The organism is Streptomyces sp. NPDC002793 (assembly GCF_040295485.1).
GTDB lineage: Bacteria > Actinomycetota > Actinomycetes > Streptomycetales > Streptomycetaceae > Streptomyces.
Genome location: NZ_JBEOVL010000040.1, coordinates 1 through 55493 on the forward strand (window position 1 = coordinate 1; position 55493 = coordinate 55493).

Annotated in this window: 57 protein-coding genes and 1 pseudogene (1 of these 58 running past the window's edge); 22 read left to right on the forward strand and 36 right to left on the reverse strand. The window is 70.0% G+C overall.

The genetic code is table 11. From position 1 onward, the window contains the following. Window positions 1-229: 229 nt before the first annotated feature. Window positions 230-637, forward strand: coding sequence for a YciI family protein (locus tag ABT001_RS28815; protein WP_351283366.1), 408 nt, complete (start codon window positions 230-232; stop codon window positions 635-637). Window positions 638-645: 8 nt separating this feature from the next. Next, window positions 646-1791 (forward strand): RNA polymerase sigma factor, encoded by a 1146-nt coding sequence (locus tag ABT001_RS28820; RefSeq protein ID WP_351283508.1) that lies wholly within the window; start codon window positions 646-648, stop codon window positions 1789-1791. Between the two features lie 6 nt (window positions 1792-1797). Here ABT001_RS28820 and ABT001_RS28825 read toward each other — a convergent pair whose 3' ends face one another. The 4 genes from ABT001_RS28825 to ABT001_RS28840 are packed head-to-tail and all read right to left on the reverse strand — an operon-like array spanning window position 1798 to window position 5495. After that, entirely contained in the window at window positions 1798-2466 is a 669-nt protein-coding gene (locus ABT001_RS28825) for a response regulator (RefSeq protein ID WP_351283368.1), read from the reverse strand. Next, the gene (locus ABT001_RS28830; RefSeq protein ID WP_351283510.1) at window positions 2463-3737 is read right to left on the reverse strand and encodes a sensor histidine kinase; all 1275 of its coding nucleotides are present in this window, start codon (window positions 3735-3737) and stop codon (window positions 2463-2465) included. Before ABT001_RS28830 ends, ABT001_RS28825 begins: the two co-directional genes overlap by 4 nt. 52 nt (window positions 3738-3789) lie before the next feature. Beyond that, the gene (locus tag ABT001_RS28835; protein WP_351283370.1) at window positions 3790-4578 is read right to left on the reverse strand and encodes an ABC transporter permease; all 789 of its coding nucleotides are present in this window, start codon (window positions 4576-4578) and stop codon (window positions 3790-3792) included. Beyond that, entirely contained in the window at window positions 4575-5495 is a 921-nt protein-coding gene (locus ABT001_RS28840; RefSeq protein WP_351283372.1) for an ABC transporter ATP-binding protein, read from the reverse strand. The genes ABT001_RS28835 and ABT001_RS28840 overlap by 4 nt, the downstream gene beginning before the upstream one ends. Window positions 5496-5642: 147 nt before the next feature. Here ABT001_RS28840 and ABT001_RS28845 point away from each other — a divergent pair, with 147 nt between their 5' ends. Further along, a complete protein-coding gene (locus ABT001_RS28845; RefSeq protein ID WP_351283375.1) occupies window positions 5643-6206 on the forward strand; it encodes a GNAT family N-acetyltransferase in 564 nt (187 codons plus the stop codon). Window positions 6207-6215: 9 nt separating this feature from the next. Here ABT001_RS28845 and ABT001_RS28850 read toward each other — a convergent pair whose 3' ends face one another. The 13 genes from ABT001_RS28850 to ABT001_RS28910 all read right to left on the reverse strand — a co-directional run bounded on the left by ABT001_RS28850 (window position 6216) and on the right by ABT001_RS28910 (window position 19657). Continuing rightward, a complete protein-coding gene (locus ABT001_RS28850) occupies window positions 6216-7763 on the reverse strand; it encodes a type IV secretory system conjugative DNA transfer family protein (RefSeq protein WP_351283377.1) in 1548 nt (515 codons plus the stop codon). Window position 7764: 1 nt separating this feature from the next. Continuing rightward, window positions 7765-9183, reverse strand: a complete 1419-nt coding sequence (locus ABT001_RS28855; RefSeq protein WP_351283379.1) for an ATP-binding protein — start codon at window positions 9181-9183, stop codon at window positions 7765-7767. Window positions 9184-9201: 18 nt separating this feature from the next. Then, window positions 9202-10752 (reverse strand): SCO6880 family protein, encoded by a 1551-nt coding sequence (locus ABT001_RS28860; protein WP_351283382.1) that lies wholly within the window; start codon window positions 10750-10752, stop codon window positions 9202-9204. After that, the gene (locus ABT001_RS28865) at window positions 10749-12095 is read right to left on the reverse strand and encodes a hypothetical protein (RefSeq protein WP_351283384.1); all 1347 of its coding nucleotides are present in this window, start codon (window positions 12093-12095) and stop codon (window positions 10749-10751) included. The genes ABT001_RS28860 and ABT001_RS28865 overlap by 4 nt, the downstream gene beginning before the upstream one ends. Beyond that, window positions 12085-12954, reverse strand: a complete 870-nt coding sequence (locus tag ABT001_RS28870) for a hypothetical protein (protein ID WP_351283386.1) — start codon at window positions 12952-12954, stop codon at window positions 12085-12087. The genes ABT001_RS28865 and ABT001_RS28870 overlap by 11 nt, the downstream gene beginning before the upstream one ends. A 191-nt stretch (window positions 12955-13145) precedes the next feature. Continuing rightward, a complete protein-coding gene (locus tag ABT001_RS28875; protein ID WP_015610155.1) occupies window positions 13146-13454 on the reverse strand; it encodes a DUF8827 family protein in 309 nt (102 codons plus the stop codon). Window positions 13455-13811: 357 nt separating this feature from the next. Further along, window positions 13812-14462, reverse strand: a complete 651-nt coding sequence (locus tag ABT001_RS28880) for a ribonuclease FAU-1 family protein (protein ID WP_351283389.1) — start codon at window positions 14460-14462, stop codon at window positions 13812-13814. After that, window positions 14459-15358, reverse strand: a complete 900-nt coding sequence (locus ABT001_RS28885; RefSeq protein WP_351283391.1) for an oxidoreductase — start codon at window positions 15356-15358, stop codon at window positions 14459-14461. The genes ABT001_RS28880 and ABT001_RS28885 overlap by 4 nt, the downstream gene beginning before the upstream one ends. A gap of 22 nt (window positions 15359-15380) precedes the next feature. After that, the gene (locus tag ABT001_RS28890) at window positions 15381-17936 is read right to left on the reverse strand and encodes a polysaccharide lyase family 8 super-sandwich domain-containing protein (RefSeq protein ID WP_351283394.1); all 2556 of its coding nucleotides are present in this window, start codon (window positions 17934-17936) and stop codon (window positions 15381-15383) included. 149 nt (window positions 17937-18085) lie between these two features. Continuing rightward, complete coding sequence (locus ABT001_RS28895) at window positions 18086-18274, reverse strand: DUF397 domain-containing protein (RefSeq protein ID WP_351283397.1); 189 nt, start codon at window positions 18272-18274, stop codon at window positions 18086-18088. Window positions 18275-18374: 100 nt separating this feature from the next. After that, entirely contained in the window at window positions 18375-18614 is a 240-nt protein-coding gene (locus ABT001_RS28900; protein ID WP_351283400.1) for a DUF397 domain-containing protein, read from the reverse strand. Continuing rightward, complete coding sequence (locus tag ABT001_RS28905) at window positions 18607-18795, reverse strand: DUF397 domain-containing protein (protein WP_351283403.1); 189 nt, start codon at window positions 18793-18795, stop codon at window positions 18607-18609. Before ABT001_RS28905 ends, ABT001_RS28900 begins: the two co-directional genes overlap by 8 nt. Window positions 18796-18805: 10 nt before the next feature. Next, window positions 18806-19657, reverse strand: coding sequence for a helix-turn-helix domain-containing protein (locus ABT001_RS28910; RefSeq protein ID WP_351283406.1), 852 nt, complete (start codon window positions 19655-19657; stop codon window positions 18806-18808). Window positions 19658-19870: 213 nt separating this feature from the next. On the opposite strand from ABT001_RS28910, the gene ABT001_RS28915 reads away from it, so the two are divergent. Further along, window positions 19871-20344, forward strand: a complete 474-nt coding sequence (locus ABT001_RS28915; RefSeq protein ID WP_351283409.1) for an ATP-binding protein — start codon at window positions 19871-19873, stop codon at window positions 20342-20344. A gap of 314 nt (window positions 20345-20658) precedes the next feature. Here the strand turns inward: ABT001_RS28915 and ABT001_RS28920 are convergent, their stop codons facing one another. Further along, a complete protein-coding gene (locus ABT001_RS28920; RefSeq protein ID WP_351283412.1) occupies window positions 20659-21456 on the reverse strand; it encodes an SDR family NAD(P)-dependent oxidoreductase in 798 nt (265 codons plus the stop codon). An 85-nt stretch (window positions 21457-21541) separates the two neighbouring features. On the opposite strand from ABT001_RS28920, the gene ABT001_RS28925 reads away from it, so the two are divergent. Continuing rightward, window positions 21542-22396: a helix-turn-helix transcriptional regulator gene (locus ABT001_RS28925; protein ID WP_351283415.1), complete on the forward strand. Its 855-nt coding sequence runs from the start codon at window positions 21542-21544 to the stop codon at window positions 22394-22396. Window positions 22397-22504: 108 nt separating this feature from the next. Here the strand turns inward: ABT001_RS28925 and ABT001_RS28930 are convergent, their stop codons facing one another. Beyond that, on the reverse strand, window positions 22505-23134 hold the full coding sequence (locus ABT001_RS28930) for a histidine phosphatase family protein (protein ID WP_351283418.1): 630 nt from the start codon (window positions 23132-23134) through the stop codon (window positions 22505-22507). Window positions 23135-23330: 196 nt separating this feature from the next. Between ABT001_RS28930 and ABT001_RS28935 the strand changes: the two genes are divergently transcribed. From ABT001_RS28935 to ABT001_RS28960, 6 genes are all read left to right on the forward strand, one after another. Continuing rightward, entirely contained in the window at window positions 23331-23717 is a 387-nt protein-coding gene (locus tag ABT001_RS28935; RefSeq protein WP_351283421.1) for a hypothetical protein, read from the forward strand. Further along, window positions 23714-25501: an alpha/beta hydrolase gene (locus ABT001_RS28940; RefSeq protein ID WP_351283424.1), complete on the forward strand. Its 1788-nt coding sequence runs from the start codon at window positions 23714-23716 to the stop codon at window positions 25499-25501. Before ABT001_RS28935 ends, ABT001_RS28940 begins: the two co-directional genes overlap by 4 nt. Window positions 25502-25722: 221 nt before the next feature. Next, window positions 25723-26043 carry a hypothetical protein gene (locus ABT001_RS28945; RefSeq protein ID WP_351283427.1) on the forward strand — a complete coding sequence of 107 codons (321 nt, stop codon included), beginning with the start codon at window positions 25723-25725 and terminating at the stop codon, window positions 26041-26043. Window positions 26044-26125: 82 nt separating this feature from the next. Continuing rightward, a complete protein-coding gene (locus ABT001_RS28950) occupies window positions 26126-27148 on the forward strand; it encodes a C40 family peptidase (RefSeq protein WP_502967542.1) in 1023 nt (340 codons plus the stop codon). Between the two features lie 276 nt (window positions 27149-27424). Next, complete coding sequence (locus ABT001_RS28955; protein ID WP_351283432.1) at window positions 27425-28156, forward strand: phosphatase PAP2 family protein; 732 nt, start codon at window positions 27425-27427, stop codon at window positions 28154-28156. Window positions 28157-28388: 232 nt separating this feature from the next. Further along, a complete protein-coding gene (locus ABT001_RS28960; RefSeq protein WP_351283435.1) occupies window positions 28389-31418 on the forward strand; it encodes a tetratricopeptide repeat protein in 3030 nt (1009 codons plus the stop codon). On the opposite strand, the gene ABT001_RS28965 is transcribed toward ABT001_RS28960, so the two are convergent. Beyond that, window positions 31415-31603 (reverse strand): hypothetical protein, encoded by a 189-nt coding sequence (locus tag ABT001_RS28965; protein ID WP_351283437.1) that lies wholly within the window; start codon window positions 31601-31603, stop codon window positions 31415-31417. The two genes, ABT001_RS28960 and ABT001_RS28965, sit on opposite strands and share 4 nt — an antisense overlap. A gap of 153 nt (window positions 31604-31756) precedes the next feature. Here ABT001_RS28965 and ABT001_RS28970 point away from each other — a divergent pair, with 153 nt between their 5' ends. Both ABT001_RS28970 and ABT001_RS28975 read left to right on the forward strand, forming a co-directional pair. Continuing rightward, window positions 31757-32638 (forward strand): SCO4651 family lipoprotein, encoded by an 882-nt coding sequence (locus ABT001_RS28970; protein WP_351283440.1) that lies wholly within the window; start codon window positions 31757-31759, stop codon window positions 32636-32638. Between the two features lie 99 nt (window positions 32639-32737). Further along, entirely contained in the window at window positions 32738-32947 is a 210-nt protein-coding gene (locus ABT001_RS28975) for a hypothetical protein (protein ID WP_351283443.1), read from the forward strand. A 28-nt stretch (window positions 32948-32975) separates the two neighbouring features. On the opposite strand, the gene ABT001_RS28980 is transcribed toward ABT001_RS28975, so the two are convergent. Further along, complete coding sequence (locus ABT001_RS28980; RefSeq protein WP_351283445.1) at window positions 32976-33323, reverse strand: metal-sensitive transcriptional regulator; 348 nt, start codon at window positions 33321-33323, stop codon at window positions 32976-32978. Between the two features lie 221 nt (window positions 33324-33544). Between ABT001_RS28980 and ABT001_RS28985 the strand changes: the two genes are divergently transcribed. Together ABT001_RS28985 and ABT001_RS28990 are read left to right on the forward strand one after the other, a co-directional pair. Beyond that, window positions 33545-34165: a DUF47 domain-containing protein gene (locus tag ABT001_RS28985; RefSeq protein WP_351283447.1), complete on the forward strand. Its 621-nt coding sequence runs from the start codon at window positions 33545-33547 to the stop codon at window positions 34163-34165. Window positions 34166-34170: 5 nt separating this feature from the next. Then, window positions 34171-35169, forward strand: coding sequence for an inorganic phosphate transporter (locus ABT001_RS28990; protein WP_351283450.1), 999 nt, complete (start codon window positions 34171-34173; stop codon window positions 35167-35169). Between the two features lie 145 nt (window positions 35170-35314). Here ABT001_RS28990 and pstB read toward each other — a convergent pair whose 3' ends face one another. From pstB to ABT001_RS29055, 13 genes and pseudogenes are all read right to left on the reverse strand, one after another. Next, window positions 35315-36091, reverse strand: coding sequence for a phosphate ABC transporter ATP-binding protein PstB (pstB, locus tag ABT001_RS28995; protein WP_351283453.1), 777 nt, complete (start codon window positions 36089-36091; stop codon window positions 35315-35317). A 27-nt stretch (window positions 36092-36118) separates the two neighbouring features. Beyond that, window positions 36119-37204: a phosphate ABC transporter permease PstA gene (gene pstA, locus ABT001_RS29000; RefSeq protein WP_351283455.1), complete on the reverse strand. Its 1086-nt coding sequence runs from the start codon at window positions 37202-37204 to the stop codon at window positions 36119-36121. Next, complete coding sequence (gene pstC, locus ABT001_RS29005; RefSeq protein ID WP_351283458.1) at window positions 37201-38196, reverse strand: phosphate ABC transporter permease subunit PstC; 996 nt, start codon at window positions 38194-38196, stop codon at window positions 37201-37203. Before pstC ends, pstA begins: the two co-directional genes overlap by 4 nt. Window positions 38197-38329: 133 nt before the next feature. Continuing rightward, window positions 38330-39463 carry a phosphate ABC transporter substrate-binding protein PstS gene (gene pstS / locus ABT001_RS29010; protein ID WP_351283460.1) on the reverse strand — a complete coding sequence of 378 codons (1134 nt, stop codon included), beginning with the start codon at window positions 39461-39463 and terminating at the stop codon, window positions 38330-38332. Window positions 39464-39709: 246 nt separating this feature from the next. Further along, complete coding sequence (locus ABT001_RS29015; RefSeq protein WP_351283463.1) at window positions 39710-40129, reverse strand: NUDIX hydrolase; 420 nt, start codon at window positions 40127-40129, stop codon at window positions 39710-39712. Then, the gene (locus ABT001_RS29020) at window positions 40126-41118 is read right to left on the reverse strand and encodes a CHAD domain-containing protein (RefSeq protein WP_351283465.1); all 993 of its coding nucleotides are present in this window, start codon (window positions 41116-41118) and stop codon (window positions 40126-40128) included. The genes ABT001_RS29015 and ABT001_RS29020 overlap by 4 nt, the downstream gene beginning before the upstream one ends. Continuing rightward, window positions 41105-43351, reverse strand: a complete 2247-nt coding sequence (locus tag ABT001_RS29025) for an RNA degradosome polyphosphate kinase (protein ID WP_351283468.1) — start codon at window positions 43349-43351, stop codon at window positions 41105-41107. Before ABT001_RS29025 ends, ABT001_RS29020 begins: the two co-directional genes overlap by 14 nt. 268 nt (window positions 43352-43619) lie before the next feature. Continuing rightward, window positions 43620-44576 (reverse strand): ABC-2 membrane transporter-related protein, encoded by a 957-nt coding sequence (locus ABT001_RS29030; RefSeq protein ID WP_351283470.1) that lies wholly within the window; start codon window positions 44574-44576, stop codon window positions 43620-43622. Then, a complete protein-coding gene (locus ABT001_RS29035; protein ID WP_351283472.1) occupies window positions 44573-45466 on the reverse strand; it encodes an ABC transporter ATP-binding protein in 894 nt (297 codons plus the stop codon). The genes ABT001_RS29030 and ABT001_RS29035 overlap by 4 nt, the downstream gene beginning before the upstream one ends. Further along, complete coding sequence (locus tag ABT001_RS29040; protein ID WP_351283475.1) at window positions 45463-45873, reverse strand: GntR family transcriptional regulator; 411 nt, start codon at window positions 45871-45873, stop codon at window positions 45463-45465. Before ABT001_RS29040 ends, ABT001_RS29035 begins: the two co-directional genes overlap by 4 nt. A gap of 92 nt (window positions 45874-45965) precedes the next feature. Then, a complete protein-coding gene (gene mshD / locus ABT001_RS29045; protein ID WP_351283477.1) occupies window positions 45966-46889 on the reverse strand; it encodes a mycothiol synthase in 924 nt (307 codons plus the stop codon). A 62-nt stretch (window positions 46890-46951) separates the two neighbouring features. Then, window positions 46952-47608 carry a PDDEXK nuclease domain-containing protein gene (locus ABT001_RS29050; protein ID WP_351283512.1) on the reverse strand — a complete coding sequence of 219 codons (657 nt, stop codon included), beginning with the start codon at window positions 47606-47608 and terminating at the stop codon, window positions 46952-46954. After that, a pseudogene (locus tag ABT001_RS29055) lies at window positions 47588-48021 on the reverse strand (DUF1016 N-terminal domain-containing protein); the annotation flags it as partial. The gene ABT001_RS29050 and the pseudogene ABT001_RS29055, both read right to left, overlap by 21 nt. 173 nt (window positions 48022-48194) lie before the next feature. On the opposite strand from ABT001_RS29055, the gene ABT001_RS29060 reads away from it, so the two are divergent. After that, window positions 48195-49994, forward strand: a complete 1800-nt coding sequence (locus ABT001_RS29060; protein WP_351283479.1) for a bifunctional metallophosphatase/5'-nucleotidase — start codon at window positions 48195-48197, stop codon at window positions 49992-49994. Window positions 49995-50033: 39 nt separating this feature from the next. On the opposite strand, the gene ABT001_RS29065 is transcribed toward ABT001_RS29060, so the two are convergent. Beyond that, a complete protein-coding gene (locus ABT001_RS29065; protein WP_351283481.1) occupies window positions 50034-50657 on the reverse strand; it encodes a DUF7691 family protein in 624 nt (207 codons plus the stop codon). Window positions 50658-50810: 153 nt separating this feature from the next. On the opposite strand from ABT001_RS29065, the gene ABT001_RS29070 reads away from it, so the two are divergent. From ABT001_RS29070 to ABT001_RS29090, 5 genes are all read left to right on the forward strand, one after another. Beyond that, window positions 50811-51299 carry a hypothetical protein gene (locus tag ABT001_RS29070; RefSeq protein WP_351283484.1) on the forward strand — a complete coding sequence of 163 codons (489 nt, stop codon included), beginning with the start codon at window positions 50811-50813 and terminating at the stop codon, window positions 51297-51299. Then, window positions 51296-51691, forward strand: a complete 396-nt coding sequence (locus ABT001_RS29075; RefSeq protein ID WP_351283487.1) for a transcriptional regulator — start codon at window positions 51296-51298, stop codon at window positions 51689-51691. Before ABT001_RS29070 ends, ABT001_RS29075 begins: the two co-directional genes overlap by 4 nt. After that, on the forward strand, window positions 51688-52626 hold the full coding sequence (locus ABT001_RS29080) for an ABC transporter ATP-binding protein (RefSeq protein ID WP_351283490.1): 939 nt from the start codon (window positions 51688-51690) through the stop codon (window positions 52624-52626). Before ABT001_RS29075 ends, ABT001_RS29080 begins: the two co-directional genes overlap by 4 nt. Before the next feature lie 50 nt (window positions 52627-52676). Further along, window positions 52677-53546 carry an ABC transporter permease gene (locus ABT001_RS29085; RefSeq protein ID WP_351283515.1) on the forward strand — a complete coding sequence of 290 codons (870 nt, stop codon included), beginning with the start codon at window positions 52677-52679 and terminating at the stop codon, window positions 53544-53546. 123 nt (window positions 53547-53669) lie between these two features. Then, window positions 53670-54554: a phosphatidylinositol-specific phospholipase C gene (locus tag ABT001_RS29090; RefSeq protein WP_351283517.1), complete on the forward strand. Its 885-nt coding sequence runs from the start codon at window positions 53670-53672 to the stop codon at window positions 54552-54554. Between the two features lie 33 nt (window positions 54555-54587). Here ABT001_RS29090 and ABT001_RS29095 read toward each other — a convergent pair whose 3' ends face one another. Next, window positions 54588-55304: an SDR family oxidoreductase gene (locus ABT001_RS29095; RefSeq protein WP_351283492.1), complete on the reverse strand. Its 717-nt coding sequence runs from the start codon at window positions 55302-55304 to the stop codon at window positions 54588-54590. Between the two features lie 133 nt (window positions 55305-55437). On the opposite strand from ABT001_RS29095, the gene ABT001_RS29100 reads away from it, so the two are divergent. Beyond that, a protein-coding gene (locus tag ABT001_RS29100; protein WP_351283494.1) for a MerR family transcriptional regulator crosses the window boundary here: on the forward strand, window positions 55438-55493 show its start. 391 nt of this gene lie beyond the right edge of the window; only the first 56 of its 447 coding nucleotides appear in the window; it begins with the start codon at window positions 55438-55440; the stop codon falls past the right edge of the window.

Genomic DNA, 55493 nt, shown 5'->3' on the forward strand with positions numbered 1-55493 from the left:
CTGCAGGGGGGACCCTGTGGGAGAGTAGGACGCCGCCGAACAATTATTCCGGGAAAGCCCCGTGCCCTTGTGGCACGGGGCTTTTCTGCGTTCACCGTCAGTCACGGAGCGTGACCGGAGGATTCGGTCCCAAAAAACAAGGCCGGCGATGTCGAGAACGCGTGCCTGGCTACGTCCCCGTGGTGAAGGCGACCACAATGGCGGTCGCACCGCACGGAGGAGAGACACGATGGCCAAGTACCTGCTGCTGAAGCACTACCGGGGCGCCCCGGCCGCGGTCAACGACGTACCCATGGACCGGTGGACGCCCGAGGAGATCTCGGCCCACATGCAGTACATGAACGACTTCGCGGCCCGGCTCGAAGGGACGGGTGAGTTCGTCGACGGCCAGGCGCTCGCCCCGGAGGGGACGTTCGTCCGCTACGACGGTGAGGGCCGCCCTCCGGTCACCGACGGCCCGTTCGCGGAGACCAAGGACCTCATCGCCGGCTGGATGGTGATCGACGTGGACAGTTACGAGCGTGCCGTCGAGCTGGCCGGAGAGCTGTCGGCCGCTCCTGGGGCGGGCGGGCGGCCGATCCACGAGTGGCTGGAGCTGCGTCCGTTCCTCACGGCGCCGCCGACCATCACGGAATGACGTCTCAGGTGAACGAGCCCCTGCTCCGAAGCCTCACACCGAGCGTGCTCGGAATCCTCGTCCGCCGCGGAGCAGACTTCGCGGCGGCCGAGGACGCCGTGCAGGAGGCGCTGGTCGAGGCCGTTCGTGTCTGGCCGGCCGACCCTCCGCAGGACCCGAAGGGCTGGCTGGTCACCGTGGCCTGGCGCAGGTTCCTCGACGCGACCCGGGCGGACACCGCTCGCCGCCGGCGTGAGGACCGGGTCGACGAGGAACCTGCGCCAGGGCCCACGCCCGGGGTGGACGACACACTCCAGCTCTATTTCCTGTGTGCCCACCCGTCGTTGACGCCGTCCTCCGCGGTCGCGCTCACCCTGCGCGCGGTCGGGGGGCTGACCACCCGCCAGATCGCCCAGGCCTACCTGGTGCCCGAGCCGACCATGGCACAGAGGATCAGCCGTGCCAAGCGCACCGTCTCCGCTGTGCGGTTCGACCGGCCCGGCGATGTCGCCACCGTGCTCCGTGTCCTCTACCTGGTCTTCAACGAGGGCTACTCCGGTGACGTCGACCTCGCGGCCGAGGCCATCCGTCTCACCCGGCAGCTCGCGGGCGCGATCGACCATCCCGAGGTGGCGGGCCTGCTCGCCCTCATGCTGCTCCACCACGCGCGGCGTGCGGCCCGGACCGCGCCCGACGGCAGTCTGGTGCCGCTGGCCGCGCAGGACCGGAGCCTGTGGGACACCAGGATGATCGCGGAGGGCGTCGAGATCCTGCAGGCCGCCCTCGCGCGGGACCGGCTGGGCGAGTTCCAGGCCCAGGCCGCCGTCGCGGCGCTCCACGCCGATGCGCGCACCGCCGAGGAGACCGACTGGGTGCAGATCGTCGAGTGGTACGACGAGCTCGTGGCCCTCACCGACAGCCCGGTGGTCCGGCTCAACCGTGCCGTTGCCGTGGGCGAGGCCGACGGACCACGCGCCGGTCTGGCTGCGCTCGGGGAGCTGGACCCCTCGCTGCCCCGCCACACAGCGGCGGCGGCGTATCTGCACGAGCGGGACGGTGACCTGGCCACGGCGGCACGGCTGTACGCCGAAGCGGCGCGGAAGGCGGTCGCCCTGGCGGAACGCGATCATCTGACGCTTCAGGCGGCGCGGCTCCACGCGCGGGAGCGCCACTGAGCGCGGTCAGCGCGGGTTCACCAGGTGGGTGTCGTACGCCAGGATGACGGCCTGGACACGGTCCCTGGAGCCCGTCTTGGCGAGGATGCGGGTGACGTGTGTCTTCACCGTCGACTCGGCGAGGTGGAGGCGCGCGGCGATCTCGGTGTTCGTCCACCCCTGTCCGATGACCGTGAGGATCTCCCTCTCCCGCTCGGTCAGCGAGGCGATGCGCGGGTCGTCCGTACCCCCGGTTCCGCCCGGTGCGGCCGGCAGATGGTGCGCGTAGGCGTCCAGGAGACGGCGGGTGAGGCTGGGGGCGACGACCGCGTCGCCGCTCGCGACCGCGCGGATGCCGGACAGGAGCTCCTCCGGCAGGGCGTCCTTGACGAGGAAGCCGCTCGCGCCGGCCCGCAGGCCGTCGTAGGCGTACTCGTCCATGTCGAAGGTAGTGACGATCAGGACCCGGGTGCGGGCCCCGGACGAGATGATGCGGCGTGTCGCCTCGATGCCGTCGAGCCCCGGCATCCGGATGTCCATCAGGACGACGTCCGGATGGTGGCGGGCGACGAGGTTCACCGCCTCCGTGCCGTTCGCGGCTTCACCGACGACTGTCATGTCGTCCTGGCTCTCCAGCAGCATGCGGAAACCGAAGCGCTGCATCGCCTGGTCGTCGGCTATGAGTACCGTGGTCACGGGGCTGTGTCCTCCTCCGGGGGAAGGCGAAGTCGTGTCTGCCAGCCGCCTGTGGGGAGCCGGCCCGACTCGAGTGTGCCGTTGTGGAGCGCGGCGCGCTCACGCATTCCGCTGATGCCCCGCCCGGTGCCGGGGCCGTCCACCCCCGGTCCGCGCTGCGGTCCGCCCCCGCCCGTGTCCGTGGCCAGCACCTCCAGGCCGGCGGGCGTGTAGGTGAGCGTGACCTCGGCCGTGGGATCGGGCCCCGCGTGTTTCAGGGTGTTCGTGAGGGACTCCTGGACCACCCGGTAGACGACGAGTTGACGGCCGGGTGAGGCGGGTTCGGACGGGGGACTGCCGTGGACCGTCAGCCGGACGGGCAGTCCTGCCTCCCGTACCCCGGTCAGCAGGACATGGAGGTCCGCGAGTGAGGGCTGGGGGGCGAGTTCGGCCTCCGGGGCCGGCTCGCTCAGCACGCCGAGCACGCGCCGCAGCTCCGTCAGGGCCTGCCGGCTCGTGGTGCCGATGGCTTCGAGGGCCTGGGCGGCACGTTCGGGGCTCTTGGCCGCGGCGTACGCTCCACCGTCGGCCAGGCCGGTGATGACGGAGAGGTTGTGGCCGATGATGTCGTGCATCTCCCGCGCGATACGGGCGCGTTCGGCGGCCGCCGCGAGCTGGGACTGCTGGTCACGTTCGCGTTCGAGCCGGTGGGCGCGTTCGACGAGGGCCTCGGTGTACTCACGTCGGGTGCGTACGGCGATGCCGAGCAGGGTCACGAAGGCGAACGCCCAGAGGTAGGAGACGAGTTGCTGGTCCGCTGTGCCGGGTATGAGAAGGGCTCCGGCGGCGGCGGGCAGGCACATCAGCAGGCCTGAGCGGGCCAGGACGCCGAGGGGCAGCCGCAGGGCGATCGTGTAGGCGGGGATCAGCTGGAGCATCGCGGCCTGGACCACTGCGCCCGTCCATATGTTGAGCAGGGAGACGGGCGCCATCAGGACGAGCACGGCCACCGGGCGCTGTCGGCGCCACAGCAGGGGCACCGAGAAACACAGGCTCATCAGCAGGACCAGCTGCTCCGGTGCCTCCCTGTTGCGGGCGACCGTACGCCAGCCGCCGGTGCTGTAGTCGAGCACCGCGACGACGACCCAGAAGGCGGTGACCGCGATGTCCCAGTGCATCGGCTTGCGGCGGTCGAAGGCGCGGAGGCGTTGCAGGAGGTCCTGGATGTAGAGGGTCAGCGGTGCGGTGCCGGGGTTCAGGTGCCCGGGTGGGTGGCTCTTCTCGTCGTGCACCCTGTCCGCGCTCGTTCGGTCCGTCACCGCCGTACCCCCTCCGTCCGTCCCCTCACGCGTCCCGGCGGCGCAGGAGCACCGCACCCGCGGCCACCGATGCGCCCGCCCACAGGCCCAGGGCCAGGAGAGCCGAGCCGGTGCTCGCGGCATCCGGGAGGGGAGTGGCCGAGCCGAGCACCCCGGCGGCCTGGGTCGGGAAGTACTTCAGGGCGCTGTCCACGGCATCGTACGGAAGGACGCCGAGTACCTCGGGCAGGATCAGGACACCGCCGATGTACGCCCCGATGCTGCCGGGTACGGAGCGGAGGGTGGCGCCGAGGCCGAGGGCGATGAGACCGAGCAGCGTGATACCGGCCGCGTTGCCCGCGATCGCCCCGAGGACGCCCGGATCGGTCAGCCCGGTGGCCTGGTCGGTGTCCCGCAGGAAGAGCTGCGCGGCGAGGAAGGTGATCAGCCCGGTGACGGACATCGAGGTGAGGACGGCGACGGTGAACACCGCCGCCTTGGCCCACAGGACGGGAAGCCGGCGCGGTACGACGGTGAGTGAGGCACGGATCATTCCGGTGGAGTACTCGCCGGCTGTGACGAGGATGCCGAGGACCGCGAGGCACATCTGGCCGAGCTGGCTGCCGTAGAGGACGAGGACGACGGGGTCGATGTCGGAGTCGCCGCCGCCCGACGTGTACGTGCCGCCCATGACGAGCCCGATGCCGAGCACCAGTGCCGCCGCCGACAGGAGGGTGATCCAGGTCGAGCGCAGGGACCGGAGTTTGTGCCACTCGGAGCGCAGGACGCGGCGTGGTGTGATGCGGTACGGGGTCGGGGCGGTGGCGGCGGTCATGCGGGGGCTCCCGTCAGGGGTGCGGCGGTCCGGTACTCGACGGAGTCCTGGGTGAGGTCCATGAAGGCCTGTTCCAGGGACACGGTCTGCGGGGTGAGTTCGTGGAGCGGGATGGCGTGCTCGGCGGCGGTGCGGCCGATGTGGGCGGCGTCGGTGCCGTGGACGGTGAGCTCGTGGGCGGTAGCGGTGATCATCCGTACGCCGGGCCCGGTCAGCAGGGCGCGCAGGGCGTCGGCCTGCGGGGTGACGACCTTGACCGAGGCGCCGCTCGCGGTGCGGATCAGCTCGTCCACGGTGGTGTCGGCGAGGAGCCGGCCACGGCCGATGATGACGAGGTGGTCGGCGGTGAGCGCCATTTCGCTCATGAGGTGGGAGGAGACGAGGACGGTCCGGCCCTCTGCCGCCAGGGACGTGAGCAGGGTGCGGATCCAGAGGACGCCTTCGGGGTCCAGTCCGTTGACCGGCTCGTCCAGGATGAGGGTCGCCGGATCGCCGAGGAGCGCGGCGGCGATGCCGAGGCGTTGCCCCATGCCGAGCGAGAAGCCCTTGACCCTCTTGTGGGCGGCTCCGGTGAGTCCGGCCAGGTCCAGGACGTGCTCGACGCGGCTGCGGGGGATGCCGTGGGTGTGGGCGAGCGCCATGAGGTGGTGGAAGGCGGTACGCCCCGGATGGACCGAGCGGGCCTCCAGGAGGGCCCCGACCTCGGTGAGCGGTGCGGGGTGTGTGGTGTAGTCGCGGCCGCCGATGGTGGACCGCCCGCCGGTGGGGGCGTCCAGGCCGAGCAGCATGCGCATGGTGGTCGACTTGCCGGCGCCGTTGGGGCCGAGGAAGCCGGTGACGGTGCCCGGTCGGACGGTGAAGTCGAGGCCGTGGACGACGGTGGTGTCCCCGTACCGTTTGGTGAGGTCCCTGATCATGGTGGTGACGCTACGGAGCGTGCCCCGTGGCGGTCGTCCGACCGAGGGCTGGATGTGCGGGGCGCCGTAGTACCCGGGTACGACGCGGGGCGGGCCTCCGCACCGAACTCGTTTGCCGGGAGGTGGTGGGCGGGGCACGATCGGCGGATGGACTACGTCGTGCGTGCCGTGCGGGCAGAGGAATGGCAGCGGGCCAAGGAGATCCGGCTGGCGTCGCTGCGGGACCCGGCGGCCTCGATCGCCTTCCTGGACACGTACGAGCACGCGGTGAGCCGGCCCGATGTGTTCTGGCAGGAGCGGACGGCGCGTGCCGCCGAGGGGGAGCACAACCGTCAGTTCATCGCCGAGGCGCCCGACGGCGAGTGGGTGGCAACGGCGACGGTCCTCGTCGAACGGCCCGGTTCCGAACCGGGCTTCGGGGAGGCCGCCGAGGTCGATCAGGGCCACCTGGTGGGGGTGTTCGTCCGGCCCGGACACCGGGGGCGCGGGGTGGTGGACGCGCTGTTCCGCGAGGCGCTCGACTGGTCGTGGGCGTTGGCCGGGCCTCCGCTGGAGCGGGTGCGGCTCCACGTCCACGAGGACAACGCGCGGGCCGCTGCCTCCTACCGGCGGATGGGCTTTGCCCCGACCGGGGAGACACTGATGATGGAGGGTGATCCGGCGGCCCTGGAGCTTGAGTTCGAGATCCGCCGGAAGCCACGGCAGGAGTGATCGGAGCGGTCAGCTCGGTCCGGGGGCCGGCAGGCGTTCCCGCCAGCGAGCACGGGCCTGTTCCTCGGAGCGGAGCAGGACCAGGGCGGGCATGCCCAGGCCCTGCCCGGCCGACAGCAGCTCCGGGAGCTGGGGAAGCGGAGCCACGGCCGCGACGTCGTCGAGGACGAGCGTCATTGGTGGGTCGAGCCGACCGTCGGTTGACCGTGCGGCCATGCGGCGGCCGTGCTCGACCACGTGCGAGGCGAGTGCGGTGAGCAGGGGCATCGCACCGGGGTGGTGGCGGGGATCCTCGATGGATTCACCCACCACATAAAGCGTTCCCCCTTCGCCGGCAAAAGAATCCAGCACGAGCGCGTCGGCTCGGTTGGGTGTGCACGCCTCGCGGATGTGGACCGAGGAGAGGGCGGCGAAGGCCCGCACTGTCAGCTCCTGCGCCATGTCGCGGCGTTCGGGGTAGGCGGTGAGCGCGGACTCCAGCAGTCCGGCGAGCCCGGACGCAGCCTTGGGGTGGGTACGGAGCAGGCGTACCGGTTCGTGGCCGCCGGAGCCGGAGGCCCAGCGGTGTACCTGGCGGAAGGGGCGGCCGTCCACGGCGGCCGCGTGCAGCCAGCACTGGAGCAGGGTCTGGGCGGTGTCGGCCACGGCCGCGTCGATCCTGGCCAGGGGGCGGACCGGGGTGAGGAGGGCGGCTGCCCGGGAGGCCGCGGTGGCGGGGTCCTCGCAGCCGGCCGTGGGCGCCCAGTGGAGACGGGCCGGGGTGTCGCAGAGGTGGCCCGGGTCGTAGACGAGGACGGGGCCGAGCTTGCCGCGGGCGTCCTTCGTCTCGTCCCAGACGGTGGGGTCCGAGGTCACGACGAGTGCCGGGCCGTCCGCGTCACGGATGGCCTGGACGGCGGCGGGGCGGCGGGTGGCTGCGGTGCCGTACAGGACGTGAGGGGTACGGGGCGTGGGGACGACCGGCTCCGCCGCGTACGCGGTGAGGGGCGCGGTGGTTTCGACGGGGGCCGGGGCCGCCTCGACGGGCGCCTGGGCCGGAGTGGCCGCGCCGGGCGCGTGGGCCTGCGGGGGAGCCGCCGCCGGGACGTGTGCCGGGGCCGGAGCGGGTGCCGGGGCCGGGACGTGCGCCGCGGCCGGAGCGGGCGTCGGCGCCGGGGGTGCTTCGGTGAGGGCCGCTCTCCTCTGCTTCCGTACCAGCCGCCAGCGCGTCACCACGCCCACCGCGAACACCGTCAGCACCAGCAGCACCATCACCTCACCGATGAACAGGCCCCAGAACAGGCCGTATCCGGAGAGGTCGCCCGGCGGGGTGTCCGGCCAGGCGCCCGGAAGGTTCGTCGGTTCGACGACCAGGGCGCGCAGGGCCAGCGGCGTCCGCGTGAACGTGATGTTGTCCGGCCAGCCCCCGTGGGCGAACAGTCCGGCCAGGCCCGTGGCCGTCCACGCCAGGACCGTCAGCCCGAAGAGGAAGGCCAGCAGGCCGAGCACCAGGCCGTCCGGGATGCCGCCCTGGCCCTCGCCGCCGCGCCCCTGACCGGATGGTGCCTGGCGTGCCATGTCATGCCACCGTTGACTCGGACGACTCGTTCAGCCGTTGCTGGTTCTCGATCCGCGCCGCCCGCTGCTCCGCCTCCAGCTCCGCGGCTCGTACGTCCTCGGGGAGCAGGTCCATCGCGGAACCCTCGGTCATCGCACGGTCGGTGAAGACCAGAGGGCGTTCGGCCTCGGTGATCAGGTGCTTGACGACCTGGACGTTGCCGTTGACGTCCCACACGGCGATACCGGGGGTCAGCGTCGGGATGATCTCGACGGCCCACCTGGGCAGACCGATGACTTTGCCCGTCGCTCTGGCCTCGTCGGCCTTCTGCGCGTAGATCGTGCGGGTGGAGGCCATCTTCAGGATGGCCGCCGCTTCCTTCGCCGCCGCCCCGTCGACGACGTCGCTGAGGTGGTGGACGACCGCGACGAAGGACAGCCCGAGACGTCGGCCGAACTTCAGCAGGCGCTGGAAGAGCTGGGCCACGAAGGGGGAGTTGATGATGTGCCAGGCCTCTTCGACCAGGAAGATGCGTTTCTTCCGGTCGGGCCTGATCCAGGTGTGCTCCAGCCACACGCCGACGATCGCCATGAGGATCGGCATCGCGATGGAGTTCCGGTCGATGTGCGAGAGGTCGAAGACGATCAGCGGGGCGTCGAGGTCGATGCCGATCGTCGTCGGGCCGTCGAACATGCCGCGCAGGTCACCGTCGACGAGCCGGTCCAGGACGAGGGCGACGTCCAGGCCCCAGGCGCGTACGTCGTCTATGTCGACGTTCATCGCTTCGGCGGACTCGGGCTTCGGGTGGCGCAGTTGCTCCACGATGTCCATCAGGACCGGCTGGCGGTCGAGGATGGTGTCGTTGACGTACGCGTGGGCGACCTTGAGCGCGAAGCCGGACCGTTCGTCGAGGCCATGACCCATGGCGACCTCGATGATCGTACGGAGCAGGGCGAGCTGCCCGGTCGTGGTGATCGACGGGTCGAGGGGATTCAGCCGGATCCCGTCGTTCAGTGCGGCGGTCGGGTCGAGCCGGATGGGAGTGATGCCCAGTTCCTGCGCGATGAGGTTCCACTCGCCGACGCCGTCCTCGCCCTGGGCGTCCAGGACGACGACCTGCCGGTCACGGAAGCGGAGCTGGCGGAGCACGTACGTCTTCTCCAGCGCCGACTTGCCGTTGCCGGACTCACCGAGGACCAGCCAGTGAGGGGCGGGGAGCTGCTGGCCGTACAGCTGGAACGGGTCGTAGATGTAGCCCTTGCCCGAATACACCTCACGCCCGATGATCACGCCGGAGTCGCCGAGGCCGGGCGCGGCGGTCGGCAGATAGACGGCCTGGGCCTGGCCCGTCGACGTACGCACCGGGAGCCGGGTCGTCTCCACGTTTCCGAAGAGGAAGGCGGTGAAGGCATCCGACAACGCGGACAGCGGATCTCGCATGGCGTGACTGCCCTCTCGTTAGCGACGGATGCCGGTGGCGAACGGCAAGGTGTTCACAAAGGCGCGGTGGTGCTCCCGGTCGCACCACTCCAGCTTCAGGTACGACTTGCCGGCCGAGGCCCGGATCGTCCGCTTGTCGCGGGCGAGTGCCTCGGGGGAGCGGGACGACACGGTGATGTACCCGACGAGATTCACTCCGGCGGCGCCGCTCGCCAGATCTTCACCCCGCTGGTCGAGCCGGCCGTGGGCGGCGATGTCGCGGGGGTCGACGGTGCGGTTCATCTTGGCCTGACGGCTCGCCTCGGCGTCGTCGTTGGTCTTCTCCGTCAGCATCCGCTCGATGGCGAGCTCAGTGGGTTCGAGGTCCATGGTGACCGCGACCGTACGGATGACGTCGGGCGTGTGGACGAGGAGGGGGGCCAGGAAGTTGACGCCGACGGGCGTCATCGGCCATTCCTTCACCCAGGCCGTCGCATGGCACCACGGGGCGCGCGTCGTCGACTCACGGGTCTTGGCCTGGAGGAACGTCGGCTCGACCGCGTCCAGTTCGGCCGGCCAGGCGTTGCGCTTCGTCATCGCCTGGATGTGGTCGATGGGGTGGTCCGGGTCGTACATCGAGTGCACGAGCGAGGCCAGTCGGCTCTGGCCGAGCGGCTGCCGGACCCTGATGTCGGCCTCGGCGAGCCGGGCGCAGATGTCGGTGAGCTCGCGCGCCATGACGACGGCGAGGCCGGCGTCACGGTCGATCCTGCGGCCGCCCTGGGGGCGGACGGCGCGGGCCATGGCGTTGGCCTCGGCGGCCAGGTCGCGGCTGTAGTGCATGCAGGCCACGAGGTAGGCGCGGTGCTGCTCGCTGGAGGTGGACACCATCGACTGGAGCTGGTCGTACGAGTCCTGGAGCCAGCCCGGGGACGACCTGTCGCCGCGCTGGGCGACGTCCTTGGCGTGCGCGTCGGGGTCGGCGGGCAGTGTGCGGGCCAGCATCTGTAGCCGCGTCACGAAGCCGTCGCCGTTGGCCACGTGCTTGAGCAGCGTGCCGAAGCGGTCGACCAGGGCCTCCTGGTCCTCGCTGTCGCGGAGGCCGACCCCGGGGCCCTCGATCTCGATGGCGGCGGTGACCGTACGCCGGTCGGCGTGCAGCAGTACGGCGATCTCGTCGGGGCCGAACGGTGCGGCGAGCCAGCTGATCCGGCCGATGCCGGGCGGCGGCCCGATCTCCACCTCGCGCCCGTCGGCGCTGACCCCGGCCTCCATGGCGGAGGAGCGGTAGGCGGTGCCGCGGCGCAGGGTGCGCTTGAAGCTGCGGTTGATCTCGAACCACTTGTAGAAGGTGCGGCCCTTGTACGGGAAGTACACGACGGCGAGGGCCAGCATGGGGAAGCCCACGAGCGTCACGATCCGCAGGGAGAGGACCGGGACCAGGAGGCCGCTCATCATGCCGAGGAACGCCCCGGCGATGATCAGCGCGATCTCGCCCGTCTCACGGTTCTTGCCGATGATCGCGTTGGGCCGGGCGCGGCCGATGAGGTACGTACGGCGGGGCGCGATCGTGTGGGACGGGGTCGTCAACGCCCTCCACCTCCTGAGCTCGTGTTACCTGTGCTGCCTGAACCGCCTCGTGGGGTGCGGCTGCCATGGGGGGTGCCCGAGGTGGGCCCGGCCCCGCCGCGGGGGGAGGGCGCGCCTCCGCCGCCCGACGTACGGGAGCTGTGGGCGGCGACACCGCCGCTGACCGGGTTGGCGGGCCTGGCACCGCCGCCTCCGCCACCGCCTTCACCGCCGCCGTTGCGGCCGCTGTGGGTCTTGATCCCCTGGGAGACGAGAGCGGCGGGCGAGCTGATCATCGCGGCTGCCTGGGAGCCGTCGGTGGCCTGCTTGCGGTTGGTGCGGGCGCCCTGGATCTCGTCGCCGAAGCCGGGAACGAAGCGGTAGATCATCGCGGAGGCGAAGATGGCCAGCAGGATGATCGCGAGGCCGGAGACGACGGCCGAGAACGCGTTGGGCCCGTCGTCGGCGGAGAGGGCTCCGGCGAGCCCGAGCACGATGACGATGACGGGCTTCACCATGATCACGGCGATCATGATCCCCGCCCAGCGGCGGACGTGGCCCCACATGTTCTTGTCGACGAGCCCGGAGTACACGACGACACCCAGCAGCGCGCCCACGTAGAGCAGGGCGGCACGGATCACGAGCTCCAGCCACAGGATGCCGGCGGCGAGGATCGACACGAGCGAGACGACGATCAGCATGATCGGTCCGCCGCCGATGTCGGTGCCCTTCTTGAGTGCCTCGGCGAACGATCCGAAGAAGACGTCGGTCTGTCCGCCTGTCGCGGCGGAGATGACCTCGGTGATGCCGTCGGTGGCCGAGACGACCACGTACAGGATGAGCGGGGTGAACGCCGAGGCCAGGACCGTGAGCCAGAGGAAGCCGATGGCCTCGGAGATCGCGGTGGTGAACGGAACGCCCCGGATCGCCCGCTTGGCCACGGCGAAGAGCCACAGGACCAGGGTGAGGACGGTGGACGCGGCGAAGACCACGGCGTACTGGGTGCGGAAGGTGGAGTTGGTGAAGTCGACGGTCGCCGTGCTCTCCACGGCCTCGCTGAGCTTGCCGACGAGGTAGGCGGCGGCGTCGGCACAGCCGCGGGCGAGGGAGGTGAGGGGGTCCAGGGCGTCGTCGGTGGGGGGCGCGATGCGGGCGCCTGAACCTGCGCCTGCTTCGCCGTCCTCGCAGTAGTCCTTGGCGAGCCCGACGATGAGGTCGCAGGGGTTGTCGCTCGTACTCGGCGAAGGTGTCGGCGTCGGTGTCGGCGCAGCATGGGCAGGAGATGCCAACGCAATCACTGCTGCCGGCAGGCTCCCCAGGATCCCGGCACGCGAGAGAGTGCGGAACCGACGGTTATCGGGCATAGGTGAAGCCTCCGTATCCCTCAACCGCACCAGCGATGTCGTCCGCAGTCGATGCCCGGTTGTCGCCGTTCACGGGTGTCGGTCCCTCTGCCTGACTCGACGACTCGATCTTCCAGTCGTCGCCGACCCACTTGAGCTTCTCGGTGATGGTGAACCATGTCGCGGTGACGGGCTTGGTGGATCCTTCACCTGCCATGCCGACGAGCCCCGTGCACCAGACCTCCACGCTTGCGGTGTCCGGGCCCTGGGCTGTGACCTTCGTTCCCACCGGAATGGTCCTGGAGACGAACGTCAGCCCGCTGGGTGTGCTGCCGTCCTCGTTCAGCCCGACGTTCGTGAGGAAGCCGGGGGAGTATGCCTTGGCCATGTCGGTCTGGAGAGTCGCTACGACGGCGGGGTCATGGGTGGCCTGCAGGATGCCGTCACGCTTCGTCTTGACGAACATCTCCGCAGACCCCAGCGCCACCGCGTAGTTCGCCGCCGCGCTCTGCGCCCCCTGCTCGTCGTGCGCGAAGCCCGAGGCGATCGTGCCGTTCTTGCCCGTGACCGGCTTCGTGCCCGTCGCGGCCGTGGGGCCCGCCCCCGCCGCGTCCGACTTCTTCTCGTCGCCGCCGCCCGAGGTGCCGCCGCCCCCGCCCTGGTTCGCGAACGCGATCGCCGCGATCAGCAGGACCACCACGCCCACCACCATGATCAGTGAGCGCGTGTTCCGGACGGGCTTGCGGCCGTATCCGTCGCCGTCGTCACCGCCGGGCAGACGCGTGCGCGTCTGCCGTGTCCCGCCGAGGGTGCTGTACGCGTCCTCCGTACGGCCCCCCGGATCGTTGCCGCCGTAACCGCGCTCATCGCCCTGGCTCATGCCGCGTCCGCCCCCTCAGCCGTGTGCAGTTCCGCGTAGTACGACGGTAGCGCTGCTGTATCCCGCGCATGGGCGGTGTGGTGACTCGACATCAGGGGACGCAACCTCTGCCGGTGGGCACGACGAACGGACGATGTGGGTGGACGGGGACTCGGGTGTGCCCGGGGCAGGGCCTGTCGGGTGACTGCGGGTCAGACAGCCATTCCGTACACGATGGTGAACAGTGTGCCCAGCGATCCGATGATGAAGACGCCGGTCAGCCCCGCCACGATGAGGCCCTTGCCCTGTTCCGCGCTGAAGGTGTCACGCAGTGCCGTCGCGCCGATGCGTTGCTTCGCCGCGCCCCAGATCGCGATGCCGAGGCACAGCAGGATGGCGATCGCCATCACCACCTCGATCATGATGCGCGCCTCGTTGCCCAGGGTCCCGAACGGCCCCCAGTTCGGGGCGATTCCGCCGATGATGGTGGTGATGTCGCCCTTTTCAGCTGCCAGGATCATGTAAGTCACCGCCCCTGTTGGGTAGTTCGCTGCCCGTGCCGGTGCGACACGGGTCGTCCTCTATCTTCGCTGATGAAACCGGCATCGCACGACGCCTTCCCGGGTCTCTTTACCCGGATCTCGCACGTTTGACCGGAGAAACCGCCCTGACCTGCGATTCACATCCGAATCCGCCCGCATATGCATGGTTACTCTGTGTATCACGGGGTGTGACGGCTAGCAATGACGATGGCCATGGGTTCCGGGTGCGGTTGGTGCGTTCATCGGACGCGGGGGATTCGTACGCGCTGTTCGAGAGCCGTGGGCGCGCCGGTGGCTTCGTCCCGACGCGTCATCAGATGCCCTGCGGGGAAGGGCTCACGGCTTCGGTGGCCGGAGCACGGTGCGTTCGGGCGCCCGGCCTCGGGGCGGGGTGGTCCAGGCGGAGGGCGGCTTGAACGCGCACCAGGTGCCGTCGAACGGGAATGCTCCCGACTCGGCGACACGGGCCACTCGTTCCCCCTCTGCGCGGATCGCCGTCGCCTCCTCCGTGGACCAGTACGCGGGGTGGCCGGTCTTCTGTGCGAACGACCGCTCGTCCTTCCATCTCCAGGTGCGGTCCGCCGACACGGTGATGTCCAGCTCGTGGTCGGCCACGTCGATGTCCTCGCCGCGGTGGTCCCGGTGCTCCAGGTTCACGTACCAGCCCCGGAACTTCTTCTTCCGCCCGAAGAACCAGAAGACCGAGTGGCCGGCCCCGGCCGGCTGGTGGATGAGGGCGCTGCCCATGGGCCACCGGGCGGCCTTCGCCGGGTAGCCCTGAGCGGGCCGTTCCTCGGGCGGGATGTCGCGGAGGTGGGCTCCGCGAGGTAGCTCTGTACGCCACATCGGGGTGCCGGTCTCCAGCCACACCAGCTGGCCGTCGCCCGTGCGTTCGACCAGGCGTACGGGTACGGATGAGCTCAGGTGGCCGCCTATGAAGAGGTTCCAGCGGAGGATCCTGCCGTCCCCACCCACCGTTCCGGTCATGGCGCGAGAAGGGTCAGGTCTTCCGCGGTCAGCCGCAGTGCGCCGGCCGCCACGTTCTCGGCGAGGTGGTCCGGATTGCCGGTGCCCGGGATGGCCAGCACATGCGGTCCCTGGTGCAGCGTCCAGGCCAGCCGCACCTGGGCGGGTGTCGCCCCGTGGTTGCGGGCGACACCCAGCACCGCATCGCCCGGTGCACCGTTCGGGCCCTCCTCGCGTCCCGTACCGGCGATGGCGAAGAACGGTACGTAGGCGATGCCCTGGTCACCGCACGCGCGCAGGAAGGCGTGGTCCTCGGCCGGGGACTCGATGCCGTACGCGTTCTGCACGCAGACGACGGGGGCGATGGTCCGCGCTTCGGCGACCTGTTCCGGCGTGGTGTGGGAGATGCCCAGGTGGCGGATGAGTCCGGCCTCGCGAAGCTCCGCCAGGGCGCCGAAGTGGTCGGCGACCGATGCCGTGGCCTGGCTCCGGGCGAGGCGCAGGTTCACCACGTCGAGGTGATCGCGGCCGAGCTGGCGCAGGTTCTCCTCGACCTGGCCCCGCAGCTGCTCAGGGGTGGCCCAGACCCAGGCACCGGAGGGGTCCCGCCCGGGGCCGACCTTGGTGGTGATGACCAGGTCGTCGGAGTACGGGGCGAGCGCGCTGTTGATGAGCTCGTTGGCGGATCGCAGCGGGGAGAAGTAGAAGGCGGCGGTGTCGATGTGGTTCACGCCGAGCTCGACGGCGCGGCGCAGGACGCTGAGGGCGCGGTCCCGGTCGCTGGGTGTGCCGTCGGCGAACGCCGCACCGTTCTGGGGGAGGCGCATGGAGCCGAAGCCGAGGCGATTGACCGTCAGGTCGCCGAGCTTCCAGGTGCCGGAGTCCGATGCGTTGATCGTTTCGGAGGATGAAGGCATCGTCGGATTCTTCCACCCGCCGTCAGGGCCGCCCGGCCAGCGTCGCCGTGAAGCTGCGGCCGTAGGCGTGGTGGGTCGTGACGTCGATTCGGGTGCCGCCGGGGACGTGGCGCACGCGGACCCCGGCGTCGGCCGAGACGGGCCGCAGGAGTCGGCCGTGCAGGGTGACCGACACGGTGCGCCGCGTCGTCGTGGGGTCGGACACGGCGAGGGAGTACCCGCCGTCCGAGGTCCAGCGCAGCATGACCGACGCCGGGCCGTCGATCGAGAGGCGCCCCGCACGGTGGGTCCCCGGGGTGAAGGCGTTGGCGGCGGTGATGCCCAGGCCGGTGTGGGATGCGGCCTGCAGCCGGACCGTGTTGGACAGCACGGTGAGCGGGCCGCCGTGGGCGTAGGCGGTCAGCTGCCGCGCGGAGGCGTTCGGGACGAGGGCGTGCGCCATGGAGGCGGGCCGGGCTCCGGCGGCCTGCTCGTACGACACGGTGAAGACCTGCTTCGTCACCGCCGTGTCCGCGTTGGTGAGGCGTACGAGGCGCCGGCTGCGGGTCACGGTGTCGAGGGCGACGACCGGGGGCGGGCCGGACAGGAAGACGTAGCCGACCGCGGTGCCCTGCCCCTCGTCGGCGTACCGCAGCCAGGCCGGCGGGGCGGACCCGGTCCGCTGCCAGGGTGAGCCGTCGCGGAGGCCGCCGGTGAGGGCGACGGGGGAGGAGGGGGCGGCGATGCGGCTGTCGGCCACCGTGGTCACGGCGCGGCCCGCCAGGCCGGTCACGCCCGCCGAGAGCACGACGATCTCGTCGTCGAACATGAACCAGGACCTGGTGGCACCGGCCGCCCGGTACGCGACGAAGTCGTCGGGCAGGGTGCCCGCCTGCTGGGCGGCGTACGCGGCGTCGTCGGACAGCACGAGACCGGTGACGCCGTAGGCGCCGAGGCGGGCGCCTCCGGAGAACGCCTGGGTTCCGCGCGGGAAGTAGACGTACGTGTTCTGCGCCTCGGAGGACGCGGTGAAGCCGCGCTCCGGGTTGTCGTACCAGAGGGTGCCGTAGAGCTCGGGGACGCTCCGCCGCGTCTCGACGGGGGCGGTGACGCCCGCGAGGCGGTGGGGCTCGACGGCGGTGAAGTAGTCGATGCCGTACGCCTGTCGCTGGTCCGCGCCGGAGAGGTAGAGGTAATGGGCGCCGTCGCCCTGGAACCACGGCATCAGGTTCTCACCGCTCATGTATTCGTACCTGCTGATGCGGTCGGAGTTGCGTGCCAGGGCGAAGGCGTAGCCGGGGCGACGGTGGACGGTGCGGTCCATCGCGTTGAACGCGGTGTGGGAGGCGGCGTGGCCGAGATCGCGGGCGGGCACGGGCGAGTTCAGGATGTCGGCGTGGCGGGCGATGCTGACCGGGGAGACGAAGGCCGTCGTGTCGAGGCTCGCCCTCGCCGTCTGCCGGACGTACTTCACGTATCCCTGGAGGGCCTCGGTGTCGCTGGCGGCCGTGTACGCGGAGAGGTCCACGACGGCCTCCACGACGGCGGTGACGTCCGCGTACCCCGTGCCGGTGCGCGAGACCGCACGCCCCTTGACGATCTCCATCATCCAGCCCTCGAAGATCAACGGGGCGAAGCCGTCGACGACCCAGCCCCGCACGACGTCGACCAGGCTGTCGTCGGGGACGTAGCCGGTGCCGTCGAGGATCTTGACGGTCTGGACGATCCGGGTGAGCAGGCCCTTGCCGTAGGAGCCGGTGTACGCGACGGAGGCGTGCTGCACGAAGGAACCGTCGGCGTAGAAGCCGTCGGTGACGCCGTGGCGCGGCCGGTAGGGGTCGATCGTCGCGAACACGGTCAGCTGGTCGGCGAGGGCCTTGGTGATGCGGGGCTCATCGCCGAGCAGGGCGCCTTGGAGGATCCGGTTGGTCGTGATGTCGGCGAGATTGGCGCCGGTGTGGAAGCGCGAGTCGAGATCGACGTCGCCGTCCTCGCCGTTGCGGAGGTACCCGTCCATGGAGGCGACGTACGTCGCTGCCAGCTCCGGCCGGTACGCCGTGAGCTCGTCCCTGAGCAGGACGAGCGTCTTGGTCACGTGGGCAGGGATGCCGATCTCCCAGTGGAACCAGTTCCCGTAGTAGCCCTTCGACTGGTCACCGAACCAGCCGTCGTGGAGCCGGGACAGGCCGTCGATGACCCGGCGCCGGACCGAGGCGGTGTCGTCCGTGCCCGCGAGGCAGGTGGCGAGCGCGATCTCGTAGAGGTACTGGTACGACGCGCTGAGGTTGGGGTCGCTGGTACCGAGAGGTACGCCCGCGAAGAGCTCGTCCTGCCCTGCCCCGTCCATCGCGGCGAGCCGGGCGCGCGCCGTCGCCCGGAGGGCGGCGAGCTTGGGCGCGACCTCGGGGCGGGCGTTGGACTCGGCGGTGCCGGCGAACACCGCGACGGTGTTGCGGAGGAGGCGGGCGTGGGTGTCGTCCGAGGAGGCTCCCGGCTCGCTCCGGTTCCGGGGTGCTGCCTCCGCCCGCAGCGCCTGGGACAGCGCCCAGAGCGTGGCTGCGGGGACCACGGAGAGTACGGAACGACGCGAGAGCTCCACCAGCACGCTCCAAAGACCGGCCTGTCAGCGCTTGTTACCCCTGTGCCCCAGTGTTCCCCGCATACCCCGGCCGGGCAACGGTCCCGCGTCGGGCGATCGGTCCGGGGGCTGGTGGGCGGCGCGGGTCCAGGTGAGGTCGGTGGGGGGTGTCAGCCGCGGGTCCGGGTCTCCTTTACGGTGCGGATGAGGGCGGCCCAGGCGTCGGGGCTGGTCCGGAGTGTCGCGCCGCTGGGGTCGCTGCTTTCGGTGAGGACGACCATGCCTTGGTGCGCGGCGACATGCACGCAGGAGTTGCCCTGAGCGCAGTAGGAGGATTTCTGCCACTGGTGAGAGGACATGAGGGACTCCTTCAGCGAACGGTTGGCCGGTCCTCAAAAACGGTATTGCCCAAGGTCGCCGAGTGCAGAACGAGGCCGTTCGCCCGTGCGGGCGTCGAGGTCAGTTGTCCGTAGAGGCGGCCTCTGCCTCGGCGAAGTGGTCGAATTCGCCGGCCACGACGCCTTGGGCGAACGCTTCCCACTTCTGCGCCGTGGTGGTCACGACCGTCTCAGGGGCGCTGGTCTCACGGAGGTATACGAACCCACCGGGCCCGAACGCGATCTCGATCCAGGGCCCTGGGCCCTCCGCGTCCTCGGGCGCGGCGCGGGTCCAGGTGAGGTCGGCGGGGACGTCAGCCACGGGTCCGGGTCTCCTTTACGGTGCGGATGAGGGCGGCCCAGGCGTCGGGGCTGGTCCGGAGTATTGCGCCGCTGGGGTCGCTGCTTTCGGTGAGGGCGACCGATTGCTGGTCGGCGGCGATGTGTATGCAGGCTTCGCCTTGCGCGCAGTAGGAGGACTTCTGCCAGTGGAGAGTGGTCATCTCTGGTCCTTCACAGTTCCTGAGCGATGGTGTGGATGAGCTCGCGCGATTGTTCCGTCGGCAAGGCGGCGGCACCGAGCCGTTCGAGTAGCAGCCGGTACTGGGCCAGCTGGGCTTCGGAGTCGATGAACACCGGACCGTGGGACTGGTCAAGTTGAGCCGTGTCGAGGGCAGGGACCGGACCCTGTACGTAGTACACGGACTGGCCGGATCCTGGGTAGTACGTGGCGGAGAACGGGATCACCTGGACGGACACATGTGAGTGTTCGCCCATCGCGAGTAGATGACGGAGCTGTGAGCGGGCGACTTCCGGGCCGCCGTAGCGCATGCGGAGAGCTGCTTCGTGAATGACGGCTCTGTAGGGAGCGGCACCATCCCGGTACAGGACGGCCTGTCGCTTCACGCGGTACGAAATCCTGTGTTCGATCTCGGGTGGTGACATCTCAGGTACGGCCTGCCGGTAGATCTCACGCGCATGATCGACGGTCTGGAGGAGGCCTGGGATGTGGATGCTGTGCGCGGCCCGCAGGCTCGTGCTGTGGTGCTCGATCTCGGCAAGGTCCAGGAGCTTCGTGGGGAGGATTTCCCTGTACTCCTCCCACCAGCCACGCTTGCGCTCGCCCGTCATGTCGACCAGGGCCTCGATCAACGCCTGATCCGTGCAGGAATATGCGTGGGCAGCGACCCGCACACGGTCGGCGCTGACGCCGAAGCGCGCCACTTCTATGTTGCTGAGCTGTCCTGCGCTCGTACCGAGGAGTACGGCAGCCTGCGTGGTGGTCAGCCCGGCACGCTCGCGCAGCTTGCGCAGTTCCGCGCCCAGCCGTGCACGGCGTGCAGTGGGTGCTGCCCTGCTGGTCATCCTGAACTCCCGCTGAGATCGGTTGCATTGCGAAGAGTCACTCACACGAGTGGTTCGGTACAAGGATTACGGTCAATCGGCGCAAGTAATCCTTGCGAGAGTTTAGTCTCCCTCTCAGGCCACCCGCCCGGAAGTACCCCGCTCGACGGAGCGGCCTCGTCACCGGGTCATGCGACACGCAACCCCAACGCTCCTCCGAGAACGGAGACTTCCATGGCTCTGGCCACCGTAACGCCGCCCTGGGTGTACATCCTGCAACTTCCGCAGGATCCCCGTGGGCCGGGAATCGCCCGGGCGACTCTGCGGACCGTGCTGGCGGTGCACGGGATGCGGGACGTGATCGACACCGCAGAGTTGCTGGCCGGCGAGCTGGTCACCAACGCGTACCGCTACTCCACGGGTCCGTACTCGCTCCGCCTGCGCGGGGCGGGGCGGAATCGGGTGTGGGTCGGGGTGTGGGACAGCAATCCGGTGATTCCGGAGCCGTTCGCCGGAGGTGTGGGCGGCGGTGCGATGAACGAGCCATGTGCCCTGGCCGAGCGGGGGCGGGGGCTTCAGCTCGTACGGGAGTGTGCGGAGAGCTGGGGTGCGTACCCGATCCGGGGCGGGCTGCCGGGGCAGGGCGGCAAGGTGCTGTGGGCCGAATGCGTAGGAAAACCGGAGTGTCAGTGGAGTGGCCTATCGTAACGCTGTGTAGCTATTCGGTGAATCGATGGAGGTCACGTCCATGTCGGAGGCCTACGGATATGACTGGCAGGAGTGCGGGCACTGCTCGTCATGGACCCCCCGCACGGCACCTGCCACTTTCCCTCTGCCCCTCTGCCCCTCTGCCCTCGCGCCGAGGGCCGCCACGGACTCGTTACCTCTACGGCGTTCCTGGTGCACCTCCTCGGCGGTGATCAGGAGCGGTCGCCAGGGCCGGTGACGGGCGGGGCTGCGGTGCCGCCGCCGCCCCGGCCGCGCGTCTTTGCCCTGCGTGGGCGGGAGCCGCGAGGTTCGCCTCAGGCGCCGGCGCCACCGTCGACCGGCACGATGGCGCCGGTCACCATCGAGGCGCGGTCGCTGAGCAGCCAGGCGGCGGCCTCGGCGACCTCGTGGGGCTCGGCCATCCGTCCGAGGGGGATCGACGAGGTCATGTGCGCGACGATGCCGGGGGTCGCCGCCTCCCACGCGTCGATCATCTCCGTGGCGGTGCCGCCGGGGGTGATCGCGTTCACGCGGATGCCCTGAGGGGCCCACGACACGGCGGCGGTCTCGGTGATGCTGTTGAGCGCGCGCTTCATGGCGCCGTAAGCGGGGAGCGCGGGGTTCGCGCGGCGGCTGCCGATGCTCGACGTGTTGACGATGGCCCCGCCGCCGTTCCGTCGCATGAGCGCGGCCTCGGCGGTCATGGCGGTCCAGTGCGAGCGGAAGTTCACCTCGAACTGCGTGTCGATGTCCTCGTCGCTCGTGGCGTCGAGGGGGCCGGGCTGCTGGCCCGCAGCGCCGTTGTTGAAGGCACCGTCGAGCCGGCCATGCAGCTCCTCGACGCGGTCGACCGCCGCACGGATGCTCGTACGGTCGGCGAGGTCGAGAGTGACGGCGTCGGCGGTGCCTCCGGCGGCGCGGATCTCGGTGACGATGCGGCCGAGGGCGTCCGTGGTGCGGGCGGCGAGCACGACGGCGGCTCCCTCGGAGGCGAAGAGCCGGGCCGCTGCCGCCCCGATGCCGCGGCTGGCTCCGGTGATGAGGACGACCTTGCCGGTGAGCAGGCCGATGGGTGCGTTGACGGTGGGTGCATTGACCGTGGTGTGTGTCATGACGCCACTGTCGGCCGACCTCCAGCCCGGATACAGGCACAGGCTGTACCAGGATCCGCCGCCGCGCAGCGTGCACACTCGGAGTATGAACAAGCAGGAGTTCGGAGCGTTCCTCCGTAGTCGTCGCGAGCGGCTCCGGCCGGAGGACGTGGGCCTTTCCTCCGGTCCACGGCGCCGGACACCGGGGCTGCGCCGTGAGGAGGCCGCGGTCCTCGCGCACATCTCGACGGAGTACTACGTCCGCCTCGAACAGGGCCGGGCGCCGAGGCCGTCGGGTGAAGTCCTCGCCGGGATCGTGGGAGCGCTGCGGCTCACCGATGCCGAGGCCGACCACCTCCACGTCCTCGCGGGTACCGCGCCGATGCGTACCCGGGTGCACCGGCGTGACGTCCGCCCGAGCATCCTCGCGCTCCTGGAGCGGCTGCCGCGAACGGCCGCCCTGGTCATGTCGGCCGCGTTCGAGGTGCTCGCGTGGAACAGCCTCGCGGCCGCGCTCATGGAGGACTACGCCGAGGTCGCCCCGAAGGACCGCAACCTTGCGCGCCGGGCGTTTCTCGGCCCGGCGGGGCCGGACTCGACGCCCCTGTACGGGGTTTTCGACGCCGGCGAGTTCCGGCACCACGTGGTCATGGAGCTCCGCGCCACCCTGGCCCGCTATCCGGCGGATGCCGCGGTGACCGGCCTCGTCGACGAACTCCGCGACGGCAGTCCCGACTTCGCCCGCCTCTGGGAACGGCACGACGTGCAGGCCGCGCCGATGCTCACGAAGACCTTCCACCACCCGGTCGTCGGGGAGATCACCGTCGACTGCGACGTACTGACGCTCACGGACCGCGACCAGCGCCTGGTGCTCTACAGCACGCCGACGGGGTCCCCCGGGGCCGAGGCGCTGGCTCTTCTCGATGTGCTGGGCGCCGGCACCGACGTATACGTGGTGTGACGGGGGCGCGGTCGTAGCCGGGGCGGTAGAGGGCGCCCGGCGGTATGCCTGGCCGGATCAGCGAGGGCTGTTGCCGCGAGCTCTGCGGCGCGTGGATCATGCCTGGGCTCAGGGGCGGAACTCCGGAGGGAATCCGGTCCAGCGGAGATCCGTCGGGAGGTGGCTCGTGTCGTTGACCATGACCAGGGCGGATGGTCTTCCCGGGGCGTAACGGATGACGGTCAGCGCGGCGTTGGCGTGGTTGAGGCCCATCCAGCGCCAGGCGGGCGCGTCGAGGGCGTCCCGGACGAGCCAGGCGGCCAGGAACGCGTGGGTGACGAGCAGTTCGTGGCGCGGTTCGTCGCCGGAGACCGGCCCGGTGAACCGTTCCTGCGCGGCGCGTGCGAGCACCGGGCCCCGGTCGCGTTCGGACTCGGGAAACTGCTCCACGAACCGGAGGAGCCGGTCCGCCGACTCCTCCGGAAACTCGTCGCGTCGCGGGACGTACGGGGGGTAGTCCCCCGCCGCCTCGGAGACGTGCAGGGGGACGCCCGTCCCGAGGCGCTCGCGGACCAGCCGGGCGGTCTGCGCGGCGCGGGGGAGCGGACCGTGGTGGACGGCGGCGAACGGTACGTCCCGGAGCCGCTCGCCGAGGTACGCGGCCTGACGCCTGCCCCGTTCCGTCAGCTCGGTCTCGTCCGGGGAGGCCTCGCCGTGCCGGGCGATGTAGAGGAAGCGGGTCGCGGTTGCGGTGGGCATGGGGCCCTTTCGGCTGGTCCGGTGGGTGTCGAGGTGGACGGTGCCTTGCCTCCGGCCGGTTCCGGGTCGCGCGTTCGGGTGATGTCGGCGCGGGCTGTTCCTTGCGGTGACGGGGGTTCGGGGCATTCGCCGGTGCGCCCCGGCGTGTCGGGTACGCCGCGTTTGACACAGTGACGCTCCGTGATCGAGGAACGGGGTGAGCGGGGTGGCCGAGGCGCGCGGGCTGAGTGATCCGTTGGGGCCTACGGGCGGAGGTGACCGGGGGCCGAGGCTGAAGCACAGCGACGGGCCGTGGCTGCGTGCCGCCGGGGGCGCGGAGGAGCTGGTGACCCAGCTGGGTCCGGTGCGGGGAGAGCTGAGCCTGGCGCACCAGGGGCTCATGGCGGGGGCCGGCCGGCTGACCGCACTCGCGGAGCTGGCGGCCGTCCGGGAGTCCTGGGAACGGCGGATCCAGGCCGCGCAGGGCGAGTGCGGAAGCCTGGCGGCCAAGCTGCGGGACGTCGCGCGTACGCAGGGCGCCACGAACGAGGCCGTCAGGTCCTCCTTCGCCGGCGTGAGGACGGGCGGGGGTGACGAGCGGTGACCGGGACGCCGACGTTGACGTGGGCGCAGTTACGCGAACTGAAGTGCGCCGAGCTGGAGGGCGCGGCCGACGGCTGGGGCAGGTCGAGCAACCGGGCCGACGCGGCGCGGGACCGCATCGAGCAGCAACTGCTCACCGGGCTCCGCGACACGCAGGAGGGCGAGGCTGCGCAGGCGGCGGTCGCACGGCTGCGCGAGCTGGGACGGAACTTCCAGTACGTGTACACCGAGTGCGGCCTCCTCCGTACGACGCTGAACTCCCTGGCCCACGAGTTGAAGACCCAGCAGCGGGTGCTGGCGCAGGCGCTGGACGACGCGGCCGAGCTGAAGTTCACGGTGCACGCGGACGGGTCGGTGACGTACCCGGCGGCGGGCGAAGGGCTCATCGACGGCGCGCCGCTGCGGGGTGGCACGGCGTCGTCCAGTGGAGCGGCGGGCCTGGTGCCGCCGTCGGGCCTGACCGCGCCGAACCCGAACGTGGCCAAGGCGCAGGACATCGCGGACCGGGTGACCGGGGCGGTGCGGGCGGCGGCCGAGATCGACTGGCGGTACGCCGGGATCCTGCGCCGGCTGAGGGCGGAGGAGGGGCTGAAGGTCCCGGTCTCTACGTGGAAGGACGCGGCGGCCGACGCGACGGAGGTCAGGGACGCGGCGGGGGCGTACCTCAAGGACGCCATCCCACGCGACGCGTCTCCTGCGGAGCGGCGGGACTGGTGGGCGGGGCTGACTCAGGAACAGCGCGAGGAGTACCTGGCGGTGTACCCGGACCAGATCGGCAACCTGGACGGGATCCCGGCTCTGGTCCGCGACGCGGCGAATCGGGACAACTTGCAGCTGCTGATCGGCAAGTTGGAGGGGCGGGACGACGAGAAGTCGGTGACGCAGCTGGCGGGACTGCGGGAGATCGAACGGCAGTTGGGGGCGGGGGGCAAGCCTGGGGAGCCGCCGATGTTTCTTCTGGGAATCGGGGATGAGGGAAACGGGCGGGCGATCGTCTCGTTCGGAAACCCGGACGCGGCGAAGAACGTGGCGGCGTATGTTCCGGGGCTGGGAACATCTCTGGATGAAGAATTCGCAAAGAACGACCTGAAGCGTGCTCGTGATACCGCCATTGCCACGCGAGATATTGACTCGTCGAGTGCGACGATTGCTTGGCTTGGATACGACGCCCCTCAATTCCCGGATGGCGTGGACAGTTTGTCCGTCATGGGAGACCGGAAAGCAGTAATTGGTGGTCGATCGTTCAGTGCATTCATGGGAGGTGTGGCCGCTACCAGTGAGCACGAAGATCCGCACATGGTAGCCATTGGGCACTCCTATGGTTCGCGTACGGTCGGTGCCGCAACGCAAGCGGATGGTGGAATGTTTGGGGTGGATGACATTATTCTGGTTGGTAGTCCGGGTGTGGGTGTGGATCGTGCTGAAGATCTGGGAGTGAGTGGGGATCACGTTTTTGTCGGGGCAGCTGAAAATGACGTGGTGACCAAGACGCCATCTCGGTTGCAGGGAAACCTGGCCGCGGTTGCTGGTCCGGCGGGGTTCGCTTTAGGGGGTTTGCTGGATGGGGACAGTCTGTGGTTCGGCGAGGATCCTGCGAGCAAGGGGTTCGGCGCCACGCGATTCTCGTCGGACGAAGGGCCGTCTCTGATCGGGCTACATGGAGTTTCGTTCGATGCTCACTCGCAATACTTTGACCGGGATGGAGCGCACTCGGTATCGGCGGACAGTATTGCTCTGATTGCGGCGGGCAGGGCTGACAAGATCAAGGTAGAGGAGCCGCGTTGAGGTATAGGCCTTTGCTATTTGTGCTGAGCCCACTTGTGGGCTTGTCAATGGCTGTAGGTTGCGGAAATGAGGAGGGTGGAAGTGGAGTGAACATGCAGGAGGCCGCCACGCAATCCGACGAAATCCTGGACAGGGTTGTTCGTGCCATCCATCCGCAGGTGAGGTGGACACATGGCCCGACTACAACGGGAAGTTGCGAAGTATCCCGGAGGCGAACGATCATGACGGTAATCTCGGCAGGGAGGCGTGGCAGTTTTCTGGGCATTGTGGACCGACATTTGCAAAGAAGTGGATACCGGATTAATGCCATCAATAATGATGAAGAGTTCCCGGCGATTTATGCGCAGACTGAGGAGGGATACACGTTCAGTCTGCGATTTGGGGGTGAAGGGCAGGCGTTTCTCCGCGTCGACACCCCCTGCGTCGAAGAGTCCGAGGTAGCCGAGTCCACCACCAAGGCGACCGCCCCCACCTACGAGGGCATGGAGCACATCCCCCGCCCCAACATCCGCTCCCCCTTCTGGTCCGTCGGCGCCCCCTGATCCCCCGTGGCCGCCCCTGACGCCCCCTCATGCCCCCACCCACCCGTACACACCTGCGAATCGCGTCGTGAACCGTCCCCGAATGGGGGATGGTTGGGGGGTGCGGAAATACTGGTGGCTCGTCGGTGGTGGGATCGGGCTGGGCCTGTGCTTCATCGCCCTGCTCGTCGTTGGTACGTACTCCGCTGCCGCCGGGATCGCCGGGGCAGGCGGGGCTGTCGGGTTGGCCAAGGGGGCTGTGCCCGCGCGGTATCAGCCCCTGGTGGAGAAGTGGGGCAACCTGTGTCCGGCCATCAACCCGGCGCTCCTGGCCGCGCAGTTGTACCAGGAGAGTGGCTGGAATCCGCGTGCCCAGAGCCACGCCGCCGCACAGGGCATCGCGCAGTTCATCCCCGGTACCTGGGCCACGCACGGCATCGACGGGGACAAGGACGGGGATCGGGACGTGTGGGATCCGGCCGACGCGATTCCGTCCGCCGCGTCCTACGACTGTGAGATCGCCGGGTACGTCAAGAAGGTCCCGGGCGATCCGACCGACAACATGCTCGCCGCGTACAACGCGGGCGCCTACCGGGTGATCCAGTCCGGGGGGGTGCCGGCGATCAGCGAGACGCAGAACTACGTCAAGATCATCCGTTCGCTGGAGAGGAGCTTCGCCAAGCCGGTAGGCAGGGTGCAGCCCTCGCAGCAGGCCGCCGGGGCGATCTACTTCGCGCAGAAGAAGCTCGGCACCCCCTATCTCTGGGGTGGGAACGGGACGGCGGACCAGGGCGGGAGGTTCGACTGTTCCGGGCTGACCCAGGCCGCGTACCGCACGGTCGACATCGAGCTGCCCCGGGTGGCCAATGACCAGTACAACGCCGGGGCGCACCCCTCCCGGGACGAGCTCCTCCCCGGTGACCTGGTGTTCTTCTCGGACGACTTGAACAACTCGCGGGCCATCCGGCACGTGGGCCTGTACGTCGGCGGGGGCTACATGATCAACGCGCCCTACACCGGCTCGGTGATCCGGTTCGACAAGATCGACACCCCGGACTACTTCGGTGCGACAAGGGTCACGAAGGACGGCGCCGCAGCCCTCCCGACCGCCCTCCCGGAAAGCTGACGGGCAGTCGGCCGTGGCCGGAACTCTCCGTAAAGTCCGGGCCCTGAGCTGCGGTGATGAGTCTCTCTTCGATAACGTCATGGTGATCATTCGGTGGAGAACGGAACGTACGCAGCTGACAGGCCGTTCCCTGGACTGAGACAGAATGCGCGCACGACCGGTGTGACGGCATCATGCGTGGCGCGGCACTGAATCCGCACCGACCACGGGGGTCAGACCAAGGCGACGCACGCCGTTGTGCGTCGCAGCAGCAGACAAGGCAAGGGGCCGCGGCAGATGGCTGGACTCGCACTCGATGGGTCGAACCTCGATGTCAGCCTGCTCTACGACATCAATGGACTGGCGAAGGCCGCTCCGACCTGGTTCGACCGGGTCATGGAGTTCGTCGGTGAGTTCGGGATCATGTTCGCCATGGTCCTGGCGGTCCTGTGGTGCTGGTGGAGCGTTCGCCGACGCGGGACGATCGAGGACTCGGTGACAGCGGTCGCCGGACTGGTGTGGGCGCCTCTCGCCGCCGGGATCGCGTTGCTCATCAACATTCCGATCCGGGGCTTCGTGGAGAGGCCGAGGCCCTTCTTCGACCACAAGGGCCTCGAGGTCCTGGTGAAGGGCAAGACCGACTTCTCCTTCGTGAGCGACCACGCGACGATGGCGATGGCGATCGCGGTGGGGCTGTTCGTGGCCAACCGGAAGTTCGGCCTGGTGGCCATCGCGCTGGCGCTCCTCGAGGGCCTCTGCCGCGTCTACATGGGCGTGCACTACCCGACCGACGTGATCGGCGGCCTTGCTCTCGGCACCGCCGTGGCCCTGCTGCTCGCCCCGCTCGCGATGATGCTGCTGACACCTCTGGTGGGGGCAGTCGCCCGCGCCGGAGCGGTCGGATGGCTTGTCCGCTCGCCCGGGGCTGACACCGTCACCGACGGGCGGGACGAGTCGCGCGGGATTCCCGAGCCGAGCACGGACTCCGGCCGTGGTGGTGCGCCCGGCGACAGGGACCTCGCCGCTTAGGCGGAGAGGCCCCGAAGGGGCCGAGGATTCGAGGGGGTGTCCCGTGTGCGGGGCACCCCCTCACGCATGTCCCGAAGAGTGCCCCGCTGCGGCCGACCGCCACTTCGGCCGTCTCCTTCACCGCACTCCCCACGACGGGGCATCATGTCCGGACAACCCGGGGGTGGTGCACGTGGCCGGTCGGCGGCCGTCGCGGCAGGAAGTCAATCGGCGTCGCGAGCGTATGGAGTTCGTGGGGCGCCGCGGTGAGCTGGCGGTCTTCCGGGAGACGTTCGCCAGGAATCCGGAAGAGCCCGACTTCCCGTTCCTCTTCCACGTACGCGGTAACGGCGGTGTGGGGAAGTCGACCCTCGTGCGCCAGTGGGAGGCCACGGCGCGGGAGCAGGCCTCCGTGGTGACGGCGTACGTCGACGACGACGCGCACGACGTCTTCGAGGCGATGGAAGCGGTCAGTGTCCGGCTGGGCCGGCAGGGGCATCCGCTGAAGAGGTTCGACAAGCAGCTGGCGACGTACCGTCAGCGCAGGCACCAGGCGGACAGCGCCGCCCCCGTCCCCCTGCCCGACCCGTCGGGCGGCCAGGCCGAGACCGCACCGCCGCCCGCCTCGCCGTCCAGTACGGTCGCGGCGCAGGTGGGACTGGTCGGGCTGGGCATGGTGCCGGGGGTGGGGGCCTTCGCGGGCGCGGTCGATCCGCAGCAGGTCGCCCTCGCGGCCGACCGGATGCGGGCGGCACTCAACACGCGGTTGCGCAGCCATGACGACGTGCAGCTGGTGATGAATCCGCTCGCGGCCCTCGCCCCGGTCTTCCTGGAGGACCTGGCCGATGTCGCGGAGCGGTGCGAGCGGGTCGTGTTGTTCTTCGACGTGTACGAGCGGACCGGGCCCGTGCTCGACGCCTGGCTGCACGACATGGCCTTCGGCGAGGACTACGGCGGTCTCCCGGTCAACGTGCAGATCGTGCTGTCGGGACAGCTGCGCCTGGACAGCCGCGTCTGGGGAGACCGGCTGGGCCAGGTCACCGAGGTGTCTCTGGAGGTGTTCACCGAGGAGGAGGCCCGCACCCTGCTCGCCACTCACGGAGTCACCGACGAACCGAGCGTCGAGCTGGTCCTGCGTCTGTCGGGTCGGCTCCCGCTGCTGGTCGACATGCTGGCGCGTAGTGATGCGAGCGTCGGCGGCGGGATCGCGGATCCGTCCGAGACGGCGGTCGAGAGGTTCCTGAAGTGGGAGCCGGACGCGGAGCGGCGCGAGGCCGCGCTTGCCTGTGCGCTGCCTCTGCAGATCGACGAGGACGTCTACCGGGCGGCCGTGCCGGAGGCGGCCGCCGATGACTACGCCTGGCTGCGCGGCCTGGCCTTCGTCTCCACCCAGGCGGGCCGGTGCCGCTATCACGACGTGGTCCGTGCCGCGATGCTGCGCCTCCGGCGGACACAGTCGCCGACCCGCTGGCAGCGGTCGCACACCGAGCTCGCCGACCTGTTCGGGCAGGCGCGACAGGTGGCCGAGGCCGGGACGGGCCCGGACATCGACAGCCGATGGGAAGACACGGCCTGGCGGGAGCACCGGCTCAACGAGACGTATCACCGGCTGTGCGCGAACCCCCGTACGGCGCTTCCCGACGCCCTGCACGATGCCGTTCACGCCATGGACCACGACCTCACGACGTTGCGCCGCTGGGCCCAGATCCTCGGTCAGGCCGGACGCGACACCGGGGCGCCGGCCCTCGTGTCATGGGGGCACCGCCTGGAGACCGCGGGCGAGCAGGACGGGGCGGATGCGGCGGTGCTGACGGCGCTGCTGACCGCCTCCGAACTCAGCTCAGCCGGGCGGGCCTTGGCTCACGCGGTCCGGGCCCGGCTGCTCCGGGTCGCGGGCGATCACGAAAGTGCGCTGGCGGACTACGCGGCGGCCATCGACATCGCTCCGGACCTTGAGCGCGCCCACGCGGGCCGAGGGGAGACGTACCGGGTGATGGGCCGTTACGAGGAGGCGGTCTCCGCCTGCACCCGCGCGGTGGAGCTCGATCCGCACGACGAATGGGCCTTCGGCAGCCGTGCTGACGCCTACCGGAACCTGGGCCGCTACGACGAGGCCCTCGCGGACTTCGCCCGCGCCATCGAGCTCGATCCGCAGTACGCGTGGGCCTTCGGCAGTCGGGCGGAGGTCTACGAGGCACTGGACCGCAACGACGACGCGGTGGCCGAATACACCCGTGCCGTCGAGCTCGATCCGCAGTACGCCTGGGCCTTCGGCAGTCGGGCGCACCTCCACCAGATGGAGGACCGCTACGAAGAGGCTCTTGCCGACTACGCCCGTGCCGTCGAGATCGATCCGCAGTATGCCTGGGCCCTCGCCAGTCGCGGACAGACCCACCACACCATGGGGCTCCACGGGGACGCTCTCGCCGACTTCGACCGCGCCCTGGAGCTCGATCCGGAATACGCGTGGGCCATGGCCGGCCGGGCGCGTACCTACGCGGACCTGGGCCGTCACGAGGAGGCGCTGGCTGACTTCGCCCGGGCCCTCGAGATCGCGCCGCGGAACGTGTGGATCGTCACCTGCCGTGGCGAGCTGTACCGGTCGTCGGGCAGGTACGAGGAGGCCGTGGCCGACTACTCCTCGGCCATCGAGACGGATCCCACGTACGTATGGGCCCTCACCTGCCGTGGGCTGGTGCACAAGCGGCTCGCCCGGTTCGAGGAGGCCGTGGCCGACTACTCGGCGGCCATCGAGATGGACCCTCCGTCCTTGGGACTCGTCGGCGCCCGTGGGGAGATGTACGAGCGGCTCGGCCGCTACGAGGAAGCGCTCGCCGATCTCACCAGGGTCGCCGAGGGCTGGCCGGCCACCGACTGGATCTTCTGTGCCCGCGCCCGCGTGCATCTGCGCCTGGGCCGGATCGAGGACGCCCTCGCCGACTGCGTCCGGTCCGTGGAGCTCGATCCGGCGGACGGCTGGTACCAGATGCTGCACGGCCTCGTGCTGCGCGCGGCGGGTGACGGTGAGGGGGCGGAAGCGTGCTTCGTGCTGGCGCGGCGCATTTTCGCCGCTGCCGGTGACGACGACGGTGCGGAAGGCCTGTTGGTGCTCGCCTGTGCCGTGCTCGACCGGGGCGAAGCCACCGCTCGCTGCGAGGAGCTGATCGCGCTCGCGCCCGGGGACAGCGAGGCGATCGAGGACCTGTCGTTCCTCCGCGAGGTCTTCCCGGAGGCGGGGCCGATCATCGTGCCGGTCGTCCGGCGGCTCCGGGAGGCGATCTAACCGGGCTCGCCCAGGCAAGACCGGTGTTCCGCCGCGTCCGTCCGGGCCCTGTCGCGTGAGCGTCTGGCCGGTCCCGACCAGCCGCAGCCGCAGCGCGCCAGACAGAACGAGCCCCGTTCGACGGTCGTGATGCTGTGCGCCGGAGCAGGGCTGTGGACGGGGGAGTCCGAGGGGTCCTGATACACGCTTCCACGGTACCGGGATCGTCGTGCGCGGGTCACGGAGTGGGCCGATCGGTTTCCGGAAGGGACGCCTCGGCGTGACGGGGCGCCCCGGCCGTCGTTAGGCGAGGCGGGCGGGAACTCGGTCAGGTGTACGTCGTTGGGGGTTGGCAGGCGATGGTGGTGCAGCAGCACAGGTGCGGAGGCGGGGCACTGGCTGTGTGTGCCCTGGCGGTCGCAGGTGTGATGACGGTGGGCAGCGGGTGTACCGGCACGGGCGGCGGTGAAGGGGCCGGCGGGCGCGCGGTGGCCCGGGACGGTCCGGCGGGCACCCCGGTGGCCGTGGTCCGCAAGGCTGCCGGGGCGCTGGCCGGAGCGGGCAGCGCCGAGACGCACACGTCGATGGAGACCGCGGCCGGCGGGACCCGGGTGACGATCAGGGGTGAGGGCGCGTACGACTTCCGCAGGCAGCTGGGCCGGATCGAGGTGGTCCTGCCGAAGGATGCCGCCGGGGCCGACGAGCACCGGCCGATCACGGAGCTGCTGGCGCCCGGTGCGCTGTACATGAAGAACCGTGGGGCAGGGGTGCCCGACGACAAGTGGGTGCGGATCGACACGACGGCGCTGGAGGACGGAAATCTGGTCACCGGCGGCGTCACCGATCCGACCGCTTCGGTGGAACTGCTGCGTGGTGCGGCCGAGGTGACGTACGTCGGCCGGACGGAGCTGGCAGGGGTGGCGGTCCGGCACTACCGGGGGACCGCGGACCTCGGGCGTGCGGCGCGGGCGGCCTCGGCGACGTCGCGCGGGGCGTTGGCCGCTGCGGCGAAGGGGTTCCGCACGGACGCGGTGCCCTTCGACGCCTTCCTGGACGACGAGGGGCTGCTGCGGAAGGTCCGCCACCGCTTCACCTTCGCCACCGAGGGACCGGCGGTCGCGGTGGTGTCGACGATGCTGCTGTACGGCTTCGGGGCGCCGGTCTCCGTGGAGCTGCCCCCCGAGGCCGACATCTACACGGGGCGGGTCCAGCAGGGTGGGGGTGGCGCGGAAGCGCCGTAAGGGTGAGGCCGAAATGGTCCGTCCGTGCCATGCGCGGCGCGTGCCCCGCTCCCTACGCTAGGGAGCCGGTGCGCCAGGTTGCGGCGACGGCAGAGAGAGGTGACGCAGGTGGTGACGCTCAGCGCTCCGAACGCTCAGGACTGTGTGGCCCTCGCCGAGATCGAACTGTGCGGTGAGCTCATGATCGCGGCAGCGGGCGCCCGCGAGGACCGGCTCAGCCCCGACCGGATCGACGAGGTGCTCGACGTACGGCGAAATCCGGCCACCCCGCCGCCGAAGATTCCCCGGCAGGGGCGCCCCCGGGGATGAACCCCCCCTGCCCGTCGCCGCGCTGCCCTCAGGTGCGGAGGAGACGTGCGATCGCCTTGGTGGCTTCCTCGACCTTCGCGTCGATCTCGTCGCCGCCCTTGAGGGCGGCATCCGCGACGCAGTGGCGCAAATGCTCCTCCAGCAGCTGGAGCGCGAAGGACTGCAGGGCCTTGGTGGAGGCCGAGACCTGGGTGAGTATGTCGATGCAGTAGACGTCCTCGTCCACCATCCTCTGGAGGCCGCGGATCTGGCCCTCGATGCGGCGCAGGCGCTTGAGGTGCTCCTCCTTCTGGTGGTGATACCCGTGAATACCGCGGTCGTGGTCGGTGACGACCGCTTCCGTGCCGGCTGTCCCGGCGGACTCGGTGGTGGTCATGGGGTCCTCCCGTTGTCCTCTTGGCCTGCGGTGCAGGTGCCGCTCCGTGGTGCCTGTATACCCCTGCCGGGTATATCGTACCGAATCCATCCGAAACGTGACCGGGGGGCCGTGCTGATCACTGTGCCCGATGCGCGACACTGAAGAATGCCGGTTAGCCGTGGCCGGATGATGCGCCTAGCATCAGCCTGACCGAATCCAAAGCACCCCGAGGACCCCACGTGCGCTTTCGTCTGACCCCCAGGGAGACGAGCTTCTACGACATGTTCTCCGCATCCGCGGACAACATCGTCACGGGCTCGAAGCTCCTGATGGAACTGCTCGGGGCGGATTCTGCCTCCCGAGTCGAGATCGCGGAGCGTATGCGGGCAGCGGAGCACGCGGGGGACGATGCCACCCACGCGATCTTCCACCAGCTGAACTCCTCCTTCATCACGCCGTTCGACCGCGAGGACATCTACAACCTCGCCTCGCAGCTCGACGACATCATGGACTTCATGGAGGAGGCCGTCGACCTGGTCGTGCTGTACCAGATCGACGAGCTCCCGAAGGGTGTCGAGCAGCAGATCGAGGTCCTGGCCAGAGCGGCGGAACTGACCGCCGAGGCCATGCCGAGTCTGCGGACGATGGACAACCTCACCGAGTACTGGATCGAGGTCAACCGCCTGGAGAACCAGGCCGACCAGATCCACCGCAAGCTGCTGGCTCATCTCTTCAACGGCAAGTACGACGCCATGGACGTGCTGAAGCTCAAGCAGATCGTGGACGTGCTGGAAGAGGCGGCCGATGCGTTCGAGCACGTCGCCAACACGGTGGAGACCATTGCGGTCAAGGAGTCCTGAACCTCGTGGACACCTTTGCGCTGATCGTGACCATCGGTGTCGCGCTCGGCTTCACGTATACGAACGGCTTCCACGACTCGGCGAACGCCATCGCCACCTCGGTCTCCACCCGGGCGCTGACCCCGCGTGCGGCTCTGGCGATGGCGGCGGTGATGAACCTCGCGGGCGCCTTCCTGGGCCAGGGGGTCGCCAAGACCGTCAGTGAAGGGCTGATCGCCACACCCGAGGGCCAGAAGGGGATGGGAATCCTCTTCGCGGCGCTGGTCGGCGCGATCATCTGGAACCTCGTCACCTGGTACTACGGCCTTCCGTCCTCGTCCTCGCACGCCCTCTTCGGCGGCATGGTCGGCGCGGCGCTGGCCGGCGGGACGATGGTGCACTGGGACGGGGTGCTGTCCAAGATCGTCATCCCGATGTTCCTGTCCCCGATCATCGGCCTGGTCGCCGGCTATCTGGTGATGGTCGGGATCATGTGGATATTCCGGAAGACCAACCCGCACAAGGCCAAGCGCGGTTTCCGCATCGCGCAGACGGTCTCGGCGGCGGGCATGGCACTCGGTCACGGTCTGCAGGACGCGCAGAAGACGATGGGCATCGTGGTGATGGCCCTGGTCATCGCCGATGTCGAGGGTCCGAACGACGAGATCCCGGTCTGGGTGAAGATCGCCTGTGCGGCGATGCTGTCGCTCGGTACCTACGCGGGCGGCTGGCGCATCATGCGGACGCTCGGCCGGAAGATCATCGAGCTGGACCCGCCGCAGGGTTTCGCCGCGGAGACGACCGGCGCGTCGATCATGTTCGGTTCGGCGTTCCTGTTCCACGCTCCGATCTCCACGACTCATGTGATCACCTCGGCGATCATGGGTGTCGGCGCGACGAAGCGGGTCAACGCGGTCCGCTGGGGCGTGGCCAAGAACATCATTCTGGGCTGGTTCATCACGATGCCGGCCGCGGCTCTGGTGGCCGCACTCAGTTACGGGATCGTCGTCCTGCTGTTCGGCTGAGTCCGGTTCGCGTCCCGACCGCAGTACCGAAACCCCGAAGCGATGAAGTAATGGGTCCGCCCCTGCTCTCCGATGGAGAGCGGGGGCGGACCCTTCGCCTTGTGGTGGCACCGCCATGCAGCACCCCAAGGCCGTCTGTGACTGTTTATCCGAAGCGGCCCGAGATGTAGTCCTCGGTCGCCTGGACGGACGGGTTGGAGAAGATCCGCTCCGTCTCGTCGATCTCGATGAGCTGGCCGGGCTTGCCGACCGCCGAGAGGTTGAAGAAGGCCGTACGGTCGGAGACGCGTGCCGCCTGCTGCATGTTGTGCGTCACGATGACGATCGTGAAGCGCTGCTTCAGCTCACCGACCAGGTCCTCGATCGCGAGGGTCGAGATCGGGTCGAGCGCCGAGCACGGCTCGTCCATCAGCAGCACGTCCGGCTCGACCGCGATCGCGCGGGCGATGCACAGGCGCTGCTGCTGACCACCGGAGAGACCGGAGCCCGGCTTGTTCAGGCGGTCCTTGACCTCGTTCCAGAGGTTGGCGCCCTTGAGGGACTTCTCGACGACGTCCGACAGCTCGCTCTTGCGGTACGAGCCGTTCAGCCGCAGGCCCGCCGCGACGTTGTCGAAGATCGACATCGTCGGGAAGGGGTTCGGACGCTGGAAGACCATGCCGACCGTGCGGCGCACGGTGACGGGGTCCACGCCGGGACCGTACAGGTCCTCGTCGTCCAGCAGCACCTTGCCCTCGACGCGGCCACCGGGGGTGACCTCGTGCATGCGGTTCAGGGTGCGCAGGAAAGTGGACTTACCGCAGCCGGACGGGCCGATGAAGGCGGTCACGGAGCGGGGCTCCACCGTCATCGAGATGTCCTCGATGGCCTTGTGGGAGCCGTAGTAGGCGTTGAGGCCGCCGATGTCGATGCGCTTGGCCATGTGAAATCAACTGCTTTCTGCGTGGCCTCAGCGGCCGGTCTTCGGGGCCTTCCAGCGGGCGATGCCGCGGGCCACCAGATTGAGGATCATGACGAAGGCGATCAGCACCAGTGCCGCTGCCCAGGCGCGGTCGAAGGACGCGGCCTCACCGACCTTGTACTGCTCGTAGATGTAGAACGGCAGCGAGGACTGGGCGCCTTCGAAGGGGTTGCTGTTGATCAGCTGGCTGCCGAAGACCAGCAGCATGATCGGCGCGGTCTCACCGGCGATACGGGCGATGGCGAGCATGACGCCCGTCGTGATGCCGCCGATCGCGGTGGGGAGGACCACCTTCAGGATGGTGCGCCACTTCGGGATGCCGAGTGCGAGGGAGGCCTCGCGGAGCTCGTTGGGGACGAGCTTGAGCATCTCCTCGGTGGAGCGGACCACGACGGGGATCATCAGGATGGTGAGGGCGAGCGCGCCCATGAGGCCGGACGGCTCCAGCTCCACCATCAGCATGATCGACAGGATGAACAGGCCGGCGACGATGGACGGGATGCCGGTCATGACGTCGACGAAGAAGGTGACGGCCTTGGCGAGCGAGCCCTTGCCGTACTCCACCAGGTAGACCGCGGTCAGCAGGCCCAGCGGGGCGGAGATCACCGTGGCGATCCCGACCTGCTCCAGGGTGCCGATCAGCGCGTGGTAGACACCGCCGCTGTTCTCGTGGCCGAGGACGCCGGCCATCGAGTGGGTGAGGAAGTAGCCGTCGAGGCGCTCGATGCCGCGGCTGATCGTGGTCCACAGCAGCGAGGCGAGCGGGACGACGGCGATGAGGAAGCAGACCCAGACGATGCTGGTGGCGAGGCGGTCCTTGGCCTGGCGCTGGTTCTCGATCTTGGTCGTCACGATGTACGAGATGGCCAGGAAGAACAGGGCGGAGATCAGGCCCCACTGCACGCGGCTGTGCCATCCCGCCGCGAGGGAGACTCCCACGCCGAGCACGATCGCCAAGGCGGCGAAGCCGAGCGGGGCCCAGCGGGGGAGGCTGCGGCTGCTGAGGGTCTTACCGGGTTCCGGCGAGATCCGTGGACGGTTGTCCTGGATGTCGGTGGTGGTGACGTTGCTCATGCGTTGGCCCCCGAGTACTCCTTGCGGCGGGCGATGATGAGCCGGGCCGCGCCGTTGACCAGCAGGGTGAGGACGAAGAGGACGAGGCCCGACGCGATCAGGGCGTCACGCCCGACGAACTCGTCGGCCTCGCCGAACTTGGCGGCGATGTTCTGTGCGAAGGTCCCGCCGCCGGGGTTGAGCACGTGCAGCGAGATGAGGAAGCTCGGCGACAGGACCGTGGCGACGGCCATCGTCTCGCCGAGCGCACGGCCCAGGCCGAGCATCGAGGCAGAGATGACGCCGGAGCGGCCGAACGGCAGGACCGAGAGGCGGATGACCTCCCAGCGGGTGGCGCCGAGGGCGAGCGCCGCTTCCTCGTTCATCTTCGGGACCTGGAGGAAGACCTCGCGGCTGACGCTGGTCACGATCGGCAGGATCATGATCGCGAGCAGGATGCCGACGGTGAAGAGCGACCGGGGGATGCCGATCTCGGTCTGGTCGAAGACGTACGTCCAGCCGAAGAACTGGTCGAGCCAGAGGTTCAGGCCCTGCAGGTACGGGACGAGGACGAGAGCGCCCCAGATGCCGTAGACGATGCTGGGCACCGCGGCGAGCAGGTCGATCACGTAGGCGAGGGGGGCGGCCAGCTTGCGCGGCGCGTAGTGCGAGATGAAGAGGGCGATGCCGACAGCGATCGGAACCGCGATGACCATCGCGATGATCGAGCTGACGACGGTGCCGAAGAGCAGGACCGCGATGCCGAAGACCGGCGGGTCACCGGCCGGGTTCCAGTCGGAGGTGGTGAGGAAGTTGCCCTCGTTCTGCGATATCGCGAGGTAGGCGCGGTAGCTGAGGAACACGGCGATCGACGCCATGACCACGAGCAGCAGAATGCCCGAGCCGCGCGAGAGGCCCAAGAAGATCTTGTCGCCTGCGCGCCCGGTGGATTTGGGGCGGCTACGTGTTTCCGGCGGAGCCGGTGGGATGTCGAGCGGTGTTGTGGAAGCCATGGTCTTTCCGGTCTGTGTGGGGGAGCGGCTGGCTCCCCTGGCGGCGGTGCACCGGATGGTCGGGCGGTGGGGGGCCGGTCCGGAGAGATGCGCCGGACCGGCCCGCCTACGCGTGCGTGTCGTGCGGGGTCGGTTACTTCAGGCCGGCGACGGTCTCGCGGACCTTGGCGTTGATCGCCTCGGGGATCGGGGCGTAGCCGGCGTCGGTCAGGATCTTCTGGCCGTCCGCGGAAGCGGCGTAGTTCAGGAAGGACTTGACCGTGGGGAGGGTCTCGGCCTTGTTGCCGGTGTCACAGACGACCTCGTACGTCACCAGGACCAGCGGGTAGGCGCCCTCGGCCTTGGTGGTGTAGTCGACGTCGAGCGCCAGGTCCTTGCCGGTGCCCTTGATCTTGGCGGCGGCGATGGCCTTGGAGGCGTTCTCCGAGGTGGCCTCGACCGGGGCGGCGCCACCGGTGTTGATGTCGACGGTGGTGATGCTCTGCGACTTGGCGTACGACAGCTCGAAGTAACCGATGGAGCCGTCGGCGGCCTTCACCTGGCTGGCGACACCGGCGGAACCGGACGCGGCCTGGCCACCGGGGGCCGGCCACTTCTTCTCGGCCTCGTACTTCCAGTCGCTCGGGGCCGCGGCGTTCAGGTACTTGCCGAGGTTCTGCGTGGTGCCGGAGTCCTCGGAGCGGTGGAAGGCCAGGATGTCCTTGCTCGGGAGCTTGACGCCCTCGTTGAGCGCGGCGATCGCCGGGTCGTCCCACTTCTTGATCTTCGAGTCGAAGATCTTGGCGAGCGTGGAGGCGTCCAGCGTCAGCTTGTCGACGCCATCGAGGTGGAAGCCGACCGCGATCGGGCCGCCGACCATCGGGAGGTTGATGCCCTGACCCGTCTTGCAGATCTTCTTCGAGGCGGCGACCTCTTCGGGCTTCAGGGCCGAGTCCGAGCCGGCGAAGCCGACGGTGCCCTGGTTGAACGCGACGATGCCCTCACCGGAGGAGGAGGAGCTGTAGTTGATCTCCACGCCGGTGCAGGCGGCCATGTAGTTCTTGATCCAGAGGTCCATCGCGTTCTTCTGGGCACTCGACCCGGATGCGCGCAGCTGGCCCTCGGCGCCTTCGCAGTCGATGTTCGACGCGGCGGCGCTGGTCTTGCCGCCCTCCGCCTCGGTGCCGGTGTTGTCGTCCGAACCGCACGCCGTGAGGACCAGGGCGCCGGAGACGGCGAGGGCACCGAGCGCGGTGGCACGAAGCCGGTTCTTGCGCTGAAGCTTCACTTTCGGGGTGTTCCTTCCAGGAGCCGCCGCGGCTGGTGGGGCGTGGCGGCGTGCGATGAGGATTGGTGCCTCGGCTTGGTGCCGTGCACCGTGTACGTCCGAAATTAGGCAGAACAGGTGAAGCCGCCTACGGGGCAGAGTGAACGGCAGGTGAACCGTGTCGGGCGGGCTGGTTCCGTGTCGCGGCACGGCGGGGCGGAGGTCCGTCCCCGCGGGCTGGAGGACGGACCTTCGGCTGCCCGGTGCTCAGCGGCGTCGGCCGCTCGCGGGGAGGGTCTCCAGGAAGGCGTCCAGCTGGACGCGGTCGCCGGGGCGGCTCAGGCGGGCCCGGGCGTCCTCCGGGGAGAGCCACGCCAGCCGGTCTACCTCGTCGTTGGCGACGAACGTGCCGTCCGTCGCCTCGGCCGCCCAGTAGCTGACCTCTTTCGGACGCCCGTTCGCCGTGTACAGGGCGGTCGGCAGGGCGACGCCCGGCGCACAGTGGTGGCCCGTCTCCTCCAGGACCTCGCGCAGGGCGGCCGCCAGGGCCGTCTCGCCGCGCTTCAGCTTGCCCTTGGGGAAGGACCAGTCGTCGTAGCGCGGCCGGTGGACGAGACAGACCTCCAGGGCGCCGGCCGCGGACCGGCGCCAGAGCACGCAGCCCGCCGCCAGGACGAGGTCGCTCATGGCGCCGTCACGGCCGCCGCGTACGGCCAGGTCTCCCGGAACACGCCACGCGCCGCTTCCACCTCGTGCCGCTGGTCGGCGTGGAGCACCCCGAGGGCGTACGCCGTCGCGGGGGCGATGCGCGGGGTGCGCGCCGCCGCTGCCGCCGCGGCGGCGGCCTCCGCAGCGTCCCGGTGGAGGTCCAGCGCGTGGCCGGCGCCGGCCAGGGCCGGGTCGGGTGCGCCCCGCAGCATCTCGTGGGCGTACCGGTGCAGCCGGAGCAGCAGGCGGGCCTGCTGCCAGAGGGCGTCGTGGGCCTCGTTGTACGGTTCCACCGCCTCGTCGGGCGGGAGCGCGGCCACGGCGTCCAGCATCCGCTGCTCGGCGAGCTCGGCCGGGTCGTACAGGACGCTGTCGACCGGCTCCGCCGCCGAGGGGGCCAGCGGGACCTCCGAGGCGAGCAGCGCGACGGCGTCGGCGACGGCGTGGAAGCGGGAGGAACCCAGTGCCTGGAGGGCCGCCGAGTGGGCGCGGGTCCGGGCGAGGGTCAGCCGGCGTTCCAGGAGGGCTCCGGCCCGGGCCGCGCCGACGCCGAGTGCCGCCCGCTCCTTGTCGCTCCCGTCCGGGTCGTCCGCCGGGGCGGGCCGGGCGGCCGGGAGGGCGGCGCCGGAGAGCTGGTGCAGCGCCTCCAGGAGCCGGCCGAGCCGGGTGGCGTACGCGTGTTCGCGGGCCAGGGTGCCGGAGAGCCAGGCCAGTTCCGTACGGAGCTGGTCGGACCAGGCCGGGTCGAGCGCGCCCCGGAAGGTGTGCAGGGTGCCGCTGATCCGGCGGGCCGCGTGGCGGAGCGCGCGGGCGGCCTCGTCGGCGCTCTGCGTGCCGGCGTCCGCGGGGGCGCTGTGCTCGCGGTGCAGCCGCAGGCCCCGTAGGAAGCAGGCGGCCTGTTCGCGCAGGTAGGGCGCGAGGACCGCTTCCGCGGAAAGGGTCGTCGTCTGATGGTCAGGGCGTCGCACGCCGGCGCCTCCGGGCGTCAATGAGCATCTCTTGCACGTGCCGCAGCGGCTGCCCGTCCGAGTCCGTGGAATGCCGGGTCCAGTTTCCGTCGGGACCCAGGTGCCAGGAGGTGGTGGTGTCGGACATGCCTGTTTCCAGGAGCCTGCTGAGGGCGGCGCGATGCGCGGGGTCGGTGACGCGGACCAGTGCTTCGATCCGTCGGTCGAGGTTACGGTGCATCATGTCGGCGCTGCCGAACCACACTTCGGGTTCGCCGCCGTTGCCGAAGGCGAAGAGCCGGGAGTGTTCGAGGAAGCGCCCCAGTATCGAGCGGACCCGGATGTTCTCGGAGAGACCGGTGACGCCGGGGCGTATCGCGCAGATGCCGCGCACCCAGATGTCGACCGGCACTCCGGCCTGTCCCGCCAGGTAGCAGGCGTCGATGACCGCTTCGTCGACCATCGAGTTGACCTTGATGCGTACGTAGGCGGGGCGGCCGGCTCGGTGGTGGGTGACCTCTTTGTTGATGCGGGCGATCAGCCCGTCGCGCAGGGACTTCGGGGCGACCAGCAGCCGGCGGTAGGTCTCGCGGCGGGAGTAGCCGGACAGCCGGTTGAAGAGGTCGGAGAGGTCCGCCCCGACCTGCGGGTCGGCGGTCAGCAGGCCGAGGTCCTCGTAGAGCCGGGCCGTCTTGGGGTGGTAGTTTCCGGTGCCGACGTGGGAGTAGCGGCGGAGGGTGTCGCCCTCCTGCCGGACGACCAGCGACAGCTTGCAGTGGGTCTTGAGGCCGACGAGGCCGTAGACGACGTGGCAGCCGGACTCCTCCAGCTTGCGGGCCCACTTGATGTTCGCCTGCTCGTCGAAGCGTGCCTTGATCTCGACGAGGACGAGGACCTGCTTGCCGGACTCGGCGGCGTCGATCAGGGCGTCCACTATCGGGGAGTCACCGGAGGTCCGGTACAGGGTCTGCTTGATCGCGAGGACGTCCGGGTCGCCCGCCGCCTGCTCCAGGAAGGCCTGGACGGAGGTGGAGAAGGAGTCGTACGGGTGGTGCAGCAGTACGTCGCGCTCGCGCAGGGCCGCGAAGATGTCGGGCGCGGAGGCGGACTCGACCTCGGCGAGATCGCGGTGGGTGCCGGCGATGAACTTGGGGTACTTCAGCTCGGGCCGGTCCAGTGAGGCGATGCCGAACAGCCCGGTGAGGTCGAGCGGCCCGGGCAGCGGGTAGAGCTCGGTCTCGGAGATCTTCAGCTCGCGGACGAGCAGGTCCAGGACGTAGGGGTCGATGGACTCCTCGACCTCCAGGCGGACCGGCGGGCCGAAGCGGCGCCGCATGAGCTCCTTCTCCAGGGCCTTCAGCAGGTTCTCCGCGTCGTCCTCCTCGACCTCCAGGTCCTCGTTCCTGGTGACCCGGAACATGTGGTGGGCGAGGACCTCCATGCCCGGGAAGAGCTCTTCGAGGTGGGCCGCGATGATGTCCTCTATCGGGACGTAACGCTGCGGGGACGCCTCCAGGAAGCGGGTGAGCAGCGGCGGCACCTTGACGCGGGCGAAGTGCCGGTGGCCGCTGACCGGGTTGCGGACGACGACGGCGAGGTTCAGCGACAGCCCGGAGATGTACGGGAACGGGTGCGCGGGGTCGACGGCCAGCGGGGTCAGCACGGGGAACACCCGCTGCCGGAAGAAGGTGAACAGGCGGGCCTGTTCCTTCTCGGTCAGTTCGGGCCAGCGGACCAGCTGGATGCCCTCGTCGGACAGGGCGGGCGAGATGTCCTGCTGGTAACAGGCGGCGTGCCGGGCCATGAGCTCGCGGCTGCGGGTCCAGATCAGGTCGAGGACCTCACGGGGCTGCAGTCCGGACGCGGACCGGGTGGCGACACCGGTCGCGATGCGGCGCTTGAGTCCGGCGACCCGGACCATGAAGAACTCGTCCAGGTTCGAGGCGAAGATCGCGAGGAAATTAGCCCGTTCGAGTAGCGGTGTGGCGGGGTCCTCCGCGAGTTCGAGGACGCGTTCGTTGAACGCGAGCCAGCTGCGCTCCCGGTCGAGGAAGCGGCCCTGCGGCAGTTCGTCGCTGTCGGGGCCGGGCTCGTAGGCGTCCGGGTCGCTGTCCAGGTCGTGGTCCAGGTCGGCGGCTGTGGACAGACCTGCGGGTACCGAGCCCGCGACGGCGTGCGGCCGGTGGGCGGCGAGGGAGCCGACCGACGGCTGGACGGGCTGGACCGGGACGTCGGAGCTGGGCTGCTGGCTCATGGACCTATTCTTCCGCGCTATCGGCTCCTGAGGCGCGTCGGAGCCCATAAAGATCGCGGAAGAAGCGGAAGCGGTCCCCGGAGCGGGGCCGCGCCCGTCGCGGGGGGTGGGCACAGCTGGCTGCATCCCGTGAGGGTCGCAAGCCCGTCTGAATGGCCGGTAACGGTGACATGACGTACAGGAAGCGGTGTGACTGCGGGGGCGTCCCTGTTTCACCGTAGGCGGTGCCCCTGCCCGGGCTCCCCCCGGGGCCCGGACAGGGGTGGTCTCAGGCGGTGCGGCGGCGCAGGACGCGGAAGGCGAGCGTCAGGGCCAGGGCGGCGAGGGCGAGCAGGATGCCGGTCTCGACGAGCTGGACGGGCCAGAAATGGGAGGCGGGGTGGTAGTCGAGGTAGTGGGCGGTGATGTCGTGGTCGGCCATGCAGGACACCACGGTGTTGCACACGTCGTGCGGTAGTCGCACGCCGCTGCTGGTGAGGTCACCCGACTCCACCCACCACATGCCCTCTTCCGCGTTCAGGGTCGGGCCGGTGAGCGTGCGCGGTGGCCACAGCTCGCCGCGCCAGTAGCGGAAGACCATCATGGTCCCGCCGGTGACGAGCGCGGAGACGGACAGCGCGACGAGGGTGCGGCGGGCCAGCAGGCCGATGAGCGCGCCTACGGACATCGCGAAGAAGGTGTGGGCGAGGGGGACGGTTCCTGAAGCGCTGAAGATCGAGGCGTCGTGCCATTGGAGGGGGTAGGGCCTGTCCGTGCGGGGCCGCGCCCAAGCGATCACGGCGGTCAGGACGGCCACGCCGGCCAGCATCAGCGCGGCGGGCACCGCGAGCTTGGCGGCGAGCCAGCGGGCGGGCGGGACGGACTGCGTCCAGGCGACCTTGAAGGTGCCGCTCTCCAGTTCCCTGGCAATCATGGGTCCGGCGACGAAGGCGCTGAAGAACACGGGCAGGGCTGTCAGTGCCAGAGCGGCGTTCTCGAACACCCGGCGGAGGTCGAACATGGTGTCCGAGTACTCGCCGACGATTCTGTCGCAACTGCGGCCCGGAACCTCCTCGGCGGAGCAGGGGCCTGACTCGAAGGCGTCGGCGACGTGGCCCGACCACAGGGTGGTCACGATCAGGGTGATCACACCGGCCAGGAAGACTCCGCCCGCGATCCACAGCGTCCACCGGTGCTGGCGTACGACGACGCGGGCGGGCCCGCGCAGTGCGGTGAGGGTGCTCATATCGCGGCCACCTCCGCGCGGGCGAGCGCGCTCGGGGTGAGCAGCGGTGGGGCCTCCGGTGAGCGGAGGTGGGCCAGCAGCAGCTCCTCCAGGGAGGGTTCCGTGACGTCCCAGGCGGTGCGGTCCACCGGGCCTTCCCTCCGTACGAGCGCGGTGAGCTGACGGCCGGTCGTGCGCGACTCCACGACGGTGTGCGGGGCGAGGTCGCGGGTTCGGCCGGTGAGCACGGAGTGCGCGGCCACGATGTCCTCGCTCTCGCCGCAGAGCCGGACCCGGCCGCCGTCGACGAACAGGAGGTAGTCGCAGGCGCCTTCCAGCTCGGTGAGGATGTGCGACGACATGACGATGGTGGTGCCGTGGTCGGCGGCCTCGGCCATCAGCGTGCCCATGAGCTGATGGCGGGCGAGAGGGTCGAGGTCGGCCATCGGTTCGTCCAGCAGCATGAGTTCGGGCCGTTTGCCCAGGGCGAGCGCGAGGGCGAGGCGGGTGCGCTGGCCCCCCGACAGGGTGCGCACCTTGGCGTCCTGCGGGAGCGGTCCGGCGACCCGGTCGGCGGCCTCGCGGTCCCAGGTGCCGGGGTTGAGTTCGGCCCCCGCCCACAGGGTGTCGGCCACGGTGAGTTGTGGATACAGGGGTTTGTCCTGCGAGACGTACGCGATGCGGGGCCGGGCCTTGGCCGGGGTGGAGCCGAGCACACGCACCGACCCCTCGGCGGGCCGGAGCAGTCCGGCGGCGAGGGAGAGCAGGGTGGACTTCCCGGCGCCGTTCGGGCCGACGAGGGCACAGATCCGTCCGGCGGGCAGCCGGAACGAGCAGTCGCGCAGGGCCCGTCCGCGCTTTCGCCCGTAGGTCATGCCGAGGCCGTTCGCCTCGATCGCGGCGCCTGTCATCTGTCCGTGTCCCCCTTGAATGTGCTGTCCAGTACGTCGGTGAAGAGCGCGCTCACGTCGTCCCTGTCGAGTCCGGCGGCGCGGGCCCTGCGGGTCCACTCGGCGAGCTCGGCGCGCAGGGGCGCGTCGGTGGTGACGGCCGCGCTACCGAGGGTCCGGCGGACGAAGGTGCCGAGGCCGCGGCGGGCCTCGACGAGGCCTTCGCGTTCCAGTTCGCGGTAGGCCTTGAGGACGGTGTTGGGATTGATCGCCGTGGCCTCGACGACCTCGCGGGCCGTGGGCAGCCGGTCGCCCGGCTCCAGCACACCGAGGCGGAGTGCCTGCTTGGTCTGCTGCACGATCTGGAGGTAGGTGGCGACGCCGCTGCGCCGGTCGATGCGGTATTCGACCGCTGCGGACTCTGCCATGTTCACCACCCTTTCACTAATTGAGTAGTGAAAGGGTGGCGGAAGGAAGGGGCGGCGTCAAGTGACGCCGCCCCTGCGGGGGTTGTGCGCGTTCAGGACTCCGTGCGGTACATCAGGTCGACCTCGTGCGTGGCGAAGCCCATCCGCTCGTACACCGACAGGGCCGCGGGGTTGTCGGCGTCCACGTAGAGCATCGCCGTCGGCAGGCCCCGCGAGGCCAGATAGCGGAGGCCGGTCGCGGTGAGCGCCTTGCCGAGGCCGCCGCCCTGGGCGTCCGGCCGGATGCCGACGACGTAGACCTCGCCGAGCTCCTCCTCGGCGTGCACCTTCGTCCAGTGGAAGCCGATGATCCCGCCGTCGCGCTCGGCCAGGAAGAAGCCCTCCGGGTCGAACCAGGGCTCGGCCTTGCGGTCGTCCAGGTCCCGCTGGGTGAGGGAGCCCTGCTCGGGGTGGTGGGAGAACGCGGCGCTGTTGACGGCCAGCCAGGCCGCGTCGTCCTGGCCCGGTACGAAGGTGCGGACGGTGACGCCGGGCGGGAAGACCGGCTCGGCGATGTCCAGGTCGGTCAAGGGGCGGCGCAGCTGGCGCAGTTCGCGGAAGAGGGAGAGGCCGAGCACCTGCGCGAGGTGCCGGGCGGCCGACTTGCCGCCGTGCGCCCAGACCCGCAGCCGCTTCCCGGTGACGGCGAGCAGCGCGGCACCCAGGGCCCGGCCGTGCCCACGGCCCCGGTGCGAGGGGGCCACGACCAGCTCGGCGGCGGGAGCCTCGACGGGGTCGGTGTCCTCCAGCTGTGCGTATCCGACGAGTACGCCGTCGACGGTGAGCAGGAGATGCCGGACGCCCTCACGGTGCCCGCCCCTGAGCTGGAGCCGTCCCTGCTCCGAGACCGCCTGCCGGCCGTCGGTCTCCGCGGCCTCGTCGAGGAGGGCGGACACCGCCTGGGCCTGCTCGGCGGTGAGCACGTCGAGGGTCTCGATCTCGCGCCCGGGGGAGGGGAGGGGTACGTCAGTCGTCATGGGTACGAGCCTACGGCGCGGGGGCGGGGCGGCGGGAGCGCGACCGGAGGCCGGGGTTCCTGTCAGCCCTCGCGGTGCAGGACGTCACGAGCGATGCGCGCGAGGTCGTCCGAGGTGGGCATCAGCTCCCGGACGCGTGAGGGCAGGGCCGCGTACGTGCTGACCGCGAGGGGCTGGCTCTGCGACTGGAGGGCGAATTCGACGGTGGTCTCGTCCTGGCTTTCCGCGATGAGGATGCCGAGCGTCCGGTCGTCCCGCTCCGGGTCGCGGAGGAGACGGTCCACCGCGGTGACGTAGAAGCTGAGCTGTCCGAGGTGCGAGGGCTGGGCCTTGGTGGTCTTCAGCTCGACCACGACGAAGCGGTGGAGCCTGAAGTGGTAGAAGAGCAGGTCGATGCGGAACTCGGTGTCGCCCACGGTGATGGGGTACTGGCGGCCCACGAAGGCGAATCCGAAGCCGAGCTCGGTGAGGAACTGGATGATCTTGTTGGTGAGCGCGTCCTCGAGGTCGCGCTCGGCGGCGCTGTCCGAGAGCTGGGTGAAGTCGAGGCGGTACGGGTCCTTGAAGATCTGTGCCGCGGCCTCCGACTCCTCCGGGATGGTGACGCCGAAGTTGTCGGCGGCCGCGCCCTGGGCCAGGTGCAGCTCGCTGCGGATGTGGGTCGTGAGACGGTCGCGGGACCAGCCGTGGTGGACGGCGTGCTGGGCGTAGAAGTCCAGCTCGAAGCGGGTCTTGCACTGGCTCATGAGGGTGACGACGTGGCCCCAGGGCAATTGTCCAACAGCCTGTTGGACAATTGGATCGGGCCACGTCCGGGCCATCTGCTGCATGTAGTGGACGTTGGTCGGCTGAACCCCCGCTGGTCGGGGAACTCGGTCCGCAGCTCCGTGGCGATCCGGCCGACGACCTTCGTCCCCCACTTCTCCTCGCCCTGCCGCTCCAGGATCGTCCGCCCGATCTCCCAGTACATCCGGAGCATCTCGGTGTTCACCTTGAGCTGTGCGCGCACGTGCGCACCCCGCACGATCGACTTCAGATCGTCGATCATCTCGTGAAAACCCGGGGGCAGTTCGGCTCCGCGCTGAGCCGGTACCACTGTCTCGGTCGTCAGTTCGTTGTCCATGAGGTGCATACTTCCGGCACATATGCGCGCGGTGACGTTTCTGCTCGGATATGTACGCCCTACGGGTGATCGGCCCCTTCCTGAGAGGGCGGCAACCAGTTCGTAACCCCGGATATCTGTCGCGCTACGCGCGTTGACCCTAGGCTGCGGCACGCAGGATCCAGAGACCTCGAAGGGGACCGATGTCAGCCACTCCACAGAAGAACCGTGTGTCACGGCGGCTGCTCGCCGCCACGGCCGGGCTGGTCACCGTCGGCGCGCTCGTCGCCGCGATGCCGGCCGGAGCCGACGACCGGGGGCACGGTCCTCGGTCCCGCACCGTCGACGTGCAGCTGCTCTCCTTCAACGACCTGCACGGCAACCTGGAGCCCCCGGCCGGTTCCGCCGGCACGGTCAGTGAGACGCAGGCCGACGGCACGGTGAAGTCGGTGCCGGCCGGAGGCGTCGAGTACCTCGCCACCTCGCTGCGCACCGCACGGAAGGGCAACCCGTACTCCGTCACCGCGGCCGGCGGCGACATGGTGGGAGCGAGCCCGCTGCTCTCGGGGCTTTTCCACGACGAGCCCACGATCGAGGCGCTCAACGGGCTCGACCTCGACGTGACGGCCGTGGGCAACCACGAGTTCGACGAGGGCGCCACCGAGCTCGCCCGTCTGCAGAACGGCGGCTGCCACCCGGTCGAGGGCTGTTACGAGAAGGGCAAGGAGTTCGAGGGGGCCGACTTCCCCTACCTGGCCGCCAACGTCACGGACGAGAAGACCGGCAAGCCGGTCCTCAAGCCGTACACGGTCTGGAAGAAGAACGGCGTCAGGATCGGCTTCATCGGGGTCACCCTGGAGGGCACGCCGAACATCGTCACGGCCAACGGCGTCAAGGGCCTGGAGTTCCACGACGAGATCGAGACGGTCAACAAGTACGCCAAGGAACTGGACCGCCAGGGCGTCAAGTCCATCGTCGCGCTGATCCACGAGGGCGGGGCCCCGGCCTCCTCCTCGTACAACTACGACTGCGACAGCCCGGGCGCCGGTGACGGCATCTCCGGGCCGATCACCGACATCGCCAAGGGCATCACGCCGAAGGTCGACGCCCTGGTCACGGGCCACACCCACCAGGCGTACGTCTGCACGGTCCCGGACCCGTCGGGCAGCCCGCGCATGGTCACCTCGGCGTCGTCGTTCGGCAAGGTCTACACGGACACGACCCTCACCTACGACCGCCGCACCAAGGACATCGTGCGTACGTCGGTGGAGTCGGCCAACCACGTCGTCAGCCGGGACCAGGCCAAGGCCACCGACATGACCGCGCTGATCACCCGCTGGAACACGCTGGCCGCCCCGATCGCGGGCCGGCCGCAGGGCTACATCTCCGCCGATATCGACGGCCGCGGCTCCACGGCCCCCGAGAAGCCGCTCGGCAACCTGATCGCGGACGCCCAGCTGGAGGGTCTTGCCCCCGCTGACAAGGGTGGTGCGGTCGTCGCGTTCATGAACCCGGGCGGTATCCGTTCCGACCTGGTGTACTCGGCGTCCGGCGGTGAGGGCGACGGGGTGGTGACGTACGGCGAGGCGTTCACCGTCCAGCCGTTCACCAACATGATGAACGTCGTCGACCTCACCGGCGCGCAGCTCGTGACCGCGCTCCAGCAGCAGGTCAGCGGCTCCAACGAGGCGTCCCCGAAGATCCTCCAGGTGTCGAAGGGCCTCACCTACACGCTGGACATGACGAAGTCGGGCGCCGGCCGGGTGGTCGCGGACACGGTCCGTCTGAACGGTGAGGCGATCGACCCGGCGAAGACGTACCGCGTCGCGATGAACGAGTTCCTCGCGGGCGGCGGCGACGGCTTCGCGGCCCTCGGGCAGGGCACGAACAAGCTGGTCGGCGCTTCCGACCTGGACCTGTTCAACGCCTACCTGGCGGCGCACTCCACGGCCTCCGCACCGCTGGCCCCGCCGGCCACGGACCGGATCACGCTCGTACGGTGACCGGAAGGGGCGCAACGGACTCGTTGCGCCCTTCCTGGTTCAGGAGCGGAAGCCGATGACGCCGTGGCCCGGCCGGGCCACGGCGTAGCGCATCCAGTCCAGACACTGCTCGACGGCCTCCTTGACGTGGGGCTCCGGCTGCGGGGTCTGCCCCGACTCCTCGGCGGCGCGCCGGGCGTCCCCGAACTGCCGGAGCGCCTGCGCTATGCGATCAGGTGTCCATTCGTCGCAGCCCGGTGTGTAGCCGGTGTACGGAAGCGGGGCGGGCAGCGGGCCGTCACTGAAGGCGTCCACGGACACGGCGGTGATCCCCACGGCCGCCAGGCCCTGGTCGACGACGGACAGCCAGTCGCCCCTGTGCGGCGTGAAGCAGTCGTTGGGCAGGAACCTGCCGGTGAGCGAGCACAGCCGCTTGTAGGCGTAGCCGTACTGGAAGGCGTGGTTCTGGTCGTCGTCGAAGGGTCCTCCGTGGATGACCGCACGCAGCGCCTCGTCCGAAGTGGGGGCACCCGTCTCGATCGAGCTGCGGTGGTAGTCGTCGTCACGGGCCATGTCGTCCCCGAACTCGGCGCGCATCACCTCCAGCAACTGGTCGTCGCCGGATCCGATCAGGGCGCGCGTACGTGCCACGTCAAGCAGGTAGACGCTCAGTGAGGAACTCATCGCACGAACCTACGGGTCGCCTCTGACACTCCGGCTCGCAGCGTTTTCACTTGCCCATCAGGAAAGTCAAAGGTAGCTTTCCGGGTAGGAAAGTGAAGCGCGCGGCTGACCGCCGCGCGGGGTGGTCCTGACTCGTGAGGGGAGGCGACGACTGTGAGCACACCGGTCGATGCCGAACAGGCATGGAACGACCTGCAGCGCATCCGGGTGCCGCAGGAGCGGGTGTACGACGAGATCGAGCGCAGCGCGTCCGGCGGCCCCGGCGCGGCCTACGCGACGGCCGCGGTCATGTGGGTCTTCCTGGCGGGCCAGGGTCTGGACCTGTCCATGTGGGGCGTCGTGTCGTCCCTCGTCGTGTACGTGGCGCTGCTGGTCGCGGTGGCCGTGATCTGGGGCCGCAGGAGCCGCATGCGCCTGCACCACTCCCGCTGCAACCGGCGCATGTCGGCCACGTTCGTCATGGGGGCGGTGATGACCGGCGGGACGACGCTGCTGGCCGGTCGCCTGGTCGACTCGCTGGAACCGATGACCGCCGCTCTGATCCAGGCCACGGTCTCGACGGCCGTGTTCCTGCTGTTCGCCGGGCCCGCGCGCCGCTGGATGGCCGACTCTGCGCGCCTCGGCGGACGGGCGGGCCGATGAGTATCCCCACCGGCTTCGACGAGTTGATCCATCCCGCCACCCGGCTGTCGGTGGTCGCGTTGCTCGCCGCCACCGAGTGGGCGGACTTCGCGTTCGTCCGCGACAGCCTCTCGCTCAGCGACTCCGCGCTCTCCAAACAGCTCCACACCCTGGAGGAGGCCGGGTACCTGGAGATCCACAAGGAGGGCGGGGGCCGTAAGCGGCGTACGAAGGTACGGCTGACGGACCGAGGCCGCACCGCCTTCGACGGGCACGTGGCGGCGCTCCGGGCGATCGTCGACGGCGCCGGGTCCGTGGGGGTGCGGGCGGGCCGGGCGGCGGACGGCAGTCCCGAGGCGTCCGCGACCCGGGCGGAATCACGGCAGGAGCAGCACGCGGAGGCAGGACGATGACGACGGTCAAGAGCACACCCGTACGCCCGGCACCGCCCACCACGACCCCACCCGTCATCCGGGCACGCGAGGTGCGCATGTCGTACGGCGACGTCGACGTGCTGCACGGCATCGATCTGGACATCCACCGCGGCGAGGTCTTCGCGCTGCTCGGGCCCAACGGTGCGGGCAAGACCACCACTGTCGAGATCCTGGAGGGCTTCCGGCAGCGCTCCGCCGGGGAGGTCAGCGTCCTCGGAGCGGATCCGGAGAAGGGCGACGACGCCTGGCGGGCCCGGATCGGACTGGTCCTGCAGTCCTGGCGGGACCACCGCCGCTGGCGCGTCGCCGAACTGCTGACGCACTTCGCGACGTACTACCCCGACCCGCGCGACCCGGCCGGGCTGCTGGACCTGGTCGGCCTCACCGGCCAGGCCGGCCGGCAGGTGGACCGGCTGTCCGGTGGTCAGCGCCGACGGCTGGACGTCGCGCTCGGCATCGTCGGCCGCCCCGAACTCCTCTTCCTGGACGAGCCGACGACCGGGTTCGACCCGGAGGCCAGGCACGAGTTCCATCTCCTGGTCGAACGGCTGGCCCGTGACGAGGGCGTCACCGTCCTGCTCACCACGCACGACCTGGTGGAGGCCGAGCGGCTCGCCGACCGGATCGCCATGCTGGTCGGCGGCCGGATCCGGGCCTGTGGCACCCCGTCGGACCTGGCCCGGCGGGCCGCCGCGCAGGCCGAGGTCCGCTGGACGGCCGACGACGGGACGGCCCACCGGGAACGCACCGAGGACCCGTCACGGCTGGTCTGGGAACTCCACCAGGAGGCGGACGGCCCGATCGCCGGACTGGAGGTCCGCCGCCCGACGCTGGAGGACACGTATCTGCACATGGTGCATCGGGAGGACGGCGGCGCGGACGGGGCCGCGGAAGGGGAGGGGCAGGCCGTATGAAGGGAACAGACGTGACCGAGAAGACGGACGGGGCCGGAGTGACGGAAGGGATGAAGGGGTCTCGCCCCACCCGCACCTACTGGCGTCCCGGCTTCCTCCGGGGCGGCATCGAGCTGCGGCACCTCCTGCGCAATCCCAAGGAGCTGTCGGGCCATCTGAGCAACGTCGTCGTCGCGTTGCTGGTCGCCGTCTACATGAGCGACGACGTGCCCGGCACGCAGACACCGATGTCCCACCTCGTGATCGCGGGCTTCGCCGCCTATCTGCTGTTCCAGGTCGGGCTGATCAGCCTTCCGCAGATGCTCGTGACCGAGCGGGAGGAGGGCGCCCTGCTGCGGCTGCGTGCCACACCCGGCGGGATACCGGCCTATCTCATCGCCAAGTGCCTGCTGGTGGTCGTCATGGCGGTCGGCTCCCTGGTCCTGCTCCTGGCGGCAACGGCGCTGATCGCGGACGGGCCGCTGCCGCCCGGACCCGGTGACTGGCTGACGCTGGCGTGGGTCACCACCCTCGGGCTGCTGGCCGTCGTACCGCTGGGCGCGGCCATCGGCGCCGTACTGCCCAACCCGCGTGAGGCGCTGGCGTTGATCATGCTGCCCACGATGGGGCTGCTCATCACCTCAGGAGCGGTGTTCCCCATCACCGTGCTGCCCGTCCCGGTCCAGCAGGTGGCCTCCGTCTTCCCGCTGAAGTGGATGGCGCAGGGGCTGCGTTCGGCGCTGCTGCCGGATTCCGCCCGGGCCGCCGAACCGGCGGGCTCCTGGGAGCTGCCCATGGTCGCCCTGGTGCTGACCGCCTGGGCGGTCCTCGGCTTCCTCCTCGCGGTCCCCCTCCTGCGACGGGCCGCCCGCCGCGAGTCCGGGTCGCGGATGACCGCACGCCTGCGCAAGGCGGAACAGGGCGGGGCGAAGACCGCGTAGTCCGGGTCCCACGGGAGAAGGGCCCCGTGGGGTGCGCCATTCCCTGGTTGTTCTGTACGCGCCATAATGCGGTTCATAGTGACCCTGGGCGCGACCGAGCGAAGCGACAACGGCAGCCGCGGTATGGACCGTCGGCGATTTCTGACAGGAGCGGCGGGCCTCACCGCGGGCGCACTGCTGAGTGCCGTACCGGGGACGGCGAGTGCCGCGCCGCGTTCGCTGCGCGGCACCCAGGACTGGATGGGCGCGCTCCAGGACGGCACTCCGCTGCGCGGCCTCACGATCCCGGGAACGCACAACTCGGGTGCGCGTCACGGAGGCCTCTGGACGGCATGTCAGAACACCACGATCGCCGAGCAGCTCGACAGCGGCATCCGCTTTCTCGACATACGCTGCCGGATCAGCGGCGACGCCTACGCGATCCATCACGGGGCCTCCTACCAGAACCTCAACTTCGACGACGTCCTGGGCGCCTGCCGGGACTTCCTCGCCCGGCGGCCGTCGGAGACGGTGCTGATGCGGGTCAAGCAGGAGTACTCGGAGGAGAGCGACGCCGCGTTCCGGCGTATCTTCGACCTCTACCTCGACGGCAAGGGCTGGCGCTCACTCCTCCACCTCGACCCCACGCTCCCGGACCTCGGCGGCGCGCGCGGCAAGGTCGTGCTGCTCGCCGACAACGGCGGGCTCCCGGGCGTCCGGTACGCCGATTCCGCGCTCTTCGACATCCAGGACGACTACATGGCGGAGCCGTTCGCCAAGTACCCCCAGATCGAGGCGCAGTTCCGCAAGGCGGCGCAGCAGCCGGGCAAGCTGTTCATGAACTACGTGAGCACCGCCGCCCTGCTGCCCCCGCGCTGGAACTCCGACCGCCTCAACCCGCAGGTGCACGCGTTCCTCGACGGGGCCGAGGCATCGGGCTGGACCGGCCTCGGGATCGTCCCGCTGGACTATCCGGCGACCCGGTCGGGCCTGGTGGAGTCGCTGATCCGCCACAACCCGACCGGCTGAGGCGCAGGCGCGGAAGCGGCCGCCTCGGTGTGGTCAGCTCGCGGACGGCGGGCCGTAGAGCTGCGCGGGGTCGCCCGAGAGGGCGGCCTTGACGAAGCGACTGGGGTCGTCGACGAGCACCTCGATGGCCCCTGCCCGCAGGCCGTCGAGGCTGGCTCGTGCGACGTCCGCCGGGTCGATCTTGGGTGCGTCACGTCCCGCCATCATGTCGGTGTCCGCAGCACCCAGATGTACGCCCTGGACGAGGGTCTTCTGCCCCGCGAGCTCGACGCGCACCCCGTTGGTCATGTTCCACTCCGCGGCCTTGGCCACGGAGTACGATCCCGACCCTCCGGGGGTGGCCACCCACGACAGCACGGAGAGGACGTTCACGATCGCCCCTCCGTTGTTGGAGGCCAGGACCGGCGCGAAGGCTCGGATGACTCCCAGGGTGCCGAAGAGGTGTGTTTCCAGATCCCGCCGGATCATGGCCAGGTCGGCGGTCAGGAGATCGGCGCCGGTCGAGATACCGGCGTTGTTGACCAGCAGGGTGACGTCCTGCGCCACCGCGGCCGCCGCCGAGACCGACTTCTCGTCCAGCAGGTCCAGGTGCAGGGGCGTGACCCGCGCGTCGGTGAAGCCGATCGACTCCGGGCGGCGGGCCGTCGCGTAGACCTTCTCGGCTCCCTGGTCCAGCAACTGCTCGACGAAGCGCCGGCCGATGCCTCGGTTGGCTCCGGTCACAAGTGCGATGGCGCCGGTGATATCCATGATCATTCCTTTCGGTGGGCGGGCGTACGGTTCGCTCCCGCCCTGGGGCGCCTACGCTAAAACCTGACGTCAACGTGAAGGGCAAGTCGTGACTGGCAGCGGAAGGGGCGACGGAAGGGGCGAAGGAGTCGCGATGCGTATCGGTGAACTGGCCGCAAGGGCAGGAGTCAGCACGCGTGCCCTGCGCTA

Bases quoted from the DNA above. Each gene is read 5' to 3' on its own strand.
- ABT001_RS28815 (WP_351283366.1), top strand. From the start codon at position 230: ATGGCCAAGTACCTGCTGCTGAAGCACTACCGGGGCGCCCCGGCCGCG.
- ABT001_RS28835 (WP_351283370.1), bottom strand. From the start codon at position 4,578: ATGACCGCCGCCACCGCCCCGACCCCGTACCGCATCACACCACGCCGC.
- ABT001_RS28840 (WP_351283372.1), bottom strand. From the start codon at position 5,495: ATGATCAGGGACCTCACCAAACGGTACGGGGACACCACCGTCGTCCAC.
- ABT001_RS28845 (WP_351283375.1), top strand. From the start codon at position 5,643: ATGGACTACGTCGTGCGTGCCGTGCGGGCAGAGGAATGGCAGCGGGCC.
- ABT001_RS28850 (WP_351283377.1), bottom strand. From the start codon at position 7,763: ATGGCACGCCAGGCACCATCCGGTCAGGGGCGCGGCGGCGAGGGCCAG.
- ABT001_RS28855 (WP_351283379.1), bottom strand. From the start codon at position 9,183: ATGCGAGATCCGCTGTCCGCGTTGTCGGATGCCTTCACCGCCTTCCTC.
- ABT001_RS28865 (WP_351283384.1), bottom strand. From the start codon at position 12,095: ATGCCCGATAACCGTCGGTTCCGCACTCTCTCGCGTGCCGGGATCCTG.
- ABT001_RS28870 (WP_351283386.1), bottom strand. From the start codon at position 12,954: ATGAGCCAGGGCGATGAGCGCGGTTACGGCGGCAACGATCCGGGGGGC.
- ABT001_RS28875 (WP_015610155.1), bottom strand. From the start codon at position 13,454: ATGATCCTGGCAGCTGAAAAGGGCGACATCACCACCATCATCGGCGGA.
- ABT001_RS28880 (WP_351283389.1), bottom strand. From the start codon at position 14,462: ATGACCGGAACGGTGGGTGGGGACGGCAGGATCCTCCGCTGGAACCTC.
- ABT001_RS28885 (WP_351283391.1), bottom strand. From the start codon at position 15,358: ATGCCTTCATCCTCCGAAACGATCAACGCATCGGACTCCGGCACCTGG.
- ABT001_RS28895 (WP_351283397.1), bottom strand. From the start codon at position 18,274: ATGTCCTCTCACCAGTGGCAGAAATCCTCCTACTGCGCTCAGGGCAAC.
- ABT001_RS28905 (WP_351283403.1), bottom strand. From the start codon at position 18,795: ATGACCACTCTCCACTGGCAGAAGTCCTCCTACTGCGCGCAAGGCGAA.
- ABT001_RS28910 (WP_351283406.1), bottom strand. From the start codon at position 19,657: ATGACCAGCAGGGCAGCACCCACTGCACGCCGTGCACGGCTGGGCGCG.
- ABT001_RS28915 (WP_351283409.1), top strand. From the start codon at position 19,871: ATGGCTCTGGCCACCGTAACGCCGCCCTGGGTGTACATCCTGCAACTT.
- ABT001_RS28920 (WP_351283412.1), bottom strand. From the start codon at position 21,456: ATGACACACACCACGGTCAATGCACCCACCGTCAACGCACCCATCGGC.
- ABT001_RS28925 (WP_351283415.1), top strand. From the start codon at position 21,542: ATGAACAAGCAGGAGTTCGGAGCGTTCCTCCGTAGTCGTCGCGAGCGG.
- ABT001_RS28930 (WP_351283418.1), bottom strand. From the start codon at position 23,134: ATGCCCACCGCAACCGCGACCCGCTTCCTCTACATCGCCCGGCACGGC.
- ABT001_RS28945 (WP_351283427.1), top strand. From the start codon at position 25,723: ATGACGGTAATCTCGGCAGGGAGGCGTGGCAGTTTTCTGGGCATTGTG.
- ABT001_RS28950 (WP_502967542.1), top strand. From the start codon at position 26,126: ATGGGGGATGGTTGGGGGGTGCGGAAATACTGGTGGCTCGTCGGTGGT.
- ABT001_RS28955 (WP_351283432.1), top strand. From the start codon at position 27,425: ATGGCTGGACTCGCACTCGATGGGTCGAACCTCGATGTCAGCCTGCTC.
- ABT001_RS28970 (WP_351283440.1), top strand. From the start codon at position 31,757: ATGGTGGTGCAGCAGCACAGGTGCGGAGGCGGGGCACTGGCTGTGTGT.
- ABT001_RS28980 (WP_351283445.1), bottom strand. From the start codon at position 33,323: ATGACCACCACCGAGTCCGCCGGGACAGCCGGCACGGAAGCGGTCGTC.
- pstB (WP_351283453.1), bottom strand. From the start codon at position 36,091: ATGGCCAAGCGCATCGACATCGGCGGCCTCAACGCCTACTACGGCTCC.
- pstA (WP_351283455.1), bottom strand. From the start codon at position 37,204: ATGAGCAACGTCACCACCACCGACATCCAGGACAACCGTCCACGGATC.
- pstC (WP_351283458.1), bottom strand. From the start codon at position 38,196: ATGGCTTCCACAACACCGCTCGACATCCCACCGGCTCCGCCGGAAACA.
- ABT001_RS29015 (WP_351283463.1), bottom strand. From the start codon at position 40,129: ATGAGCGACCTCGTCCTGGCGGCGGGCTGCGTGCTCTGGCGCCGGTCC.
- ABT001_RS29025 (WP_351283468.1), bottom strand. From the start codon at position 43,351: ATGAGCCAGCAGCCCAGCTCCGACGTCCCGGTCCAGCCCGTCCAGCCG.
- ABT001_RS29030 (WP_351283470.1), bottom strand. From the start codon at position 44,576: ATGAGCACCCTCACCGCACTGCGCGGGCCCGCCCGCGTCGTCGTACGC.
- ABT001_RS29035 (WP_351283472.1), bottom strand. From the start codon at position 45,466: ATGACAGGCGCCGCGATCGAGGCGAACGGCCTCGGCATGACCTACGGG.
- ABT001_RS29040 (WP_351283475.1), bottom strand. From the start codon at position 45,873: ATGGCAGAGTCCGCAGCGGTCGAATACCGCATCGACCGGCGCAGCGGC.
- mshD (WP_351283477.1), bottom strand. From the start codon at position 46,889: ATGACGACTGACGTACCCCTCCCCTCCCCCGGGCGCGAGATCGAGACC.
- ABT001_RS29060 (WP_351283479.1), top strand. From the start codon at position 48,195: ATGTCAGCCACTCCACAGAAGAACCGTGTGTCACGGCGGCTGCTCGCC.
- ABT001_RS29065 (WP_351283481.1), bottom strand. From the start codon at position 50,657: ATGAGTTCCTCACTGAGCGTCTACCTGCTTGACGTGGCACGTACGCGC.
- ABT001_RS29075 (WP_351283487.1), top strand. From the start codon at position 51,296: ATGAGTATCCCCACCGGCTTCGACGAGTTGATCCATCCCGCCACCCGG.
- ABT001_RS29080 (WP_351283490.1), top strand. From the start codon at position 51,688: ATGACGACGGTCAAGAGCACACCCGTACGCCCGGCACCGCCCACCACG.
- ABT001_RS29085 (WP_351283515.1), top strand. From the start codon at position 52,677: ATGAAGGGGTCTCGCCCCACCCGCACCTACTGGCGTCCCGGCTTCCTC.
- ABT001_RS29090 (WP_351283517.1), top strand. From the start codon at position 53,670: ATGGACCGTCGGCGATTTCTGACAGGAGCGGCGGGCCTCACCGCGGGC.
- ABT001_RS29095 (WP_351283492.1), bottom strand. From the start codon at position 55,304: ATGGATATCACCGGCGCCATCGCACTTGTGACCGGAGCCAACCGAGGC.